Annotated in this window: 55 protein-coding genes (1 of these 55 running past the window's edge); 31 read left to right on the plus strand and 24 right to left on the minus strand. The window is 44.4% G+C overall.

Features of this window, described 5'->3' with window-relative positions; all coding sequences use genetic code 11:
* Positions 1-30: 30 nt before the first annotated feature.
* Positions 31-1,391, minus strand: a protein-coding gene (locus tag ADA42_RS18260) for an IS3 family transposase (RefSeq protein WP_409360268.1) whose coding sequence is annotated in 2 segments (ribosomal slippage) — positions 31-896 and positions 896-1,391 — 1,362 coding nt in all. Because the reading frame shifts where the segments join, the coding sequence is not laid out codon by codon here.
* Between the two features lie 154 nt (positions 1,392-1,545).
* Between ADA42_RS18260 and ADA42_RS17845 the strand changes: the two genes are divergently transcribed.
* The gene (locus ADA42_RS17845) at positions 1,546-2,154 is read left to right on the plus strand and encodes a cold shock domain-containing protein (RefSeq protein ID WP_025096086.1); all 609 of its coding nucleotides are present in this window, start codon (positions 1,546-1,548) and stop codon (positions 2,152-2,154) included.
* 65 nt (positions 2,155-2,219) lie between these two features.
* On the opposite strand, the gene rsfS is transcribed toward ADA42_RS17845, so the two are convergent.
* From rsfS to ADA42_RS16905, 5 genes are all read right to left on the minus strand, one after another.
* Positions 2,220-2,621, minus strand: a complete 402-nt coding sequence (gene rsfS, locus ADA42_RS16885) for a ribosome silencing factor (RefSeq protein WP_004940540.1) — start codon at positions 2,619-2,621, stop codon at positions 2,220-2,222.
* A 118-nt stretch (positions 2,622-2,739) separates the two neighbouring features.
* On the minus strand, positions 2,740-3,534 hold the full coding sequence (locus tag ADA42_RS16890; RefSeq protein WP_025096087.1) for a hydroxypyruvate isomerase family protein: 795 nt from the start codon (positions 3,532-3,534) through the stop codon (positions 2,740-2,742).
* Positions 3,535-3,552: 18 nt separating this feature from the next.
* Entirely contained in the window at positions 3,553-4,428 is an 876-nt protein-coding gene (locus ADA42_RS16895) for an NAD(P)-dependent oxidoreductase (protein ID WP_048766414.1), read from the minus strand.
* Between the two features lie 14 nt (positions 4,429-4,442).
* Positions 4,443-5,231 (minus strand): crotonase/enoyl-CoA hydratase family protein, encoded by a 789-nt coding sequence (locus tag ADA42_RS16900; RefSeq protein ID WP_048766417.1) that lies wholly within the window; start codon positions 5,229-5,231, stop codon positions 4,443-4,445.
* A gap of 92 nt (positions 5,232-5,323) precedes the next feature.
* A complete protein-coding gene (locus tag ADA42_RS16905; RefSeq protein WP_048766419.1) occupies positions 5,324-8,122 on the minus strand; it encodes a GacS-like sensor histidine kinase in 2,799 nt (932 codons plus the stop codon).
* 155 nt (positions 8,123-8,277) lie between these two features.
* On the opposite strand from ADA42_RS16905, the gene cysM reads away from it, so the two are divergent.
* From cysM to ADA42_RS16925, 4 genes are read left to right on the plus strand one after another with little or no spacing between them, the layout of a single operon-like run.
* Positions 8,278-9,201, plus strand: a complete 924-nt coding sequence (gene cysM / locus ADA42_RS16910; protein WP_025096089.1) for a cysteine synthase CysM — start codon at positions 8,278-8,280, stop codon at positions 9,199-9,201.
* Positions 9,202-9,225: 24 nt separating this feature from the next.
* Positions 9,226-10,056, plus strand: a complete 831-nt coding sequence (locus ADA42_RS16915; protein ID WP_025096090.1) for a 3'-5' exonuclease — start codon at positions 9,226-9,228, stop codon at positions 10,054-10,056.
* Positions 10,053-11,444 (plus strand): 23S rRNA (uracil(1939)-C(5))-methyltransferase RlmD, encoded by a 1,392-nt coding sequence (gene rlmD / locus ADA42_RS16920; RefSeq protein WP_025096091.1) that lies wholly within the window; start codon positions 10,053-10,055, stop codon positions 11,442-11,444. Before ADA42_RS16915 ends, rlmD begins: the two co-directional genes overlap by 4 nt.
* A gap of 31 nt (positions 11,445-11,475) precedes the next feature.
* Positions 11,476-13,782, plus strand: a complete 2,307-nt coding sequence (locus tag ADA42_RS16925) for a RelA/SpoT family protein (protein WP_004940517.1) — start codon at positions 11,476-11,478, stop codon at positions 13,780-13,782.
* Positions 13,783-13,836: 54 nt separating this feature from the next.
* On the opposite strand, the gene ADA42_RS16930 is transcribed toward ADA42_RS16925, so the two are convergent.
* Positions 13,837-14,613: an SDR family oxidoreductase gene (locus tag ADA42_RS16930; protein WP_048766423.1), complete on the minus strand. Its 777-nt coding sequence runs from the start codon at positions 14,611-14,613 to the stop codon at positions 13,837-13,839.
* Between the two features lie 121 nt (positions 14,614-14,734).
* Here ADA42_RS16930 and mazG point away from each other — a divergent pair, with 121 nt between their 5' ends.
* The 9 genes from mazG to yjgA all read left to right on the plus strand — a co-directional run bounded on the left by mazG (position 14,735) and on the right by yjgA (position 21,338).
* Positions 14,735-15,508, plus strand: coding sequence for a nucleoside triphosphate pyrophosphohydrolase (mazG, locus tag ADA42_RS16935; RefSeq protein WP_025096092.1), 774 nt, complete (start codon positions 14,735-14,737; stop codon positions 15,506-15,508).
* Complete coding sequence (locus ADA42_RS16940) at positions 15,505-15,891, plus strand: ComEA family DNA-binding protein (protein ID WP_025096093.1); 387 nt, start codon at positions 15,505-15,507, stop codon at positions 15,889-15,891. Before mazG ends, ADA42_RS16940 begins: the two co-directional genes overlap by 4 nt.
* A 125-nt stretch (positions 15,892-16,016) precedes the next feature.
* A complete protein-coding gene (pcnB, locus tag ADA42_RS16945) occupies positions 16,017-17,483 on the plus strand; it encodes a polynucleotide adenylyltransferase PcnB (protein WP_048766429.1) in 1,467 nt (488 codons plus the stop codon).
* Entirely contained in the window at positions 17,480-17,965 is a 486-nt protein-coding gene (folK, locus tag ADA42_RS16950) for a 2-amino-4-hydroxy-6-hydroxymethyldihydropteridine diphosphokinase (RefSeq protein ID WP_004940504.1), read from the plus strand. Before pcnB ends, folK begins: the two co-directional genes overlap by 4 nt.
* A 39-nt stretch (positions 17,966-18,004) precedes the next feature.
* Complete coding sequence (gene panB, locus ADA42_RS16955) at positions 18,005-18,814, plus strand: 3-methyl-2-oxobutanoate hydroxymethyltransferase (RefSeq protein ID WP_004940501.1); 810 nt, start codon at positions 18,005-18,007, stop codon at positions 18,812-18,814.
* A 3-nt stretch (positions 18,815-18,817) separates the two neighbouring features.
* Positions 18,818-19,663: a pantoate--beta-alanine ligase gene (panC, locus tag ADA42_RS16960; protein ID WP_004940498.1), complete on the plus strand. Its 846-nt coding sequence runs from the start codon at positions 18,818-18,820 to the stop codon at positions 19,661-19,663.
* 21 nt (positions 19,664-19,684) lie between these two features.
* Positions 19,685-20,536 (plus strand): RNase adapter RapZ, encoded by an 852-nt coding sequence (gene rapZ / locus ADA42_RS16965; RefSeq protein ID WP_048766432.1) that lies wholly within the window; start codon positions 19,685-19,687, stop codon positions 20,534-20,536.
* Positions 20,533-20,802 (plus strand): HPr family phosphocarrier protein, encoded by a 270-nt coding sequence (locus ADA42_RS16970; RefSeq protein WP_025096094.1) that lies wholly within the window; start codon positions 20,533-20,535, stop codon positions 20,800-20,802. Before rapZ ends, ADA42_RS16970 begins: the two co-directional genes overlap by 4 nt.
* Positions 20,803-20,804: 2 nt before the next feature.
* Positions 20,805-21,338: a ribosome biogenesis factor YjgA gene (gene yjgA, locus ADA42_RS16975; protein ID WP_048766435.1), complete on the plus strand. Its 534-nt coding sequence runs from the start codon at positions 20,805-20,807 to the stop codon at positions 21,336-21,338.
* 113 nt (positions 21,339-21,451) lie between these two features.
* Here the strand turns inward: yjgA and ADA42_RS16980 are convergent, their stop codons facing one another.
* Positions 21,452-23,095, minus strand: a complete 1,644-nt coding sequence (locus ADA42_RS16980; RefSeq protein ID WP_048766437.1) for an acyl-CoA synthetase — start codon at positions 23,093-23,095, stop codon at positions 21,452-21,454.
* Positions 23,096-23,508: 413 nt separating this feature from the next.
* Between ADA42_RS16980 and thrS the strand changes: the two genes are divergently transcribed.
* Both thrS and infC read left to right on the plus strand, forming a co-directional pair.
* Positions 23,509-25,431, plus strand: coding sequence for a threonine--tRNA ligase (gene thrS / locus ADA42_RS16985; protein ID WP_004940482.1), 1,923 nt, complete (start codon positions 23,509-23,511; stop codon positions 25,429-25,431).
* 5 nt (positions 25,432-25,436) lie between these two features.
* Entirely contained in the window at positions 25,437-25,988 is a 552-nt protein-coding gene (gene infC, locus ADA42_RS16990; protein WP_076033019.1) for a translation initiation factor IF-3, read from the plus strand.
* Between the two features lie 53 nt (positions 25,989-26,041).
* Here the strand turns inward: infC and ADA42_RS16995 are convergent, their stop codons facing one another.
* Positions 26,042-26,500 (minus strand): Hsp20 family protein, encoded by a 459-nt coding sequence (locus tag ADA42_RS16995; protein ID WP_004940478.1) that lies wholly within the window; start codon positions 26,498-26,500, stop codon positions 26,042-26,044.
* Between the two features lie 297 nt (positions 26,501-26,797).
* Here ADA42_RS16995 and ADA42_RS17000 point away from each other — a divergent pair, with 297 nt between their 5' ends.
* Together ADA42_RS17000 and ADA42_RS17005 are read left to right on the plus strand one after the other, a co-directional pair.
* A complete protein-coding gene (locus tag ADA42_RS17000) occupies positions 26,798-27,418 on the plus strand; it encodes a glutathione S-transferase N-terminal domain-containing protein (RefSeq protein ID WP_048766438.1) in 621 nt (206 codons plus the stop codon).
* Positions 27,419-27,535: 117 nt separating this feature from the next.
* Positions 27,536-27,961: a YqaA family protein gene (locus tag ADA42_RS17005; protein WP_025096098.1), complete on the plus strand. Its 426-nt coding sequence runs from the start codon at positions 27,536-27,538 to the stop codon at positions 27,959-27,961.
* Positions 27,962-27,982: 21 nt separating this feature from the next.
* On the opposite strand, the gene ADA42_RS17010 is transcribed toward ADA42_RS17005, so the two are convergent.
* Positions 27,983-28,717, minus strand: coding sequence for an energy transducer TonB (locus tag ADA42_RS17010; RefSeq protein ID WP_048766439.1), 735 nt, complete (start codon positions 28,715-28,717; stop codon positions 27,983-27,985).
* An 81-nt stretch (positions 28,718-28,798) separates the two neighbouring features.
* Positions 28,799-30,052, minus strand: a complete 1,254-nt coding sequence (locus ADA42_RS17015) for an MFS transporter (protein ID WP_004940469.1) — start codon at positions 30,050-30,052, stop codon at positions 28,799-28,801.
* 236 nt (positions 30,053-30,288) lie between these two features.
* Here ADA42_RS17015 and rpmI point away from each other — a divergent pair, with 236 nt between their 5' ends.
* The 3 genes from rpmI (at position 30,289) to ADA42_RS17030 (ending at position 31,247) form a co-directional block, all read left to right on the plus strand.
* Complete coding sequence (gene rpmI, locus ADA42_RS17020; protein WP_002054552.1) at positions 30,289-30,483, plus strand: 50S ribosomal protein L35; 195 nt, start codon at positions 30,289-30,291, stop codon at positions 30,481-30,483.
* A gap of 11 nt (positions 30,484-30,494) precedes the next feature.
* Positions 30,495-30,854 carry a 50S ribosomal protein L20 gene (gene rplT / locus ADA42_RS17025; RefSeq protein ID WP_000124858.1) on the plus strand — a complete coding sequence of 120 codons (360 nt, stop codon included), beginning with the start codon at positions 30,495-30,497 and terminating at the stop codon, positions 30,852-30,854.
* A gap of 195 nt (positions 30,855-31,049) precedes the next feature.
* Positions 31,050-31,247 carry a hypothetical protein gene (locus ADA42_RS17030; protein ID WP_048766444.1) on the plus strand — a complete coding sequence of 66 codons (198 nt, stop codon included), beginning with the start codon at positions 31,050-31,052 and terminating at the stop codon, positions 31,245-31,247.
* A 51-nt stretch (positions 31,248-31,298) separates the two neighbouring features.
* Here the strand turns inward: ADA42_RS17030 and ADA42_RS17035 are convergent, their stop codons facing one another.
* A complete protein-coding gene (locus tag ADA42_RS17035; protein WP_048766445.1) occupies positions 31,299-32,318 on the minus strand; it encodes a hypothetical protein in 1,020 nt (339 codons plus the stop codon).
* A 155-nt stretch (positions 32,319-32,473) separates the two neighbouring features.
* Between ADA42_RS17035 and pheS the strand changes: the two genes are divergently transcribed.
* From pheS to ADA42_RS17050, 3 genes are read left to right on the plus strand one after another with little or no spacing between them, the layout of a single operon-like run.
* Complete coding sequence (gene pheS, locus ADA42_RS17040) at positions 32,474-33,454, plus strand: phenylalanine--tRNA ligase subunit alpha (RefSeq protein ID WP_004940464.1); 981 nt, start codon at positions 32,474-32,476, stop codon at positions 33,452-33,454.
* 35 nt (positions 33,455-33,489) lie between these two features.
* Positions 33,490-35,871: a phenylalanine--tRNA ligase subunit beta gene (gene pheT / locus ADA42_RS17045; RefSeq protein WP_048766448.1), complete on the plus strand. Its 2,382-nt coding sequence runs from the start codon at positions 33,490-33,492 to the stop codon at positions 35,869-35,871.
* Positions 35,868-36,161, plus strand: a complete 294-nt coding sequence (locus ADA42_RS17050) for an integration host factor subunit alpha (protein WP_004940460.1) — start codon at positions 35,868-35,870, stop codon at positions 36,159-36,161. The genes pheT and ADA42_RS17050 overlap by 4 nt, the downstream gene beginning before the upstream one ends.
* 178 nt (positions 36,162-36,339) lie before the next feature.
* Here ADA42_RS17050 and ADA42_RS17055 read toward each other — a convergent pair whose 3' ends face one another.
* The 3 genes from ADA42_RS17055 to trxA all read right to left on the minus strand — a co-directional run bounded on the left by ADA42_RS17055 (position 36,340) and on the right by trxA (position 38,958).
* The gene (locus ADA42_RS17055; RefSeq protein ID WP_048766449.1) at positions 36,340-36,606 is read right to left on the minus strand and encodes a hypothetical protein; all 267 of its coding nucleotides are present in this window, start codon (positions 36,604-36,606) and stop codon (positions 36,340-36,342) included.
* Positions 36,607-37,024: 418 nt separating this feature from the next.
* Complete coding sequence (gene rho / locus ADA42_RS17060) at positions 37,025-38,293, minus strand: transcription termination factor Rho (RefSeq protein WP_004940453.1); 1,269 nt, start codon at positions 38,291-38,293, stop codon at positions 37,025-37,027.
* A 338-nt stretch (positions 38,294-38,631) separates the two neighbouring features.
* Positions 38,632-38,958: a thioredoxin gene (gene trxA / locus ADA42_RS17065; RefSeq protein ID WP_004940451.1), complete on the minus strand. Its 327-nt coding sequence runs from the start codon at positions 38,956-38,958 to the stop codon at positions 38,632-38,634.
* 277 nt (positions 38,959-39,235) lie between these two features.
* Here trxA and ppx point away from each other — a divergent pair, with 277 nt between their 5' ends.
* The 5 genes from ppx to ADA42_RS17090 are packed head-to-tail and all read left to right on the plus strand — an operon-like array spanning position 39,236 to position 44,345.
* Positions 39,236-40,756, plus strand: coding sequence for an exopolyphosphatase (gene ppx, locus ADA42_RS17070; RefSeq protein ID WP_004945413.1), 1,521 nt, complete (start codon positions 39,236-39,238; stop codon positions 40,754-40,756).
* Positions 40,757-40,791: 35 nt separating this feature from the next.
* The gene (locus ADA42_RS17075) at positions 40,792-41,616 is read left to right on the plus strand and encodes an acetyl-CoA carboxylase carboxyltransferase subunit alpha (RefSeq protein WP_004940445.1); all 825 of its coding nucleotides are present in this window, start codon (positions 40,792-40,794) and stop codon (positions 41,614-41,616) included.
* Positions 41,553-42,929 carry a tRNA lysidine(34) synthetase TilS gene (gene tilS, locus ADA42_RS17080; RefSeq protein WP_081407856.1) on the plus strand — a complete coding sequence of 459 codons (1,377 nt, stop codon included), beginning with the start codon at positions 41,553-41,555 and terminating at the stop codon, positions 42,927-42,929. Before ADA42_RS17075 ends, tilS begins: the two co-directional genes overlap by 64 nt.
* The gene (gene proC, locus ADA42_RS17085) at positions 42,926-43,762 is read left to right on the plus strand and encodes a pyrroline-5-carboxylate reductase (RefSeq protein ID WP_025096105.1); all 837 of its coding nucleotides are present in this window, start codon (positions 42,926-42,928) and stop codon (positions 43,760-43,762) included. Before tilS ends, proC begins: the two co-directional genes overlap by 4 nt.
* A 16-nt stretch (positions 43,763-43,778) precedes the next feature.
* Positions 43,779-44,345 carry a YggT family protein gene (locus ADA42_RS17090; RefSeq protein WP_048766454.1) on the plus strand — a complete coding sequence of 189 codons (567 nt, stop codon included), beginning with the start codon at positions 43,779-43,781 and terminating at the stop codon, positions 44,343-44,345.
* A gap of 51 nt (positions 44,346-44,396) precedes the next feature.
* Here the strand turns inward: ADA42_RS17090 and polA are convergent, their stop codons facing one another.
* Positions 44,397-47,159: a DNA polymerase I gene (gene polA, locus ADA42_RS17095; protein WP_048766456.1), complete on the minus strand. Its 2,763-nt coding sequence runs from the start codon at positions 47,157-47,159 to the stop codon at positions 44,397-44,399.
* A 155-nt stretch (positions 47,160-47,314) separates the two neighbouring features.
* Between polA and ADA42_RS17100 the strand changes: the two genes are divergently transcribed.
* Positions 47,315-50,182, plus strand: coding sequence for a DUF2339 domain-containing protein (locus tag ADA42_RS17100; RefSeq protein WP_048766457.1), 2,868 nt, complete (start codon positions 47,315-47,317; stop codon positions 50,180-50,182).
* 190 nt (positions 50,183-50,372) lie between these two features.
* Here the strand turns inward: ADA42_RS17100 and ADA42_RS17105 are convergent, their stop codons facing one another.
* Both ADA42_RS17105 and ADA42_RS17110 read right to left on the minus strand, forming a co-directional pair.
* Positions 50,373-51,293, minus strand: a complete 921-nt coding sequence (locus tag ADA42_RS17105) for a mechanosensitive ion channel family protein (protein ID WP_004940428.1) — start codon at positions 51,291-51,293, stop codon at positions 50,373-50,375.
* Between the two features lie 8 nt (positions 51,294-51,301).
* Positions 51,302-52,123 (minus strand): hypothetical protein, encoded by an 822-nt coding sequence (locus ADA42_RS17110; RefSeq protein WP_004940426.1) that lies wholly within the window; start codon positions 52,121-52,123, stop codon positions 51,302-51,304.
* 100 nt (positions 52,124-52,223) lie between these two features.
* Between ADA42_RS17110 and gspE the strand changes: the two genes are divergently transcribed.
* Complete coding sequence (gspE, locus tag ADA42_RS17115; RefSeq protein ID WP_004945428.1) at positions 52,224-53,714, plus strand: type II secretion system ATPase GspE; 1,491 nt, start codon at positions 52,224-52,226, stop codon at positions 53,712-53,714.
* 46 nt (positions 53,715-53,760) lie between these two features.
* Here the strand turns inward: gspE and ADA42_RS17120 are convergent, their stop codons facing one another.
* From ADA42_RS17120 to ADA42_RS17145, 6 genes are all read right to left on the minus strand, one after another.
* Positions 53,761-54,192, minus strand: coding sequence for an organic hydroperoxide resistance protein (locus tag ADA42_RS17120; protein WP_004940419.1), 432 nt, complete (start codon positions 54,190-54,192; stop codon positions 53,761-53,763).
* Between the two features lie 85 nt (positions 54,193-54,277).
* The gene (locus ADA42_RS17125) at positions 54,278-54,715 is read right to left on the minus strand and encodes a MarR family winged helix-turn-helix transcriptional regulator (protein WP_004940417.1); all 438 of its coding nucleotides are present in this window, start codon (positions 54,713-54,715) and stop codon (positions 54,278-54,280) included.
* Positions 54,716-54,804: 89 nt separating this feature from the next.
* A complete protein-coding gene (locus ADA42_RS17130) occupies positions 54,805-55,629 on the minus strand; it encodes a carbon-nitrogen hydrolase family protein (protein ID WP_048766459.1) in 825 nt (274 codons plus the stop codon).
* Positions 55,630-55,651: 22 nt separating this feature from the next.
* The gene (gene gigB / locus ADA42_RS17135; protein WP_004940412.1) at positions 55,652-56,173 is read right to left on the minus strand and encodes an anti-anti-sigma factor GigB; all 522 of its coding nucleotides are present in this window, start codon (positions 56,171-56,173) and stop codon (positions 55,652-55,654) included.
* Between the two features lie 113 nt (positions 56,174-56,286).
* Complete coding sequence (gigA, locus tag ADA42_RS17140; RefSeq protein WP_004940408.1) at positions 56,287-57,255, minus strand: RsbU family protein phosphatase GigA; 969 nt, start codon at positions 57,253-57,255, stop codon at positions 56,287-56,289.
* Positions 57,256-57,378: 123 nt separating this feature from the next.
* A protein-coding gene (locus tag ADA42_RS17145) for an MlaA family lipoprotein (protein ID WP_161798559.1) crosses the window boundary here: on the minus strand, positions 57,379-57,671 show its 3' portion. It continues 511 nt past the right edge of the window; only the last 293 of its 804 coding nucleotides appear in the window; the start codon falls outside the window, past its right edge — the gene reads right to left on this strand; the stop codon is at positions 57,379-57,381.

Below are 57,671 nucleotides of genomic sequence, written 5' to 3' on the forward strand. Positions count from 1 at the left end.
TGAACTGACCCCATAAAGTTGGACAGTTTTTCAGGCGGTTAAACAGGATTGAGTTCTGTATTCAACTGGACTCAATCCACCCAATTTCATCTTAATTCGTTCGTTATTGTAGTAATAAATATATTCATCAATACTACATTTTAACTGGTCAATATTGTCAAACTGCTGCAAATAAAATAGTTCAGATTTTAATAATCCGAAGAAGTTTTCTATTACAGCATTATCTAAGCAATTGCCTTTGCGCGACATGCTTTGTTCTATGCCAGTTTGTTTAAGTCTGTTTTGATAGCTCCTCATTTGATATTGCCAACCTTGATCAGAATGCAGTATCGGTGAGTCTTTTGAACCCAATCTCATACAAGCCATATCAACCATTTTTGCTATCATTTTCTGGTTAGGTATTTCAGTGGATTGCCATGCAATCACTTCACCATTAAACAAATCCAATATCGGGGAAAGATATAACTTTTTGCCATGAACATTAAATTCAGTAACATCCGTGACCCATTTTTGATTGGGTTTGGTAGCGTTAAATTTTCTATCAAGCAAGTTGGGCGCTGTTTTCCCATAAGCACCTTTATATGATTGATATTTCTTGCATCTAATTAATGCTGTTAGCTTCAATTGCCGCATTAATCGTTGTACGGTTTTGTGGTTAATAGCGTAACCATAACGCTTTAACTGGCAGGTAATTCTACGATAGCCATAACGTCCTTTATGGTGTTGGTAGATCATCTGAATATGTTGTTTTATTTGCTCGTATTTATCGGGCCTTTGTAACGCCTTGCTCCAGTAATAAAAAGTGCTGCGAGCTAATTTCATGATGCTCAGCAGACTATCTAGACGATATTGTTGCCTTAATTCAACGATGATTAGCGTTTTTTGCTGTTGGGTGACTGTTGCTGAATCAAGGCATGCAACTTTTTTAAACAGGCATTCTCAGCACGTAAATAATCTAACTCACGTTGCATTTCTTCAGGACTGAGAGTTGAGGAGCTTTTATTAGTAGGTAGTGACTTTGTTATTGTTAGCTTCATTGCAAATGGTCTCCCTCTTTTTTTGGGTATTAGGGCTTGCAAACCACCTTCATCATAACATCGCTCCCATAAACTGACAGAAGATACAGCATGGATATTAAAATGCGCAGCAGTTTCACGCATAGATAAACCATGTTCGCGCATATATAAAATCACAGATTCTTTAAATTCTGGCGTGAAATTTACTTGTGGTGATTCTAATCCTGAAACACCGTACTTTTTATATGCAGCAACCCAAACGCGAACAGCAGAATGGTTTGTCCCAAACCTTTTGGCTGTAGCTTTTTGTCCTCCCTGTCCAGATAGAAAATATTCTACGACAGAGAGTTTAAATTCTAACGTATACCGTCCCATGTGAATGCACCTCATCAGTTGGAGTTTTATGTCCAATTTTTGGGGTGCAGTTCATGCGGGTGGTTTTTTTTATTTAAACTTATGATATTTTTGTATATAAAAACTTTCGACTCACTTAAGTTTATTTAAAATATAAATAATTAGGGCGTAAAATATGTCTAAATTTGGACAAATCAGAAATTATAATCAAGAGCGTGGGTTTGGGTTTATTTCTGTTGGGGAAGCTGGAAAAGATATTTTCTTTCACATAAAAGATTTCCCGAAAGGAATCATTCCTCAAGTCGGAGAGCAACTGAAATTTGAAATTGTGCAAGATGGTAATAAAATAAAAGCGGTCAATATTGTACGTCTGGATTATCCTTCTGAACACGATGTTTACAAGCAGCCAGAGAGATTCTCAGCGCCATCAATTCGCAGAAATTCAAATTATAGAGATAAATCTAGCTCTAAACCGAATTCAACATTTTCTACGTTATTAAAGATACTCTGTCTTGCAATATTTGCTTATTTTGCAGGTGGATATATTCAAAATTTATTACATCGTCAAAAGCTTTCCAATCAAGAAGTTAATCAACAAACATTGAGGGATGCTAATCGCTATGCAGTTTCAAGTGAAACACAGAATTTTAAATGTGATGGTCGAATCCATTGTTCACAAATGAATTCTAAAGCTGAGGCAGATTGGTTTGTAAAAAACTGTCCAGGGACTAAAATGGATGGAGATAGCGATGGTGATGCCTGTGAAAATGATAGCCGATGGTAAATATTTGAGTTTCGATATTCAAATAAAAAAGCGACCATTCAGGTCGCTTTTTTATATGCTTAACTTTAAGCTATTGCTTCTGGTGCATTGCGCCATAAGCTTTCTAGGTCGTAAAATTTACGAGCAGTTGGCAACATCACATGTACCACGACATAACCTAGATCGATTAAGATCCACTCGGCGTCGCGTTCGCCTTCGATTCCGATCGGGCGATAGCCTGCTTTACGTGCTTCGTCTGCAACGTTGTCTGCAAGGGCTTTAACATGACGGGTAGAGGTACCACTGGCAATCACAATGGCGTCTGCAACATTGCTGATGTTACGAACGTCAATTTCTAAAATATCTTTTGCTTTTACATCGGTGAGCGCATCATGTACGACTTTTAGGCAGCCTTGTACATTCTGCGACGTAGAATTCATGGCGAGATCGTGAGAATTAGAAGCGCTGGGCGATGGTTCTAAATTCATAAAGGGTATAGTTTCCTGACAATTACTCATTGTTTAATATAGCGTCTTTACGCCCGAATTTCAATTTTTCCTATCGGTTGAGTTTGAAAAAAATTGTTTAAAAAACTGTCAATTCAAACTAAGTGTTTACATCATCAGAGAAATATTTTGATTTCCAGTCAAAAGAGTCGCTTGATGATGCGCGTGGCCGATATTCTGCGCCAATAAAACCCGAATAATGACTACTTTGTAGCCAAGCAAATATCTGCTCAAAATTGAGCTGACCTGTGTCGGGTTGGTGGCGACCGGGACAATCAGCAAACTGAATATGTCCGATGTCGTGAATGTTTTCTTTGAGTTCTTCTAATACATCTTCGCCCATCATGGCGATATGATAACAATCGTATTGTAGCTTGAGTGCAGGGTGATGAACCGCTTCAAGCATCTCTTGAGCCTGTGCAGTGTTTTGAATTAAGAAGCGTGGCATATCGGTACCATTGATCATTTCAATCAAGGGTTGAATATGATGTGTGCTTAACAGGTTGCAGGCAAGTTTAAGATTGCTTGCCAAAGTATTCAGGCAAGGCAATAGATCGTAGTCGTGTGGCTGCTTACCTGCCAAAATATTCACGCGTGGCACATCTAATGCGGTGGCATAATCAATCGCTAACTGCAAAGCCTGCGCAAAAGCCTGCTCTTGGCCGGGTACACCCGCCAGACCATTTCCACCTTGCATTAAATCGCCAGCAGGTACATTGATCAGACATAAATCGAGTTGGTGATCATGCAACTGTGTCTGAATTTGCTCAATAGACAGCTCATACGGAAACTGAATTTCGATGTGCTGAAAGCCATGTTGGCGCGCCAGCGCAAAGCGTTCAATTAAAGGTACTTCCGTAAAGATCATGGATAAATTAACAGCCAACTGACTCATCATGAATGTCCTTTTCTGTTAGTGATTTACATCATCTACATGTTTGATCATAGTGGCTAAATCTTGCTGTGCATAGCCATTTTCTTGGTGTGCTTGTAACTGGCTCAAGGCTTGTACCGCAACTGGAATATGCAGGTTACAGCGCTGTGCCAGCAGCACCGCATTGTTTAAGTCTTTGGCAAGGGTTTGGACTTTCCATTGCACCGGCTCAAAAACCTGCTTGGCCATGCGCGGTGTCAAAATCTGAAATGGCTTGGAGTCTGCAAATCCGTTCGCCAGCGCGGGTGCCAGCAAAGTGGTATCTACACCAGCTCGACCAGCCAGTGCTACAGCCTCAGCAATCAGAGCGCTGTTGGCCGCGACAATGAGTTGATTGCAAATTTTGGTTGCTTGCCCAGTTCCGACATCTCCCATACGCGTCACACGTTGTGACAAGATGTTATAGAGTAGATTCAAGTCTTGAATTACAGCAGGATCACCACCGGCAAAGATCACCAAGGTGCCTTGTTCAGCGCCGGCTGTCCCGCCCGAAACAGGTGAGTCAATCCAGATCACTTTATGCTGTGCGGCCTGTTTGGCCAGTTGGTGAGTCGCCTCAACCGACAAGCTTGAAAAATCGACAATTACTTGCTCGGCTTTCAAATAGGGCTGTATTTGAGCAAAGACATCATGCATGGCGGCATCGTCCGCAACACAGGTTAAAATGAGGGGGTAATTGCCCAGATCTTCAAATTTAAGCAATGCTGCGCCCATATCCAGCAATGCATCGCATGCACTTTGAGTTCGATTCCATACCGCGACTTGAAAGCCGGCCTGAATCAGTCGGGTCGCCATTCGGCTACCCATAAGTCCCATGCCTACAAATGCAACGGGCGTGTGAAGATCAAAGCGCATACATCAGTCCTTGTTTATTTATATTGTCGAGGCAGAAATTCCACCTCTGGGTGTTTGTCTTTTTGCCGAGCAAGGCGGCTGTTCTTACCCAATAATAACTTTAATTGCCAAAGTTTCTCTAGCCGTAATGCACGATGAGGCGCATGTTCCATGGCATTTAAAACTGACTTGGCTGCGGCCACGGCATCTGGAGAGCGCTGTAGAAATTCAACAGCTAAATGCTCTGCGGCTTGGTGTGGCTCCTCTGCAAGATGAGTAACCAATCCGACGGTTTTTGCATATTGAGCGTCGAAAATGCGTGCGCTTAAAGTGAGTTCTTTGGCCAGATCTGGCCCGACCAGTCCTTTTAGTGAGCGTGTAAGCCCCATGTCGGGAACCAGTCCCCAACGGCTTTCCATGATCGAGAGCTGGGTATCTGGATGCGCAATGCGAATATCGGCAGCCAGAGCCAGTTGCATACCAGCACCAAAACAATAACCTTCGAGCACCGCAATCACTGGAATAGGCAAGCGTTGCCAAATTAAAAAAGCTTTTTGAAACAGACTTTCGCCCGGTTTGATCAGCTCCCACGCGGCATAGGCTCGATTTTTAGTGTTATTTAAATCACTTAAATCAATCCCTGCACTAAAAACCTGCGCTTCACCTTTTAAAATTACACAGCGAATATGACGATCTTTTTCTATGGTTTTGGCCGTCACAATCAACTCACGTAGCAAAGCAAAGCTCATGGCATTGCGTTTTTCTGGTCGGTTTAAGCGCACCTCTGCAATACCATTTTGTATGCTGAGTTTGATCAGTTCCATGTTTGAGCACTCGTGTTCATTTAAATTGTTATTCAGCTCAGCATAGCATGTGCTTCAAAATTAACACGAACACATCAGTCACACGGTTTGGGCTAATCACGTTCAGACAATATATGCTTGGCCGCACCCTCAACTTCACGAATACTTAAGTTGAGTGCTTCAAACCGTATCTGGGTTTCCTGAATAAACGCAGCATCTGCCTTGCGGCGTTCTTTACGTAAAGTCGAGACAAACTGTTCAAATTCGCCGGCTACCTGTTGCAGTTTCGGGGTTCCCACATAGCGCGTCGCACCATATAAACGATGCAAAACATGTTCAAGCTGTGGAAAATCCTCCAGCTCAATCAGTTGCTCCATTTCGTTCAATTCAGTATCAAAACTATCGACCAGCATTTTTAGGAGATCGAAGGCCAAATCTTCTTTATTGGCTGCAAGCTGTAAACTTTGCTGCCAGTCTAAAATCGAAGGGTCGAGTGCATCGATCAAAATCTGATGTTCATTTGCTGCGGGGCTATCAAAATCGGCTTTGCTCCACTGATTCAAAATGTGAATGATCTGTTCCATCTGAATCGGTTTGGTCACGTAGTCATCCATGCCGACTTTTAACAGCTTTTGCTTTTCATCAGCCAGTGCATGCGCGGTCAATGCAATAATCGGTAGGCGCATGTTGTTATCTAGTGTCGATTCAAGTGAGCGGATGGCACGCGTGGTGTCGATGCCCGACATAACCGGCATTTGAATATCCATAAATACCAAATCAAACGGCTTTTCTTTTTGTTCGATGCGCTGTTCGATAATATTTAAAGCTTCCTGACCGCTAAGTGCTTTGGTGGTGGTGACATTCAGCTCGCTCAGCAACGCCTCAAGCACAATCAGGTTAGGTAGATGATCGTCGACCGCCAATACATGCAGGCCCCGGCCATTAAACTGTTCGGGTTGATGCTCAAAAATCGGCTGGTTACTCAGAAGCTGAACCAGTGCGCTTCGACTCAGCGGCTGATATAACGGTCGTGCACGATAGTCATTGAGCATATTTGGCTCAAGTGCCATCTGGTAGCCATACACCGCTAAATTACCGGTATAGCGCTGACGAATCTCTTTGAGCAGCGCTTGGGTATCGCCACTATGATCGACAATCAGCCAAGTATTTTCTTTTGAGCTCAAATGATTCAGACGGCTAAAGAGTTCCAAAATCGAAGTGATTTCGGTGTGATTGACGCGATAGTTTTCGAGATAATGCCGCAAAATATTAGCTGTGGCTGGATGGGCAAGATACGACACCACATGCAGTTGAGGAAATTGCGGGTACTCTGGAATAATATCGTCTTCGGTTTTAAATTGTGCAGTAAACCAGAATGTTGAGCCTTTTTCGGTTGGTGCACGTTCTTGGTTGTCTTCAAAACCAATATGACCGTGCATGAGTTGCACCAGCTGTTTGGAAATGGCAAGTCCAAGTCCTGTACCGCCAAACTGACGTGTTACCGATGCATCGCCTTGTGAGAACGACTCAAACAGTTTCTTGCGGTCGGTACCACTTAAACCAATGCCACTGTCCTGCACACTAAAATGCAGCAGACACTGACCAATATCATCGTGTTCCATTCGAACCCGAACGATAATTTCACCATCTGGGGTAAATTTGATCGCATTGGAAATCAGATTGGTTAAAATCTGTTTGACGCGTAGCGCATCTCCATTCACGATTTCAGGAATGTTGTCGCCATAATAAAAGGCCATATCAATATGCTTTTGTGCCGCCAGCGGCGAAAGCATATCCATCACATCAAAAATAGCTTCTTCTAAATTAAATGCCGCCGTTTCAAGTTCAAGTTTACCGGCATCGATTTTTGAGAAGTCGAGTACATCGTTAATCAGCGCCAGTAAATGCGCCGATGATTTACGGATGGTCTGCAAGTACAAACGTTGCTCATTACTTAAGCTTTGCTGACGCAACAACAAATGGATAAAACCATCGATACTATTGAGTGGAGTACGCAGCTCATGGCTGATATTGGCCAGAAAAACCGATTTGGCCTGATTGGCTGAAATGGCCTGATCACGTGCTTGACGATAGGTAATATTTTGCACTTCAAGAGTATCGAGTGTGCGACGCAAATCGTCTTCGGTTTGCTCGGTATGTTCTTTTAGCTCTAAGAAACTAAAGTGTAAGCGCTTGACCACATTGGCAATATCACGCTGTAGCAAGCGCAGCTCGCCAGTACTGTTAATTACCATATGCTGATCGAGCGTATCGGCATTGAGGCGTTGCAATTGCATCCGAATCTCGTACATCGGCGCAATCCAGCGCCGTGAGTAAAAGTTCAGACACAGCAGCAATAATAATAAGGTGATCAAGGCCGTGACAATCAATACGATGAAAACCCGATAATGGGCAATCTGTAGCGGTTGATTGTCCATTTCCACCACCAGCCACATCGGTCGATTATTGCTGGATTGAATGCGCTGGCCGTAAATATTGTTGTGGTTATGGCTGATGGGGCCAAAAAAGATCATATCTGGAATTTTGGGCCAAAAGCGCGTATCGCGATAGCCGATGCTTAACGAGACTTGGCCTTTTTGATCGATAATCGCGGCACGTTTCAGGTAGCGTTCGTTATACATGCTTTGCATGATCCGAAGTGCCTGATCGTACTGGTCGGGACGTAATTCTACCAGTCTGAGTAAATTGCTGGCGGTATGTTCATAGCGTGTTAATAAGGCAGCGGCAGTATGACGCTGCTGAGATTGGGCGGCTGCACCAGTTTCATTGAGGACCAATACGGTTCCCACCGCGGCCAACACTAAAATTGGAACAAAAATTAACGCGATTAATTGACCATAGGCATGGTTTAACTGTAAGCGTTTGGATAACTTTTTATTAAAATTTGACATAGCCCAATCAGATCTATCCCGATGAGCGGCATATTAGCATGCTTTGGGTCAAACTGATGGTGCTTTAATCATCCCCAAGAAAAAGCTGAGTGAAAGGAGTGCAGCCGAGGTGTTTTTTTCATACAATAGGCGTCACCTTGATTTGGGTGTTAAGCATGAACACAGCAGAACCTGATTTTTTAGCCGATGAGTTTTTGTTAGACCATTATGTTGGAAAGACGCCGTTGGTGCGTTTACAGCGTGTTGGCGCACAGACACAAGCGACCATTTTGGCAAAACTAGAAGGGAATAACCCGGCTGGTTCGGTAAAAGACCGCCCTGCATATAACATGATTATGCAAGCTGAAAAACGCGGTGACATCAAACCGGGCGATACCTTAATTGAAGCCACCAGTGGTAATACAGGCATCGCTCTGGCGATGGTCGCTGCTATGCGTGGCTATAAAATGAAGCTGATCATGCCCAACAATATGAGCCAAGAGCGCAAAGATGCAATGCTGGCTTATGGCGCTGAGCTGATCGAAGTGACCCAGCAACAGGGCATGGAAGGCGCACGAGATATGGCGCTTCGTTTGCAGGCAGAGGGCAAGGGTGTGGTCTTGAACCAGTTTGGAAATCCAGACAATGTTCAGGCACATTATCTGACCACTGGCCCAGAAATCTGGTCGCAAACGGGGGGCAAAATCACGCATTTTGTCAGCTCTATGGGAACCACAGGCACTATTATGGGCGTGTCGAAATATCTAAAAGAACAAAATCCTGAGATTCAGATTGTGGGTTTACAGCCATCTGAAGGCTCAAGTATTGCGGGTATTCGTCGCTGGCCACAAGAATATTTACCGACGATTTTTGAACCGTCACGTGTCGATCGTATTATTGATATTCCACAAATCGAAGCAGAAAAAACCATGCGCCGTTTAGCGCGTGAAGAAGGAATTTCGGCGGGCACATCTTCGGGTGGCGCGGTTTGGGCATCGCTTAAAATTGCTCAAGAGCAGCCAGATGCCGTGATTGTGTGCATTATTTGCGACCGTGGTGATCGTTATCTGTCGACCGGACTATTTTCGGTGAAAGACTAATTTTACTCGATTTGTGAGAATAAAATGCGTTTTCCCACGTTGGTTTTCGACATTGAAACCTTGACCGATTTAAAGGCCGGAGCGCATTTGTATCATCTGGATTTACCACAAGATGATCTAGAGCAGGCCTTAACTAAATTGCGTCGTCAAGAATCTGGAACAGATTTTCAGCGTCTAGCACTACATGAAATTGTCTGTATTTCTGGTCTATGGATCGATGAACAAGGCTTACGCTTGTTTTCGTTTAGTCAAGAACACTGGAGTGAAGCCGAGCTACTGGCCAAGTTTCTGTCTATTTTTGACAAGCGCCATCCGACCTTGGTGAGCTGGAATGGTTCACAATTTGACTTGCCGGTAATTTTGTTTCGCGCCATGTATCATGGACTTTCTGCACCCAGTTTGTTTGATCAGGGTGAGTTAGACCAACAAAAGCGCTATAATAACTATCAGAACCGTTATCACCATCGTCATGTGGATTTAATGGATGTGATGGCCATGTTTAATGGTCGTAATTTTCAGAAACTTGATGATGTCGCCTGCGTGCTGGGCTTACCCGGCAAGCGCGGTGAAAATGGCTATCATGTGCCTGCTTATGTTCAGCAGGCCGAGTGGCTGAAGCTGAGCAGTTATTGCGAAGGTGATGTGCTCAATACATGGCTGATTTATTTGCGCTGGTTATTGCTTAAAGGGCAGTTGCAGCGTGAAGAACATCAAGGCTGGATTCAGGCTACAATTGGATATTTGCAGCAGCAACCCCAACAGGCTGACTTTTTAGCGGTTTGGCAACGCACTGCGGTACATACCACCTTTACTTCACACGATTTTCCTGAACAGCAGAAAGAAGGTCTCTTTTGAAAAAGCAAGCGCCATCTCGTTCTTCATCTGTCACGCGCTATACGTTTCAGGTTGAATCATTTTCACATGAAGGACGAGGGATTGCACATTTCGGTCAGTCTAATGACCACCCGGTAGATAAGCACGGTAAGAAAGCATTTATCCGTTATGCACTCCCGGGCGAAACCGTTTTGGCTAAAATTACCCACGCCACCAAGCGCTTTGAAGAAGGTGAAGTGCTGGAAATCTTAGAGGGTAAATCATCGCTTCGCGTCGATCCGATTTGTCCTCATTATGGCGTATGCGGTGGTTGCAGCATGCAACATATTGCCACTTTAGAGCAGATCAAGATCAAACAAGATGTTTTAAAGTCGCATTTACAGCACTTTGCAGGACTCGATGTACAAGAATGGCTCGCGCCCATTCGTTCAGATCGTGACGACTACCGCCGTCGTGCTCGGATAGGCGTACGCTACATCGCCGCCAAAGATCAGTTGGTGATGGGGTTTCGTGAGCATGCCAGTAATCGTTTAACCCCGATTCAGCAGTGCCCAGTGCTCGATCAAGCCTTATCTTCAGCTTTGCCAGAGCTGAATCAGTTGATCCAATCTTTGTCGGCCAAAGCTGAAATTGGACATCTGGAACTGGCCATGGGCGATCAGGATATTGCACTGGTGGTACGTCACTTAGGTGCACTTGGTAAAGCAGACCGCCAAGCATTGCTTGCATTTTGCCAGCAAAAAAATTGGCAACTTTATGTTCATGCGGGTCGCAGTGAACAGCTTAAGCGCTTGGACGAGCCTCAAGCCGCGATGCGTTTGAGTTATGCCTTACCCGAATTCAATCTGAATTTTAACTTCGCGCCGTCTGATTTTACTCAGGTGAATGCTGGGGTGAATCGTCAAATGATTGCCTTGGCATGTAATTTGCTAGATCTGAAAAAAGGTGAACGGGTGCTGGATTTATTTTGTGGTTTAGGCAATTTTTCTTTGCCTATGGCGCAATGTGTTGGGCAGACCGGGCACGTGGTTGGTGTGGAAGGCAGTGACAAAATGGTTCAGCGTGCCCACGAAAATGCGGCACTCAATGCGATACAACAGGTTGAATTTTTTTCACAAGATTTAACAAAAGACTTCTCGCATCATTCTTGGGCGAATCAAGGATTTGATGCATTATTGATTGATCCTCCTCGTTCGGGTGCACTGGAAATTATGCAGTATATTTCGAACTTTGAGGCCAAAAGAATCGTTTATGTATCATGTAATCCAGCAACACTGGCAAGGGATGCAGGTGTGCTGGTACAAAAAGGTTACCAGTTGAAGAAAGTAGGCGTCATGGACATGTTTACACATACAGAACATGTTGAGTCGATTGCTTTATTTGAGAAAATTCAAGAGATAAACGATTAAAAAATGAGTTATAACACCATAGGAGATTGGTATGGTCACAGTACGTGAGCAGTTGCCTGAGCGACTTTCAGAGTTAGCTGAGGAAACGACTGTAGAACATGCCGAAAAAACCCAGCTCGACTTGGCCGCTTGGGTGAAGCGAGTGGGGGATATTTTAGACGGGGCTGAGCTAAAACAACTTGAAAAAGTCGCTCAACTCACCTTAAAGAGTGAGCTTGAAAGCACTGTCAATCATCCATCCAATACCTTTACCACGGGTATTGGAATGGCCGATATTTTGGCGCATTTGCATGTCGATGAAGACACCTTATCCGCTGCTGTACTGTATCGAAGTGTTCGTGAGGGCGTGATCCCGCTCAATATTGTTCAAGAAAAATTCGGAGAGCATGTCCATAGCTTGGTCAAAGGCACTTTGGCCATGGGTAAGCTTTCTGAAATGATTGAAAAGAATAAACGTCTGGAAGATCATTTTAATAATAATCAACGTGAGCATCTGTCTGGCATATATAAAATGCTGATCGCCGTGACAGAAGATATTCGTGTGGTACTGATTAAGCTGGCAGAACGAACCTTTGCCTTACGTGAACTGGCTAAATCTTCACGTGAGCGTCAAGAGCGTGTTGCCCGTGAGATTCTCACCATTTACGCACCTTTGGCCCATCGTTTAGGGATTGCCCAGTTAAAATGGGAACTCGAAGATCTGGCCTTTCGCTACTTGGCTCCAGAGCGTTATAAAGAAATTGCTTCGTTATTAAACGAAAAACGCCTCGAGCGCGAACAGTATATTCAGTTTGTGATCTCAAAGCTCAAAGGTGAGTTGGGTGAATACGGCATTGAGGCCGAAATCACGGGTCGGGTCAAACACATTTATTCGATTTATCGAAAAATGAAGAGCAAGAACCTCAGTTTTGATCAGCTTTATGATATTCGCGCACTTCGTGTATTGGTCAAAAATGTGCCTGAGTGCTATCACTCGCTTGGCATTGTGCATCAAATCTGGCGGCATATTCCGCACCAGTTTGATGACTATATTACCAATCCGAAAGCCAATGGTTATCGCTCTTTGCATACGGCAGTGATTGCAGAAAACAAATCGCTGGAAGTGCAGATTCGAACCCATGAAATGCACCAAGAAGCCGAACTCGGCGTGTGCTCGCACTTTAACTATAAAGAAGGCGCGAAAAACACCGATCACTCGTTTAATCATCGTTTACATTCGTTGCGTTCGGTGCTCGAGCATTATCAAGAACGTAACGATTCGACGGTACATAAAAACGATGATGACACCGAAAATTTTGAAGAAATCCAGAATTTTGAAGATTTTGAAAAAATTTATGTGTTTAGTCGTGATGGCGATATCAGAGAGTTGCCACGCGGTTCGACTGTTCTCGATTTTGCCTACCATGTGCACACCGAAGTTGGGAATAAATGCTACGCTGCGCGTGTCAACCAGCGTTATGTTCCGCTGACTTATACCCTGAAAACGGGTGAACAGGTCGAGATTCTGACCAAAAAAGACCGTGAGCCGAACCGTGACTGGTTGGTGAATTCTTTAGGTTATATTCGTACCTCACGTGCCAGAGACAAATTACGCCACTGGTTCCGTCAGCAAGATCGCAGTAAAAACTTGGAGATTGGCAAGGACATTCTGAACAAGGAACTGTCTCGTCTGGCCATTCATCCAAAAAGTATCGATCTGAATGATTACTCGTCGCACTTTAATGTGAAGTCCGGCGATGACATTATGATTGCCTTGGTCAGTGGTGATATCAGCCTACATGCACTGATCAATCAGATTAATCGTCAGATGCATCTGGATCAAGACGAGCCTGAGCTGGTGCTCAAACCGACCTTGAATCCGCGTGCCAGCCATACCTTATCGGCGCATGGTATCTTGATCGATGGTCTGGATAATGTCGAGCTGCATATTGCCCAGTGCTGTCAGCCCGTACATGGCGAATCGATTGGTGGATATATCACTTTAAATCGCGGTGTGAGTATTCACAAGATTGGCTGTCCAGATTATCAGCGTATGATTAAACTGGAGCCTGAGCGTGCCGTTGAGGCCGATTGGGAAATGCAGCCAACACGAGGTCAAAGCGTACAGATTGTCATTGATGCTTATGATCGTCGTGGTTTACTCAAAGACCTCACGCAAGTGATTTTTTCTGATCAAATCAATATTCGTCAGGTCAATACCATTTCAGAAGCCGATGGTATTGCCAATATGAAACTGTTGATTGAAGTGAAAGGGCTGGCTCAACTGTCACGTTTGTTGGCACGTTTGGAGCAGCAACCGGGTATCATTAGCGCACGTCGTCTGATACAAGGCAACTAAGTCAAAATCATAAAAAAGGTCTGCATTGGCAGGCCTTTTTTATATCTATTTTATTTAGTCGCGTCGAGAGAGCCAGAGGTTGCTCAAGCGATTCAGCACCTGCGGACTGAGCTTGGATAGCTGAAACATGATCTTGGCCTTAAAACCCACTGGGGTATGGGTTGGGCATAATCTGCGATCTGTGGCTTGGGCCAAGCGAAAGACCTCGCGTGCAACATCCTGAGCGCTCAATTGCACACCCATATGCTCAATACTGGCTGCATTCATCTGCTCGACCATGGCGGTTTGAACAAAAAGCGGCATGACATCCAGTACGCGTATTTTGTATTTTGACCACTCGACATCGAGTGCTTCGGTCAGTCCACGCACGGCAAACTTACTGGCTGAATACGATGCCAGATCAGCCTGCCCATAAATTGCCGAGGCGGAAGAGAGATTAATCACACGCGCATGGTGTGCTTTTTGAAGATAGGGCAATGCAGCATGACACCCATTGAGCACACCGCCGACATTGATTTGATGTGTACGCTGATGATGGGCGATCGGGGTGTCTTCAAATGGCCCCGAATACAAAACACCGGCATTGTTGACCAGAATATTCAGTGCTCCAGCCCAAGTTTCAAAATTTGCCAGTGCAACTTGCCAAGCTGAGTAATCACAAACGTCCAGATATCCTGCAAACGCGCGCTCACCAAGCTCACGCTGTAAAGCCTTGACCTGTTCAACTTGCACATCAAACAATCCGACATAATAGCCGTGTTGATAAAAAATTCGAGCAATTTCGGCGCCAATCCCTTGCCCTGCACCTGTAATAAAAACAGTTTTGTTCATCATTGCACTCATTATTTTAAGATGAATCGATTGTGATCTTACGCCGAGTTTTGGCATCATGGCAAGGGTGACAATCTCGTGCCTGCTGGCGCTGCCTTACAAGTTTTTAAAGGAACGAAACATGGATCAATTACTACAGATTATGCGTACCTTACGTGAAAATTGTCCGTGGGATCGTGAGCAAACCCCTCAGCGCCTCACTCGCTATGCCATTGAAGAAGCATATGAAGTTGAAGCTGCCGTGCAGAGTGGAGATATCAAAGAGATTCGTGAGGAACTGGGAGATTTGCTTTTACAGGTGGTGTTTCAGTCACAGATGTATCAAGAACAAGGTGCATTTGATTTTTACGATGTGGTGCAAACCCTGACAGAAAAACTGATTCGTCGCCATCCGCATGTGTTTGATGCGGCATCATTCAATGCGCTTACGCCTGAAGAGGTGAGCCATTTATGGCAGCAGATCAAACACAAAGAAAAGCAAGGAAAACCACGATCCAGACTGGATGAGACCAAACCAGGGCCTGCACTCAATCAATCACAGGCGATTCAAAAAACGGCTGCCCAGCTTGGATTTGATTTTGAAACGCCTCAAGATGCGTTTGAAAAACTCAAAGAAGAACTGAATGAGTTTGAGCAGGCCATGCAGGAGCAGTCACCCGATCACATTTTTGAAGAATTTGGTGATTGTTTATTTTCTTTGGTGAATGTTGGACGTAAACTAGGCCTCTCCAGTGAAGCTGCATTGCTGGCCACGATTCACAAATTTAGACAGCGCTTTGCTTATATAGAAGCGCAAGCACAGCATCAAGATAAAGTGCTTGAAGACATGACGCTCCAAGAGATGGATCAGTTGTGGGATCAGGCCAAAGAATATTTAAAAACGGTTCATACATGATGATTCGAATTTTTTATAGCGCCTTGTGCGCGCTACTGACCAGTTTACTATTCAGTTCAAGTTTGTATGCTCAGGCGTTTGACCAGCAATACCAAGCGTGGAAAAGCCAGCAACAGGCACACGACGCACGACTACAGTCATCTCACTCCAATTATTATTTAGCCAAACCTTCCTTGCAGGCAAACACAGGCCCTAAAGTGAATATCAATACTGCGACAGCCAAAGACTTGCAGCAGTTACATGGGGTAGGAGAGAAAAAGGCACTCTCAATTGTAGAGTACCGCCAGCAATACGGACGCTTTAACTCAGTAGATGATTTACAGAAAGTGAAAGGTATTGGGCCTAAATTCATTGAAAAAAATCGTCATCGCTTGGCCATTTAAACCGTGTTGAGCGATCAAGATGAACCTGTTAAAGCAGTGAGAGAATCAAATTGCCCTTTACTCAGGTTAGAGATATGATTAGCAACATCTTATTATTAACGTCCTGACGTAGGAGACAGCGTCTTTTGCAAACTTTGCGCGCGTCAAAATGTGGGCTATCAACCACACAGTTACCTGCTTCAATTTTAGATGTGATCGATAGTCTCACCAAAGCAGGCTATGAAGCATACATTGTGGGTGGGGGAGTTCGAGATTTAATGCTCGGGCTTAATCCAAAGGATTTCGATGCTGTAACCAATGCAACACCTTCACAGGTCAAAGAGGTTTTTGGGCGTCGATGCCGTATTATTGGTCGTCGTTTTGAGTTGGCACATGTCTATTCTGGGCGTGAGCTGATTGAGGTTGCGACCTTTCGAGCACCACCCAAAAAAGCGGTGACCAGTGCTTCGGGCATGATTTTACGTGATAACAACTGGGGAACCATCGAGCAAGACTTTGCCCGACGCGATTTCTCTATCAATACGCTGTACTATCAGCCACGTAAAGGGATTGTGCTGGATTTTTGTGATGCTGTTGCCGATATCAAAAGTAAAACATTGCGTCTGCTAGGTGATCCTACACAGCGTTTTGAAGAAGATCCGGTGCGCATGCTCCGAACATTGCGCTTTGCTGCAAAACTCGACTTTACGATCGACCCAGAGATTCTCAAAATTTTTGATGTCGAGATGACTCAATTGCTGCGCGATGTATCACCACATCGACTTTATGATGAATCACAAAAGCTCTTTACTATGGGACATCTGGCACGCGTGTTGCCGATGCTGATTGAGTTTGATATCTGGCGTCAATTGTTTGCCGATGTCAAACCCGATATCACCCCGTTCATTGAGCGTGCTGCGCGTAATACCGATCAGCGTATCCAGATTGGAAAAACCATTAATCCGGCGTTTTTCTATGCTGTACTGTTGTGGCGTTCATTTTCAGATCGCTGCGAGTTTTATTTGCAAAAAGGTGTAGTGCCTGCCGAAGCGCGAGCGCAGGCTGGTCTGGATGTGTTAAAACGCCAAGCGACCCGTACTGTGATTCCACGTTTTGCCGAAACCTTTATTCGCGAAGTGTGGGAGATGCAAACCCGACTGCTCAATCCAAAACCACAGCAAATTGAAGCTTTAGCCGGGCATGCACGTTTTAGAGCAGGCTTTGACTTTCTACTACTGCGCGAAAAATCAGGCGATTCAACCACCGAAGGTATGGGCGAATGGTGGGATCAGTACCAGTTGCTTAATGCAGATGGCAAAGAAGCCATGATTGCGAAGTACAATCGTCAGCGTGCTAAATCGCGCCGTAAGCAACAGCTTGATCCAGTCGATACACGTGAAAGTTTAGACATCGAGCCATTGGTTGATGCGCCTGAACCACGTAATCGTCGTGACCGACGTGCACAAAGCAAGCCTGAATCACGTGAGCCACGTCATCAGGGGGTTACGCAGTCGCGTGCAACTGAGAGTGGGGTATCTGCCGATCATCCTATTCTTAAGCGCAAGCGCGTTCAGCGTGATCTACAGCACGTGGTTTTCGGGCCGACACAATGAGTTACACCACATATATTGGGATGGGCAGTAATCTGGGTGAGTCACGTGAGATTCTGCGCAGTGCTGTAGAGCAGCTGAAACAGCTTGGACAGGTTCGAGTTTCAAGGTTGTATGAAAGCCCACCCATGGGGCCGCAAGATCAACCGCACTATTTAAATGCAGTGGCACAGCTTGAAACAACACTTAGTCCACTTGAACTACTCGATCATTTACAGCAGTTTGAACAGGATGCAGGACGTGTGCGTTTACGCCGCTGGGGTGAGCGCACCTTAGATCTGGATTTGCTGTTGTATGCTGATCAAGAGATTCAGCATGAGCGGCTTACGGTTCCACACGTCGGGCTTTTGGAGCGCGATTTTGTGGTGGTTCCCTTATTGGATCTGAATAAGAACCTTGTCGTAAAAGGTCAACATTTAAATGAGTTAAAGCTGGCACAGGCACCGTCGCTGACAGTTTTGGCAGCGAGTGACTGGGCTGAATAAGCGCGTTTCTATGTGGAAACGTCGATAGAGGACATCGTAATGATTAGTCTAAGTGACTTAAAAAAATTTAAATCGCAGGGGCGTAAGTTTTCGTGCCTGACTTGCTACGATGCAAGCATGGCCAAAGCCATGGAAATCGCTCAAGTCGATTCGATTTTGATTGGTGACTCTTTGGGTATGGCCATCCAGGGGCATGACTCGACACTACCTGTTACGGTCGAAGATATGGCCTATCACACTGCGGCAGTTCGTCGTGGTAATCAGCATGCCTTTATCATGACAGACTTGCCATTTATGAGTTATGCCACCTTACAAGATGCCCTGAAAAGTGCCAAACAGGTCATGCAGGCGGGCGCCCAAATGATCAAGATTGAAGGCGGGGCATGGCTCAGCGAATCGGTTCGTGTTTTGACACAAAACGGTATTCCTGTATGTGTACACTTAGGCCTTACACCACAATCGGTCCATGTTTTTGGTGGCTATAAACTGCAAGCGAAAACACGCGATGCCGCAGATCGTCTGATTGCAGACTGTCAGGCTGTGGTTGATGCGGGTGCTGCGATCTTATTGCTCGAATGTGTGCCAGCACAGCTAGGCGAAGAAATTGCACAGCTCTTTCCTGAAGTGCCCGTGATTGGCATTGGTGCAGGCAACCAGACCGATGGTCAGGTGCTGGTGGTGCAAGATATGCTTGGACTTACCTTTGGCAAACTGGCACGTTTTGTCCGTAATTTTATGAAAGAACAATCCGGCGAGACGGCAATTGTGGATGCCATGAAAGCTTATCACGCTGCAGTTCAAGACCAGAGTTTCCCTGCACCCGAACATACTTTTCAGGTAGAGCTGTAATTTATGAAAACCGAAACCACGATTCAGGGATTAACAGCTTCACTTCATCCTGCACGTAGCTCAAGAAAGATTATTGGTTTTGTACCAACCATGGGGAATTTGCATCAAGGACATTTGAACCTTGTTCGCGAAGCAAAAAAACTGTGTGACATTGTGGTGGTCAGTATTTTTGTCAATCCGATCCAGTTTGGTGAAGGTGAGGATTTTGAAAACTATCCGCGGACATTAGAGCAAGACAGTCATCTGTTGGCCGATGTGGGCTGCGATATCTTGTTTGCACCTACGGTTGAGCAAATGTATGGCAAGCAGCCACGTTTAACCAATATTTCGGTGGCCGAGATCACTGATGATTTATGTGGTAAGTCGCGTCCTGGACATTTTGATGGTGTGGCTGTCGTGGTCACCAAGCTGTTTAATATTGTGCAGCCCAATGTAGCTTTTTTTGGTCAAAAAGACTATCAACAGCTCGCAGTGATTCGTCAATTGGTTCAAGACTTAAATCTGCCGATTGATATTATTGGCGTGCCAATTGCACGCGCAGCAGATGGGTTGGCGCTCAGCTCGCGTAACGGATATTTGTCTGAGGCCGATCGTCAAACCGCACCGACCATCTATCAAGCCTTAAAACATGCAGAAGTACAATTGCATGCAGGTGAGACGCTGGAGTCGGTATTGGCCACCATCAAAGCGACATTGAGCAATGCCGGTTTTAAGGTCGACTATGTGGAAGCGCGACAGCCAAATTTGCAGCCTGTCTCAAATTTTGATCGAGATCTGGTGCTGTTTATTGCAGCCAAGCTGGGCAATACGCGACTTATCGACAATTTGCAGGTCAAGTTTAAGGCATAATTTCGACAGGACAACCATGCCATGAAACGTATTCTTATCGTCACAGGTCAATCAGGTTCCGGAAAATCCTCGGCACTACAGGTACTTGAAGACTTGGGTTACTACTGTATAGATAATTTGCCTTTGGCATTGTTGCCAGAAATTGTCGCCAAGCTGGATCATGAAAATAATCTGGAGCAACTGGCTCTTGGGGTAGATGTGCGAAGCACGCGCGCAGATATGCAGGAATTTGACCTGGTGTTTGAGCAATTGCAAAAGCATGGAACGGTCGATGTGATTTATTTGACGACACAAGATCAGGAACTGATTGCCAGATTTAGCGCGTCGCGTCGTCCGCATCCGTTAGCCAGTCGCTTTAAAAGCCTAACAGAATGTATTCAGGAAGAAAAACAACTGCTGCTTCCGATTCAGTTTCGCTCGACCGTGCACATCGATACCACCGACAAAAGCGTGCATGATCTGAAACATACGCTGTTGTCTAAATTGGGCCAGTCCGACAAACTGATTCTGATCTTGCAGTCTTTTGGTTACAAACATGGTATTCCACTCGATGCAGACTATGTTTTTGACGTACGGCATTTACCAAATCCGCATTGGGATTTAGAATTACGTCGTTTTTCGGGTTTAGATGAACCCGTTCGTCAGTTTTTGGAAGCCAGTGATCAAACCAATGAAATGTTTGATGACGTATTTCACTTTCTGGACAAATGGTTGCCTGTGTTTGCAGAAGGGCATCGTCATTATATGACGATCTCGATCGGCTGTACGGGTGGTCAGCATCGTTCAGTTTATATTGTAGATAGACTAAAAAAAGCGCTTGAGGCAAAATGGTCTATTCAGGTCTTACACAGAGAAATGAAGCACTGGTCATGATTGATACCACGCTAGATGTCATTAACAAACTTGGCTTGCATGCACGCGCATCTGGAAAGCTGATTGAAGTCACCACCAAGTTCCGCTCGTCTATCCAGATTGGTAAAGGCGATAAACTGGTCGATGCAAAAAACATTATGTCCTTACTGATGCTCGGAGCCGGTAAGGGAACCACTTTGCGTTTAGTGATTGAAGGTGCGGATGAAGAAAAAGCACAGGAAGAAATTCAGGCACTATTCGCTGCAAAATTTTATGAGGCAGATTAATCGTGGCACGTCGTACCCAGCGTTTTAATGAAGATGATTTCGATTCTTTAGAAGGACGTGCGAGCAAAACTGAGCAAAAAAAAGCTGTACAGCGTATGGCAGCATTGGGTGAGCAACTGGCTCAGCTTTCGGCAAAACAGATTCAAAAACTCCCAGTAGATGAACGTTTGATTGATGCCTTGCTAGATGTTCAAACTATTAGCTCATTCGAAGCAAAACGCCGACAGTATCAGCGCATCGGCAAATTACTCCGTAATGAAGATGAAACGGTGATTTTATCGTATCTGACGCCTCAACAAGGTGCAAAGAAACAAGCACAGTTGCAACGTTGGGTTGATCGGATGATCGAGCAGGGTGACCCAGCTGTCAACGAGTTCAGCAAATTGCACAATGCATCAGAACGTCACACCTTGCGTCAGCATGTATTGCGTATTCAGCGCGATATTACTCAAAGCGCAGGTGAAGAGGAATTGGCTGCTTCGAAGCTGAAGTTTTTCAATTATGTACAGCAAGTGGCTTTGCTATCAGATAACTAACAGTGTTCTGACAAAATATCAGCCATAGTTTGTGCTGATACAATTTCTTCAAAAATTCTTGTCAAAAAAGCCCGTTCAATTTGCATGAGCGGGCTTTTTAACTTCAATGCAAATTAGCCAAATTCGCCTACTGCACGCTCTTTAGCCCATTCACGTAAAATAAATTTCTGTAGTTTTCCCGTCGATGTTTTCGGAATTTCGGCAATCACTACATCTTTGGGTACTTTAAAGCGTGCCAGTTCTTTTTTGCAATGCTCCATGATTTCTTCAGGTGTAGCCTCTGCATGCTGTTTTAACTCGATAAATGCGCAGGGAACCTCTTGCCATTGCGGATCGGGTTTAGCCACGACTGCTGCGGTCAACACGGCAGGATGACGGTATAGCACCTCTTCAATTTCTAAAGAGGAAATGTTTTCTCCTCCTGAAATGATCACATCTTTAGCTCGATCAGTAATTTTGGCATAACCATCGGGCTGACAAACGGCCAGATCGCCAGAATGAAACCAGCCTCCTGCAAATGCCGCCTGAGTGGCTTCAGGGTTTTTCAGGTAGCCTTTCATTACGATATTGCCGCGAAACATGATCTCACCAAGTGTCTCACCATCTGCAGGTACAGGCTTTAGGGTCTCGGGGTCTAAAACGCGCATACTGTCTTGAAGCGGATAGGGCACACCCTGACGTGCATGTAATTTGGCCTGTTCTTCCAGGCTCAGGTCGTTCCAGCCAGCCTGTGCGGCACATAGTCCAGATGGGCCGTAGGTTTCAGTCAATCCATATACATGCGTGACATTTACGCCTAGCTTGCGCATGCCTTCGATAATCGCGGCAGGCGGTGCAGCGCCTGCAACGAGCACCTCAACACGATGTTCAAAGGCAATCTGCTGATTTTTAGGGGCATTAATCAACATCGAAAGTACAATTGGCGCACCACAAAAATACTCGATCTGATGCTTTTCGATCAGTTGAAAGACCAAAGCTGGATCAACTTTACGCAAGCAGTAGTTAGTACCGCCATTGGCAGCGATCGTCCAAGCAAAACACCAGCCGTTGCAATGAAATAAAGGCAGAGTCCAGAGATATTTGGCGCGAGGTGTCATGCCGCAAGCCATCATATTGCTGGCCGCATTCAGGTAAGCACCGCGGTGGTGATATACCACTCCCTTGGGATTTCCCGTCGTGCCTGATGTGTAATTTAAACTGATGGCATCCCATTCGTCGTCGGGAAGTGTCCATTCAAATTCGGAATCTCCCTCACAGAGCCAATCTTCGTATTCAATTTCACCAATCGGCGGGCTAAAACAGTTTTCATATTCTGCGTCGTCGACATCAATCACAAAAATATCCTGCTTCACCAGCGAGAGGGCAGCTTTGGCCAGTCCAGCAAATTCCTGATCGACCAATAAGACCTTGCTTTCAGCATGTTCAAGCATAAAAGCCACAGTTTTGGCGTCGAGTCGGGTATTGATGGTGTTGAGTATCGCGCCACTCATGGGCACTGCAAAATGTGCTTCAATCATGGCAGGCACATTGGGTAACAATACCGACACGGTATCGTTTTTTTGAATTCCGAGTTGTTTAAGCTGGGCTGCAAATTGTCGGCAACGCTGATAGGTTTCTTTCCATGTAATTACGCGTGAACCGTGAACGATTGCAGCCTGCTCGGCATAAATATAGGCTGCGCGTTCTAAAAATCGTAATGGTGATAATGCAACAAAATTCGCGGGCGTGCGTGGAAACTCATCATAAGCACTCACCATGTCTCTACTCCATCTAATTGTTCTAATCTGCTTGAAAAGATAGGCGCTTGAAGGCTTCAATTCATTTATGCTTTAGTCTTAGGCCGCATACTTTGTCTCAATCAATGGGCGCTTTATACTCATCTTTTCTAATTATTTTTTAGCGCCAAAAAACCAGTGCTGTCTATAGTACATGCGTTACAAATCAGCACGACATCTTGAATATACGGTTTGCAGCCCCATAAAATTTATGATTTTGAATCAAATTGCTCTTTTATTGATGAATAGGTTTGCAGTGTGGTCGAAGAGGTGTAAAATTCCGGTTCGATTTAATTTAACCCATCCACCGTTTTTATCTTTTGAGGCTTTCCTCGATCATAATCTCGCGGTGATATGCTCCATTGTGCGGGGCATCACTCCTTAAGGATTTTTTTATGCCAATTATCACATTGCCAAATGGTGATCAAAAATCATTTGATCAGCCTGTATCTGTTATGCAAGTCGCCCAAAGTATAGGGCCTGGCCTTGCAAAAAACACCGTTGCAGGTCGAGTGAACGATCGCCTGGTCGATGCATGTGATCTCATCACTGAAGATGCGACATTACAAATTATTACTCCAAAAGACCCAGAAGGTGTCGAAATCATTCGCCATTCTTGTGCACATTTGGTTGGCCATGCGGTTAAGCAATTGTTCCCTGATGTACAGATGGTGATTGGTCCGGTCATCGAAGAAGGGTTTTACTACGACATCTTTAGTCCAAAACCTTTTACGCTAGACGACATGGCTGCAATTGAAGCACGCATGAAGCAGCTGATCGATCAAGACTATGATGTCATTAAGAAAATGACGCCTCGTGAAGAGGTCATCAAAGAATTCTCAGCGCGTGGTGAAACCTACAAGCTGCGTTTGATCGATGATATGCCTGATGAAACGGCGATGGGTTTATATTTCCATCAGGAATATGTGGACATGTGCCGTGGACCACATGTGCCCAACACCAAATTCTTGAAAAACTTTAAACTGACCAAGATTTCGGGTGCATACTGGCGCGGTGATGCGAAAAATGAACAGTTGCAGCGTATTTACGGTACAGCATGGGCAGACAAAAAAGAGCTGGCTGCATATGTAAAACGTATTGAAGAAGCTGAAAAACGTGACCACCGTAAAATCGGTAAGGCACTGAATCTGTTTCATATGCAAGAAGAAGCACCGGGTATGGTGTTTTGGCACGCCAATGGCTGGACGATTTATCAAGCGCTTGAACAATACATGCGTAAAGTTCAGCAAGACAACGGCTACCAAGAAGTCCGTACGCCGCAAATTGTCGACTTTACGCTTTGGGAAAAGTCGGGACATGCTGCCAATTATGCAGAAAACATGTTTACCACACATTCAGAAAGCCGTAACTATGCCGTTAAGCCAATGAACTGTCCGTGTCACGTACAAGTGTTCAATCAAGGTTTGAAATCGTACCGTGACCTTCCTGTGCGTTTGGCTGAGTTTGGTTCGTGTCACCGTAACGAGCCGTCAGGTTCATTGCACGGCATTATGCGTGTACGTGGCTTTACGCAAGACGATGGGCATATCTTCTGTACCAAAGAACAGATTGGCAAGGAAGTGGCAGACTTTATTCAATTGACGCTTGATGTCTATAAAGACTTCGGTTTTGAAGATGTACAAATGAAATTGTCTACGCGCCCTGAAAAACGTGTGGGTGATGATGCACTTTGGGATCTTGCAGAAAAATCTTTGGCAGATGCCTTGGATGCTGCGGGTCTTGAGTGGGAATTACAGCCAGGTGAAGGTGCATTCTACGGTCCGAAAATCGAATTTTCATTGAAAGACTGCTTGGGCCGTGTCTGGCAGTGCGGTACTATTCAATGTGACTTCAACTTGCCAATCCGTCTAGATGCCTCTTTTGTGACAGAAGACAATGAACGTGACCAGCCTGTGATGTTGCATCGTGCAATACTTGGCAGTTTCGAGCGTTTTATTGGTATACTTATTGAACACTATGCTGGGTTTATGCCACCTTGGTTGGCGCCTGTACAAGCATGTGTAATGAATATTACCGATTCTCAAGCTCAAGCCTGTGAATCTGTAGTGGCAAAACTCAAAGAAAATGGTCTTAGAGCGATTTCTGACTTGAGAAATGAGAAAATCGGCTTTAAGATTCGTGAGCGTACACTTGAGCGTATTCCGTACCTTTTAGTATTAGGTGACCGCGAGGTTGAGGAAGGTACTGTTAATGTTCGTACTCGCTCAGGAAAAAATTTAGGTACCATGTCAATCGATGCATTCGTCGACTTGGTGAAATCTGCCGTTGCCGAACGTGGCCGGTACATTGTGGAGTAAGAGAGATTAAACAGCCTGACCGTAACCAACAACAAGGTGCAAAGAGTAACCGTCCTGCGATTAATGACGAGATTCGTTCTAAAGAAGTGCGTCTCGTTGGTGCAGATGGGGAACAAAAAGGAATCGTTTCATTAAATGAAGCGTTGCGTGCTGCAGAAGAAGTCGAACTCGATTTGGTCGAGATCGTTGCGAATGCAGAACCACCTGTTTGTAAAATCATGGATTACAACAAGCACTTGTTTGACCTAAAGCAAAAGCAAAAAGATGCGAAGAAAAAACAGCATCAGGTGCAAGTGAAAGAAATCAAACTACGTCCAGCAACGGATGTAGGTGATTATCAGGTCAAACTTCGTGCGATTTTAAAGTTCCTTGAAGAAGGTAACAAAGTTAAAATCACATTGCGTTTCCGTGGTCGTGAAATGGCACATCAACAGTTGGGTCTTGCTCAGTTGCAAAAAATTGAAGCAGACGTGACAGATTATGGTGTTGTTGAACAAGCACCAAAAATGGAAGGTCGTCAAATGGGTATGTTACTTGGACCGAAAAAGAAAAAGTAAGTATATCCAAATAAAAAACGCAGCCTAATCGCTGCGTTTTTTTATGACTGAATTTATTCGTCGCGGTTTTCAATTTTGCTCACGGTCTTTGATGAACCGATCGGAATATGGCGCGGCAATTTCTCTTCAGGAATTATGCGTTGCAACTCAATCTTGAGTAGACCATTTGCATAATCGGCTTGCTGCACTTCAATATGTTCATCTAAACGTAACGACAATTTAAATGAACGACGTGCGATGCCTTTATGTAAATATTCTACCGCTGCATTTTGCTGCTCTTCATCTGGTTTACCCGAAATGGTCAGCACCTGATTTTCGAGATGAATGCTGAGCTCATTTTGATCGAAGCCTGCGGTTGCAACCACGATTTTATATTGGTTATCACCGAGTTTTTCGATGTTATACGGCGGATAGTTAGGTGCTTCAGATTGCATCGCATAATCAAATAAATCATTTAAACGATCAAAACCGATGCTACGACGAAATAACGGACTTAGACTTACAGTACTCATTGATAAAACCTCCTGATGGTTCAGCAAAGTCTATAAATAAGAAATATGCATTGTGATGACTGTGCATCCACAATTCATGTGCAATATCAGATGATCATTGCCTTTTTAGATATAAGTTCACTTATCATTTTTTCAAGGATAATTTTTAAAATTCTCATCTTGTGATTTTCTTTAAGGTTGTTAAGCAAAGTGACTGTTAGAATAAAACCTGTTTGGTGCTGCTTCTAGAACATGAAAATCATGTTATAAACGTACACAAACAATCATAGATAGAAAAATAGGATAAGAAGGTATTTCATGATCGACCTATATTATTGGGGTACACCCAATGGACACAAAATCACCATCGCGCTTGAAGAAATGGGATTGGAATACAAGATTTATCCCATCAATATCCTAGACAACGATCAGTTTCAGCCTGATTTTTTACGCATCTCACCAAATAACAAGATTCCTGCAATCGTCGATCAAAACGGCCCACATGGCCAACCGATTTCAATTTTTGAGTCGGGTGCTATCTTGCAATATTTAGGCAGAAAAACCGGCATGTTTTATCCGACCGATGAGCAGGCGCGCGTAGAAGTTGAACAATGGTTGATGTGGCAAATGGGTGGATTTGGCCCGATGCTTGGACAAAACCACCATTTTGGCCGTTTCGCACCAGAAAAAATTCCGTATGCGATTGATCGCTATGTCACAGAAAGTAAACGTTTATACAAGGTGCTCAATACCCAGTTGATTGGTCAGAAGTTTGTGGCAGGTGAGTATTCAATTGCAGACATGGCGATTCTGCCTTGGGCACTGCGTCATGAATGGCAGTTGATTGATCTGCACGACTATCCGTATGTGCAGGATTATATTGAGCGTTTAACCGCTCGACCGGCTGTACAAAAAGCCTTATCGTTGAGTATTGTTTAAATTGGCGTTGCCAAATCATGTACCGTGCGTGTTGATCAAATGTCCATAATGATGGACATTTTTTATTAATCTGACATAGTAGTCCATCGATTGATTCATCTTACTCAATACAGCATGATGCAGTATCTGGCGTTATTTATTTCAGCCTTTGGTGCAGCAACCTTGTTGCCCTTACAGTCTGAAGCGGTACTCTTTTCATTTTTAGCATTGAAGCAACAACCCGCCGTTGTACTTCTTCTGGTGGCGACGGTTGGCAATGTACTTGGCTCATGCGTTAATTGGTGGCTCGGTATCAAGATTGAGCAGTTCAAACATAAAAAATGGTTCCCGGTTTCGCAGCAACATATGCAAAAGGCACAGGCGATTTATCATCGTTATGGGTTTTATTCGTTGCTTTTAAGCTGGGTACCGATTATTGGTGATCCGATTACCCTTATTGCGGGTGTGTTAAAAGAAAACTTTTATCGTTTTTTGTTGATGGTCACCATCGCCAAGGCGGGGCGTTATTTGTGTATTTATTTGCTCTACCTTGGCGTGATGTGATGCTTAAGTCACGTGACACAATTACTGACAGGCATCCAAAGAAAAATTGATTTTATCGCTCAGCGTCGATTTTTTATAAAGCCATAGGGTTTTACTGACCTCAACTTTGGCCCCCATTACGGCTTGCATCACTTTTTCATCCAGCGCATAAATACCCGAACCTTTCTTGATTTTAACGCGTGTGACGTTTCCGGCCTTATCAACCTTAAAGCTCAACCGAATGTAACGGTCTTTGCCTTTGAGTTCATCACGATCAACTTGTAATGATGGTTGTTCGATATAGCGAAAGGGTACTTTTTTATCTTGCTGTTGCTTACGCCAGTGTTCAGAATCAAAACGATAGACACAATCGTTAGATTTCAGCGCATGCGCGATTTTTAGGGTAAAGGCCTGATATCCAATGGTTGGAACGGCTGTGTCATCGACCTGAAACGGTTGAATCAAAGCCGCTTTGGTGGCATTGATCAGCATATTGTCCAGTTTGGAAAGTCCAGTACTTTCCTGAATCGTCGCTTGCGTGATTTGCCCGGTTTCATCGGCAACAACCCTCACAATGGCAGCACGATCTTGTTGATTTAAATCGGCATCTGAATATTCAAGTTGAGGCGTTCTGGCCCATTGTAGGCGCGTAGTTAAATGTGCAGGCAGTGCAGCACTTTTTTGAGCGCTCAGTTGCACATTGGCTGCAGGTGACTGTGCATGGCTATGCGCAAAGGGCACGCAAAGGAGTAAAGACAAATAAACAAAGGCTTTCATACGTCGTTCTTTATAGGAAATTAAAATTAAAATATTGCGAAAGTATTCCCTGTTTAAAGAATACTCGCAACAAGAAAATGTCTAATGTTCTGAACTTTTAGTGATATCGACTTTAAACAGATCTTTGGTCTTGGCCCAGCTCAGTGCCACCACCACGAGGGTCATACAGCCACCAAATACCGTTGCTGCGATTGTTCCCATATATTTTGCTGCCAGCCCCGATTCAAATGCACCCAGTTCGTTACTGCTAGAAACAAACATACCGTTGACCGCGGCAACGCGTCCACGCATATTTTCAGGTGGAAAAATCTGCAAAATCGTTTGACGAACCACCACGGAAATACTGTCGCATGCACCGGTCATGGCCAGTGCGAAGAGCGAAAGCCACATGTGGGTTGAAAATGCAAACACAAGGGTAAAACCACCAAAGCCTGCCACTGCCAAAAGCATATTGCGCCAAGCATGCTGAGTCGGTGGAAAACGTGTTAGCGCAATCATGGTGATCAGCGCGCCAATGGACGGTGCTGCCCGTAAATAGCCGAGTCCCGCTGGACCAACTTTTAAAATATCTTCAGCAAAAATAGGCAGTAAGGCAATCACGCCACCAAATAAAACTGAAGCCAGATCTAATGAAATCGCCCAAAGTACAATTTTAGTTTTCCAGATAAAGCGAAATCCTTCACTTAAACTACTCCATAACTGATCATGTTCAATGGCAGGAAAAACACGCTTTTTGAGTAAAGAAATTAGAACAAAGCAGACAAATAGCAATATGGCCACACTAATAAGACTGGTTTCTCGACCTAAATATGCCAGCATAAAACCGCCCAGCATCGGACCAATAATCACACCACTTTGCCAGCCAATCGTGGTCCATGTGGCACCATTGGCATAGAGTTCACGCGGGATGAGAAAGGGTTTAAGTGATGTGGCCGACGGGTTATAAAAGCCGCGTATCGTACCGAGTGCAAAAATTACGGCATAAATTCCTAAAGCTAAGCTGTGGGTGGATAAGTGTCCGAGCGTATAAGCATGAAATAACCCCAAAAGTACCAGAGGCAAAGGAAAGGAGAAAAACAGACAAATTTTCATAATGCGCTGTTTATTGAACTTATCGGCAAAATAACCACCCCAAAGCGAAAGCCCTATAAATGGAATCGCCTCTGCCAGTCCGATCAGGCCCAGAGTCAGTGGATCTTTGGTAATGGTATATAACGAGTACGCAACGATAATTTCTTGAATTAAAATGGCCAGCGTTAAGCAAAACTGGTTGATGGTCACAATAGAGAAATCACGATAGCGTAATGCGGCAAAAGCATCCTGTTGAGCGTTCATAAATATCGTATATTGATAATTTTTACTCAGTATAAGTTTGAATTCTTAAAAAATAGCCATTTATATTGATTTTTTAATGATGAAGAATCTTGCAGTTATTTCACGATAAAGCGGGAACAGAATCAGTAAAACTGCTTTTGTTTTAAACAAAGATACGGTATGATTTCGCCTTCCTTACCTGCAGGTCGGTTTGCAATGGTGCAAACGCGCCGAACAGGTGCCTAAAAGAGGTTACTATGGCTAAGTTAAAAACTCGCCGTGGTGCAGCTAAACGCTTCAAAGCGACTGCAAACGGTTTCAAGCGTAAACAAGCGTTCAAGCGCCACATCTTGACCAAAAAATCTGCGAAACGTATTCGTCAATTACGCGGCTGTGTAATGGTTCATGTTTCTGACATGAATTCAGTTCGTCGTATGTGCCCATACATCTAAGGAGATTATAAATGGCTCGTGTAAAACGTGGTGTAGTGGCTCATCGTCGTCACAAAAAAATTCTTGCTCGCGCTAAAGGTTACTATGGTGCTCGTTCACGCGTTTACCGCGTAGCGTTCCAAGCGGTAATCAAAGCTGGTCAATACGCTTACCGTGACCGTCGTCAGAAGAAACGTCAATTCCGTGCTCTATGGATTGCGCGTATCAACGCGGGTGCTCGTCAAAACGGTTTGTCTTACAGCCGTATGATCGATGGCTTGAAAAAAGCTCAAGTGATCATCGACCGTCGCGTATTAGCTGACATCGCTATGCATGATGCAGTAGCATTTGCTGCTTTAGCTGAAAAAGCGAAAGGCGCTTTGGCTGCATAAGCTAGAGATTCAAAAAAAAGACCGCTTTTTAGCGGTCTTTTTTTATGTCTAAAAATGTGCTTGAGGTATATCGATCAACTACGCCTCTTTAAGTTCTAAGTCTTGAAAATGACTAAAGATGTACACAATTGCCACAGGATGAATAAGACAGGCTTACATGCTTCTTCATACAGTAATAAGAAAAGGAGCGTACGCATGAAAGTATTGGTTGAGGGAATCGAGCAAGGCGCGATTGAAATTGAACTGGGACTATTGCCGCGTTTGGGAGAGAGCATCCGGGTTTTTTATGGGCCAGATGCAGAAGTGAAGGGCGTGGTAGAAGGTGTACATCATGTGATTAATCAACATGATGGCGGTCATAAAATTATTCTTAAAATTAAACCCACCTTTTAAAAGTGCTTAAAGGCTTCTGCACGATTAAGCACCTAGTCAGGTTTAGCCGACTTATAGCCCAAAATAATAGGCACATGCACAGATAATAATGGTTAAAAGCACCAGTTTAATTACACTGGACGAGCCGACTTTATGTGAATGCTGTGGAGTACTGTTTGCAATCTGCGCGGTTGGCGTATGTGCCAGTTGTGGCTCAAGCGGAGAGGCTACTGGCGCAGCAGGAAGCGGATGTGCCGATTGGTAGTGATTGGCTACGCGTACAATCAGCTTGGCATGCATATCCTCAATTTTTTCGGCAAACTGGCGTAGTGCAATCTGCTCTTCAGGGCTGAACATCTCACCTGTTGCATGATAAGGATGCTGCCGCTTTTGCTGAATAAAATGGCTTAAGCGTTCTACTTTATGGAGTAACTCATGTGCCAGTTGGGCGGGATACTCGCTCGGCAATAGTGGGAGATATTGGCCTGTTGCTTCGCTCGAGGCTAAAGTATCTGTACCATAAAAAGGCTTGCCGTTCGACTCAAGATCTACTCCCTGAGCTAAGCGCTGTTCAAATAACTCACGAGATAAAAACGCCGAGATGTCTTTCCAGTTGGCAGTTTCCAGATCGGCTTGAACTTTTTTTGCGAGTTTGTCACTTAAATCGTAGCGCCAAAATGTTGTTTCACGAGTATCGGAACGTTGGTTTAGGGGAATCTCAAAAGCTTGATCACTTAAATACCACTCGGCAAGTTCCTGACCCATAATCCAGGCTGTTTTTTGTGTTTTACTATGCGTCACCAGCACATGACTCGACAGCAACTCAACATTTGGATTTGGATTTTTTTCATCGACCAGTAGATTCGAGGCATGAAGACTAATCCGGTATACGCCTTGCTGTTTAAGCCCTTCAAGCCAAACCTGAAAATGCTGAGCCAGTAAATGCTGTGTGATCAGATCTCGAAAATACAGTGTATGCCGTGTAAAGATGCTGTGCTGCTTCCAGCCTGAAAAGCTAAGATCATGATTCAGATATTCATTGCCATAACTGACCAATGCGAGTTGTTGTTTCCAGATTTGATCAAGTGCCATTGTCGAGTTTCTCATTCACACCAGCGCTCATCTTATACGTTTTATAAATACCCTGCCTAGTAATTTTCCTGCGTTTATGCTTCATCAATCCGTTTAAAAACTGTTAGAATGCAGAGTTTTATTTTCTTTATAACTTTGTTGCTTTGAGAGTTACTATGTCACTGGAAGCCCTGACCACCGAAGCGCTTGCTGCAATAGCAGCGGCTGAAGACCTTGCTGCACTCGATCAAGTACGAGTTTTGTTTACAGGGAAAAAAAGCCAGCTTGCAGAACAATCGAAAGCACTGGGAAAAATGGATCCCGAGCAACGCAAAGTGCAAGGTGCGGCCATTCATGCTGTACGTGAAGCCATCAATGCTGCCTTGACCGAACGCCAAACTGCATTACAACAGGCAGCGTTACAACAAAAACTGGCCAGTGAAATGATTGATATCACTTTGCCGGGCCGCGGCCAGCGCATGGGGAGCATTCATCCGGTCACTCAAGTACAAGAACGAATTTGCCAATTTTTTACGAAAGCTGGTTTTACCGTTGCCACTGGGCCTGAAGTTGAAGATGACTATCATAACTTTGAAGCCTTGAACATTCCGGGGCATCATCCAGCACGTGCAATGCACGATACTTTCTACTTTGATGTGAATCATTTGTTGCGCACGCATACATCGGGCGTACAGATTCGTACCATGGAAACCAGCCAACCCCCGATTCGTATTGTGTGTCCAGGGCGTGTATATCGTTGTGACTCAGATCAGACGCACTCACCGATGTTCCATCAAATTGAAGGACTTTATGTAGCAGAGCACACCAGCTTTGCTGAGCTTAAAGGGCTGTTGATCAATCTGTTAAATGAATTTTTTGAAAAAGACTTAAAGGTTCGTTTTCGTCCATCTTACTTCCCGTTTACAGAGCCAAGTGCTGAAGTAGATATTATGGATGAACGAGGTCGCTGGTTAGAAGTATTGGGCTGCGGTATGGTGCACCCAAATGTACTGCGTGCTGCAGGCATTGATCCTGAAAAATACAAAGGTTTTGCCTTTGGTTTAGGTGTTGAGCGTTTTGCCATGTTGCGTTACGGCATTAATGACTTACGGATGTTCTATCAAAATGACGTGCGTTTCTTGCGCCAGTTTGCCTAACAGTTTTTCAGGATTAGATTTAAGGTTTTATAAAGATGAAAATTAGTGAAAGTTGGTTACGCACTTGGGTTAATCCAGCCATTGATAGCGAAACGTTGACCGATCAACTGACCATGCTTGGGCTAGAGGTCGATGAGTTGGCACCGATTGCCAAGCCATTTACTGGAGTTGTCGTGGGGGAAGTGTTGAGCGTTGAGCAGCATCCAGATGCAGATCGCTTGCGTGTCACTACGGTCAATATTGGCAATGGTGAGCCATTACAAATTGTATGCGGTGCACCCAATGTACGTGTAGGCATGAAAGCACCAGTTGCGACCATTGGTGCGGTATTGCCGGGTGATTTTAAAATTAAAAAGGGCAAGCTACGCGGTATTGAATCGCAAGGCATGCTGTGCGGTGCATCTGAGATCGATCTTGAAGATAAAATCGATGGGTTACTCGAATTGCCACAAGATGCACCTGTGGGCACCAACATCCGCGACTATTTGAAGCTGGATGATCATGTAATTGATATCAGTATCACGCCAAATCGCGGTGATTGTTTTAGTATTCGTGGTATTGCACGTGAAATCGGTGTCATTAACCAGTTAACGGTTACGCCACCTGCTATTGCAGCGGTTGAATCTAGCATTTTAGAACAAAAGCAGGTTCATCTCGCGACAGATGGTGCGCCACGTTATTTGGGCCGTGCCATTAAAAATGTCAACGTGCAAGCACAAACGCCTGACTGGATGGCACATGCACTTAGCTGCTCAGGTATTCGCACGCACAGTATTCTGGTCGATATCACCAACTATGTGTTGATGGAACTTGGCCAGCCGATGCATGCTTTCGATTTGGCAAAAATCGACGGCGATATTCATGTTCGTCAAGCAGCAGATCAGGAAAAGCTGGTCTTGTTGAATGAGCAAGAAGTTGAGCTGAACCAAGATATTATGGTCATTGCAGACAATAGCAAAGCTTTGGCAATTGCTGGAATTATGGGTGGCCTAGACTCAAGTGTCACTGATGAAACCCGTGATATTTTCCTTGAAAGTGCCTTTTTCGCGCCGCTAGCGATTGCGGGTCGTGCACGTCGTTTCGGTTTGCATACCGATTCATCACAGCGCTATGAGCGTGGGGTCGACTTTGAATTGCCAATGCTGGCGATGCATCGCGCCAGTGAATTGATTCAGCAATATGCCGGTGGTGAGTTTGGACCAATCAGTGTGGCTGAAAAAGCAGAGCTATTGCCAAAGCGTGATCCGATTACGCTGCATCAATCGCAAGTCGATGCATTACTTGGGTATCGTGTCGAAACCGATTTTATTACCGATGCACTACAGCGTTTAGGTTGCGAAGTGACTGTGGTTGCCACAGGCGAATGGCATGTTGTGCCCCCATCACATCGTTTTGATCTCGCGATTTATCAAGACTTAATTGAAGAAGTTGCGCGTATTCATGGCTACGACAATATTCAGATTGCCTTGCCAAAAATTGATGTTCAGCTTGCACAGTATCAAGATCATCTTGAATTGGCAGCACTGCGTCAAACCGTTGCAACTTTGGGGTATCAAGAAGCCATCAGCTTTAGCTTTGCAGACCTCAAGCTTGAAAAGCAGCTCAATCCGAAGGTAAATCCGTTGGCCTTGGCCAATCCGATTTCAAGTGATTTGGCTGTGATGCGCAGTACCTTGCTTTCAAGCTTAATCCCATGTGTGCAACATAACTTGAACCGTCAGCAAAGTCGTGTACGTTTCTTTGAATTGGGGTTGCGATTTGATTATCAGCATGCAACATCAATTCACGATTTACAGCAGATCCCGACTTTAGCACTGATTGCGGTCGGCTCACGTACACCGGAACTCTGGCATGGCAAAGTACAGCCAATGGATTTCTTTGACCTAAAAAATGAAGTCGAGCAAATTTTAGCTGCGGGTCGTCTCAATGTGAGCTATGTTCGTTCAGAGCGTGTTTGGTTGCATCCGGGTCAATCTGCCGAGATTTTAGTCGATGGACAGTCGATTGGTTATTTGGGGCGTTTGCATCCATCATTGGAAAATGAACTAGATTTGGGCACAACATGGGTTGCTGAAATTGATCAGAAGGCGATTTTGCAATCTTATGTATCTAATTTTACAGAATTATCACGTTTTCCATCGGTTCGACGTGATATTGCCTTATTAATCAGTGATAAGATAAATGTGAGCGATATTCAGCAGTTAATTAAACAAACAGGTGGTGATCTACTCGATTCGACTTGGTTGTTTGATGTGTACACGGGTCAAGGTGTTGAACAGGGTAAACGTTCGCTAGCGTTTGCACTTCTATGGCAGCACCCATCTCGTACGCTTGAAGATGCTGAAATTAAGTCAGGTATGGATAATATAATTCAAGTGTTGGAAAACACTTATCAAGCGACATTGAGGGCCTCATGACAGCATTAACAAAAGCAGACATGGCAGATCATTTAAGCGAACTCACAAGCCTAAATCGCCGCGAAGCGAAACAAATGGTCGAGTTATTTTTTGATGAAATCAGCCAAGCGTTGATTACAGGCGAACACGTAAAACTTTCTGGGTTTGGTAATTTTGAATTGCGTGACAAACGTGAGCGCCCGGGTCGTAATCCTAAGACGGGAGAGGAAATTCCGATTTCTGCCCGTCGCGTTGTGACTTTTAGAGCGGGTCAGAAATTTAGACAGCGCGTAGGAAATGAGCAGGAATAACCTGCTCATTTTTTTATTCTTCTTTTAAATGCCGATGCTATATTGGCCATGTGTTGAGCTGTGTACGTCGAGTAATTGATTTGATTGTGTCGGTTTGGTTATCAAATTTTCTTGATCACCAGACATAAAAAAAGAGAGCCATAAGGCTCTCTTTTTTTCAAATAATCTAAAATCTAGATTATTTAGCAGCAGCTGAAGAAGCAGCTTGAGCAGCGTCAGTAGCAGCAGCAGCAGCGTTAGTTGCAGCGTCAGCAGCAGCAGCAGCAGAAGCAGGAGCTGAAGTAGCAGCAGCTTCTACAGCAGCTTGAGCTTCAGAAGCAGCAGCAGTTGCTTGAGAAGCAGCTGTGTTAGCGTCAGCAGCAGCTTGTTCAGTTTTCTTTGCACAACCAACGAAAGCTAAAGTAGTAGCGATAGCAGCAGCAATTGCGATTTTCTTGAATAACATGGCATCACTCTCATAAAAAAATTGAGATTAAAAAAAACCTACGTTAGCCTGTTTGTGCTTTAATTATTCCTAAAACGTGGTTAGGTAACAACGCATAGAGCAGTCTAACTGGTCTGCGGATATGCTATCACTGCCCTTTGCGAATTACTACTGCCTGATGTGAAAAAGTGGCTAAAAAAACGATAAAATTGTCTGATTTTTAACAGAAAATAACAATCAAGACTGAATTTTATATTGGATGAACACGGGTTAACTAGTTAAATTTTATACAGTTTTTATAATTGAAGATGATATTAATCAAGTGCTTACACGAAATTTAACATAGAAAACCGTCAATTGTATATTTATGTAAATTAAGTCAACCAAACAAAAAAGGCTGTCGTTATAGACAGCCTAGATTGAGTATTCGCAGCAAAACTTAGTTTGCGGCTTTACGCTTCATTTGGTCAAAGAAATCATCATTGGTTTTGGTTTCTTTCATACGATCCAGTAAGAACTCCATTGCGGCAAGCTCATCCATAGGATGAAGCAATTTACGCAAGATCCAGACTTTACGCAGGTTATCTTCGTCCATCAGGCGTTCTTCACGACGCGTACCAGATTTCTTGATATTCATCGCAGGGAAGACACGCTTTTCAGCAATACGGCGATCTAGGGTAATCTCTTGGTTACCTGTACCTTTGAATTCTTCGTAGATCACATCATCCATTTTACTGCCAGTTTCAATTAAGGCAGTTGAGATGATGGTCAGTGAGCCACCTTCTTCGATATTACGTGCAGCACCAAAGAAACGCTTTGGACGCTCAAGTGCATGCGCATCGACACCACCAGTCAAGACTTTACCCGATGATGGAATCACTGTGTTATACGCACGTGCAAGGCGGGTAATCGAGTCAAGCAAAATCACCACATCTTTTTTGTGTTCAACCAAGCGTTTGGCTTTTTCAATCACCATTTCGGCCACTTGAACATGACGTGCAGGTGATTCATCAAAGGTTGAAGCAACCACTTCACCGCGTACGGTACGTTCCATTTCGGTGACTTCTTCTGGACGTTCGTCGATCAGAAGAACAATCAGGAACACTTCTGGGTTATTGCGAACAATCGATTGTGCAATACTTTGCAACAACATGGTTTTACCGGCTTTTGGCGGCGCAACGATAATTGAACGCTGACCTTTACCAATCGGTGCGATTAAGTCGACTACACGCGTCGTTAAATCTTCTGTGGTGCCGTTACCTAGCTCCATCACCAGTTGTTCGGTTGGGAAAAGCGGTGTGAGGTTTTCAAATAAAATTTTATTACGCGAGTTTTCAGGCGTATCGTAGTTAATCTGGTTAACTTTAAGCAATGCAAAGTAACGTTCACCTTCTTTAGGTGGGCGAATCGTTCCTGTGATGGTGTCACCGGTGCGCAAGTTAAAGCGACGGATCTGGGACGGGCTCACATAAATGTCGTCTGGACCTGCCAGATAAGAACCAGCAGCTGAACGTAAAAAACCAAAACCATCAGTGAGAATTTCGAGAACACCGTCGCCAAAAATCTCTTCGCCATTCATTGCATGACGTTTCAAGATGGCAAAGATAATATCTTGCTTGCGGTTACGAGCCATACCTTCAAGGCCCATAAACTCTGCAATCTTAATGAGTTCGCCAATCGGTTTTTTCTTGAGTTCGGTTAAATTCATAAGTGGTCAGATAGATAAAAGGAGTGTGTGGAGCACAGAAATGGAAAGAGATAAAGGTCAGCCGCAAGCATTCAAATGACGATAAGAATCGCACTTGCACAATCACAAACGCAGAAGTTTGTTTGGTTATTTCAGTATAGAAATAGATGAAGCAATTTCTGTTGCCGAGCGGCGATCTTATGTTTTGTGTCTTGCGAAAAGGAGGCAAATGAAGTGATTTTCCTTCAGCACTTCCTGCTCAAGAACTATAAGTCAGATCAGGGTGATTGTCAATTTCCATGCAAAAAAAATACGCTATCGAACAATAGCGTATTTGATGATGGTGCGTATAAATCGGCTTATACGTTGTCATCGATAAATGCAGCAAGTTTTGAACGCGGTGCAGCGCCAACTTGTTGAGCAACCACTTCACCATCTTTGAAAAGTAAAAGTGCAGGGATGTTGCGAATGTTGTATTTCACTGCAGTATCTTCACATGCAGTTACATCCACTTTTACAATTTTGACTTTACCTTCGTATTCACGAGACAGATCTTCAAGAACAGGTGCAATTGCTTTACAAGGTGCACACCAGCCTGCCCAGAAATCTACAAGAACGGGAGTTTCAGCATCTAAAACGTCTGCTTGGAAGTTAGCATCAGTTGTATTTACAATAGTGGCAGACATAGGTCGCTCCAAATTTATTTTTTGCGGATATAGAAGTTAGACAAATACAGAAATTAAGTATGACATAACCTTCTAGATCAATATAAGGGTTGATTCGTATTATTCAAGGTTATGTGAATTTTGTCTAATGGATGCTTGCGATACTTGTAATCGTAATCCACTATCGTAAAATGGCGATCTAAGGGGAAATCAAGCTTAAAAGATCAGCGAAATGGCTTTTCAATTGGGTGCGTGTGAATTAATCTTAGCGACAATTTTATAAAGGTTTATATCAATAATGGCTGATTTTTTGATAGATGAAGAATTACTTGCTGCCATCGATATGGGATCGAACAGTTTTCACTTGGCCATTGCACGTGTAGATCATGGCGAAGTAAAAAAAGTGGCTTCTATGTCAGAAAAGGTTCAGCTGGCAGCGGGCCTAGATGAAAATAAAAATTTAACCGAAGCTGCACAACAGCGGGGGCTTGCATGTCTGGCTCGTTTTGTCGGACGTTTAGGGTCGGTGCAGCCCAACCGTTTACGAATCGTGGCGACCAATGCGCTTCGACAAGCCAAAAATGGTCATGAATTTATTCAGCGTGCGGCTGAAATTTTACCTAAACCCATTGAAATTATTGCAGGGCGTGAAGAAGCTCGCCTGATTTACTTGGGCGTATCGCATACCATGGCCAATGGTGGGCGTCGTTTGGTCGTCGACATTGGCGGCGGGTCGACCGAATTTATTATTGGCGAAGAATTTGAGCCGATTCAAACTGAATCCTTACAAATGGGCTGTGTGGCATTTACTAAAGCTTATTTCGCTGAAGGGGAAATAAGCGTCAAGATTTTTGATAAGGCTGTCGTGGCTGCACGCAAAGAGCTTTCGGCAATTGCCAATATCTATAAAGCTGAAGGGTGGGATACCGTTGTGGGATCCAGCGGTACCATCAAGGCGGCCAAACAGATCATGGTCAATATGGGGCTAAGCGACGAGCAAGAAAATGTTACGCGTGAGGGCCTTGAAAAATTAAAAGACAAATTATTGAAGTTTCGTCATATCAGTGAAATTGATTTTGAGGGACTAAAAGAAGATCGACGAGCAGTTTTGCCAGCTGGATTGGCCATTTTGTTCGCAGTATTTGATGTTTTGAATATTGATAAACTCGCTTATTCAGACGGCGCACTGCGTGAAGGGGTGATGTACGATCTGCTTGGGCGCTTCAAACATGAAGACATTCGTGACCGCAGTGTACAGGCCTTAATGGGGCGTTATAATGCCGATACCAAACAGGCCGAGCGAGTGGTGAATACTGCACAGCAACTCTTTGATCATGTTGCTGGTCGTCTGGATTTACTCAGTGAAGACAGTGACTTATTGCGTCGCGCTGCCTATTTACACGAAATTGGTTTGGCCATCAGTCATGGTGGATACCATCGCCATGGTGCATATTTATTGCAACATTCTGATATTCCCGGCTTTTCACAAATTGACCAAAACCATCTGTCGCATCTGGTTGCACATCATCGCCGTAAATTGCGCAGTGATGTTAAAACCGATGTTTTAAAGGTGGGTGGGGTCAAACTGATGTATTTATGTTTACTTCTTCGCCTTGCTGTTTTACTCAACCATAGTCGCAGTGATCAGATGCTTCCTGCCATTGAATTAAACATTGTAAATGATCAACAATGGCAACTTAGCGTTTCTGGTGATGCCAAACAATGGCCATTGCTGGTTGCCGATTTGCATGATGAGCAAGAGCAATTTAAGCACTGGGACATTGAGTTGAATATTCAGTCGGAAAAATTTATCGATTAACTCGATTTGGTTAATTTAGGGATAATGCTCGACTTATGAAAAATAAAGCTGCTCAGTCTAAAGCGTGGACAACGGTTCAAATTGCGCGACACCCAGATCGTCCGCAGTTTTTAGATTATGTCGGTGAAATCTTCACTGAATTTGATGCGCTGCACGGTGACCGTCTATTTGGTGATGACGGTGCGATGGTGGGTGGTTTGGCTCGCTTTGAAGGTCGTCCTGTGATGGTCGTGGGTCAACATCGTGGCCGTAGTACACGTGAAAAACTCAAGCACAACTTCGGGATGTGTAATCCTGAAGGCTACCGCAAATCACAACGTTTGCTCGATATGGCAGAACGTTTTAACCTGCCGGTATTTACGTTTATTGACACCATGGGTGCTTATCCGGGTGTAGGTGCAGAAGAGCGCGGTCAAGCTGAAGCAATTGCAACCAGTTTGGCACAGCTTTCAAGCCTAAAAGTACCTGTGATTGCTACCGTATTGGGTGAAGGTGGTTCAGGTGGTGCACTTGGAATTGGTGTGGCAGACCGCGTTATCATGTTATCGCACAGTATTTATTCAGTGATTTCACCTGAAGGCTGCGCATCGATTTTGTGGAAAACGGCTGAAAAAGCAGAACAAGCCAGTGATGCTTTGGCATTGACCGCAGATAAACTACAAAAAATCGGTATTGTAGAGTATGTGGTCGATGAAGGTGAAGGCGCGCATGTCAATCCAGATCAGGTTATGCAAAATCTGCAAGTCGTGTTAAAACAAGCGCTCGATGAATTGCTAGCTATGGATGCAGATGAACGATGCGAAGCGCGTTACCAACGTTTAATGAAATTTGGCAGCGAAAATTTAGGCATCGCCTCTTAATACAGGCCCAGCAATTCTCTGCTGATTCGGTCTTTCTCATTGGATGTAGTGGTGGTATGGATTCCATGCTACTGCTGCATGTGATGTCTGAACTCTTTCCTCATAACATTCGTGCCATTTATATCGACCATCAGCTGCAATCGAGCAGCCGTGCATGGGGCGATTTTATCCAGAATTTTGCACAGCAACATCAGATTCCAGTCACCATCCAACCCGTCGATGTTGAGGCAGGCAACCTTGAAAATCAGGCACGCCAAGCACGTTATGCTGCCTTTTTACGCCATGCACAGCCCAACGATATTCTGGTGTTGGCACATCATCAAAACGATCAGGCCGAAACCGTATTACTTCGCCTCCTTTCAGGCACTGGTGTTCAGGGCTTAGCGGCCATGAAGGAACACGATCACATTCAGACACTTCATCGCTGGCGTCCTTTTTTATCACTGTCTCGGCAGCAGATTCAGGCGTGGGTAGATCAACTTGCATTGCCTTATGTACAAGATGAGACCAATTTTGACACACGCTATGATCGTGCTTGGTGTCGGGAGCAGCTTTGGCCGCTACTGGAACAACGCTTTCCCAAGATGCAGGACGCGGTTGCGCGTACCAGTGTATTGATGCAAGACGCGCAAACCATTTTAGATGAGGTGTTGCAACAAGATTTAGCTGCCACGGGTTCGGACAACCATCTGATGCTGCAACCATTTTTACAGCTTTCAGCTGCCCGCCAGAGGCAACTGTTATCGTTTTGGATGAAAGGCAAAGCAACTTACAGGCCTTCTCTGGATATGGTGAACCGTCTGCAAGAGGAAGTCATTCACGCTAAAGCCGATGCTCAAGCTGCCTTACATTGGAACGGTTTTTATTATGTTCGCTATCAGCAGATTTTGCATCGTATTGCACATGCCGTTTATACCGCTCAAACATTGCCTCAGCAGCAAACACTTGCTGACTTGAAACTCGATCACATGCTTGAGTTGTCATCGGGTCGTTATATCTTAAAAGCAGCAGATATTGGACTATCTAAAGCTCTTCTGGCACGTGAGCTCACTGTGCTTGCACGTCAGGGCGGCGAAAAGATTCATTTTTATGGTCGGGTTGGACATTGGCCACTTAAAAAAGCGATTCAGAACGCACAAATTTTCCCTTGGTTACGTCACACAATTCAAATATTGCTGGTAGATAATGTTATGCTAGGGGTTTTTACGCCCAATGGGTTTTGGCTGGCACAATCTGACTATTGTGAAGTCGGGGGATGGCAACCTTATTTAATTTCTGACGTCAATCATTTGCGAGTTGAGCATAATTCATGAGTGCGACATTAAATTCAAATATCACATTTATTGGTGGTGGTAATATGGCGCAAGCCCTGATTGGGGGGCTGGTTGCGCGTGGATTACCCTCAACTCGGATTACCGTTTCTGATCCGGTCGAAGCAATTCGCCAAGTACTTCAAGAAAAAGAAATTCATGCCATCGATGATAATCTTCAAGCGATTAAAAATGCAGATGTTGTGGTATTGGCTGTTAAACCGCAGGTATTGGCTCAGGTACTTAAGCCACTTCAAGGCTTGTTTGAAGATAAACTGATTGTGTCTGTGATTGCTGGTGCAGAGATTGCAACGATTGCCGCTTTAACCGGAGCCAAACGTATTGTGCGTGTAATGCCCAATACACCTGCTTTGGTACAAACGGGTGCACATGGCTTGTATGCACACGAGACAGTCAGTGCAAAAGATCGTGAACTGGCTAGCCAAATTCTAGCAGCTACAGGTCTGACCATCTGGGTACAGTCTGAGGCACAGATCGATGCAGTCACAGCGGTTTCTGGCTCTGGTCCGGCGTACTTTTTTTACCTAATGGAAAGCATGATCCGTGCGGGTAAAAACATGGGACTAGATGAAAAAGTTGCCACCGCATTGACGCTGCAAACCGCATTGGGTGCAGCGCAAATGGCCATTACCAGTTCGAGCACTCCGTCTGAGTTAAGAAAAAATGTGACTTCTCCAAACGGAACGACTCAGGCCGCACTTGAAGTATTTGATCGTGCTCAAATCTCTCAAAATATTCAGGCTGCGCTTGCCGCAGCGCAAAAAAGAAGTCAAGAGTTAGCCCGCGAGCTCAGCGACAGCACCAAAACGACTTAAGTAGGATAGGAACACTATGGCGAGTTCTGCGCTCATTTTTGGTATTTTAATTAATGTTGCCATTTTATTGGTATTTTTTCGATTTCTCATCCAGTTGACTGGGGTTACTCCCTATAATCCTGTGGTTTTATCTACCGTTAAAGCCACCAAAATTGTAGATATTTTTAGCCGTATTTTTCCAACGGTTGCCAAAGGCCGCGTGAATCTTGCAGCGATTGCGCTGTTGGTCATGCTGTATTTACTTAAGATTTTTGGTGTGATGTATCTTTCGGGTGCAATGCCAAATAGTCCGATTCATTTACTGATTCTGACTTTTGTCACCATGATTCAGGATTTAATCCGTTTTTGTCGTTACCTGATTTTTGCTACGATTATTTTGAGCTGGGTGGTGATGTTTACCCAGTCTCGCTCGCCTTATATCGAAGTGATTCAAGAGCTTGCCGAACCTTTACTGGCACCTTTTCGCCGGTTATTGCCAAACATGGGCATGATTGATTTATCGCCTATTTTGGCCTTTTTGGCGTTGTATATTGCTGAAATTCTGATGAATGAAGTGGCTAAAGTTCTTCTGACCGGACTATAAATTGCTTTTAAAAAAGGGCCGATTTGATCGGCCTTTTTTTATGGAACATGCTTAATGGGCTTCTTCCCAGTTTAAACCTTTACCGACTTCCACCAGTAAAGGAACCGAAATATCTACCACCGATTGCATGGTGGCTGCAAGCTGTGGTGCAAGCTGGTCTGCAACTGCCGCATCGACTTCAAAAACCAGTTCATCGTGTACTTGAAGCAGTAACTTGGCTTGATCTTTTGGCAGCATTTTATCGACTTTAATCATCGCCAATTTAATAATATCGGCAGCACTGCCTTGCAGCGGCGCATTAATTGCGGCACGCTCGGCACCTTTACGTACCATCATGTTGCGTGCATCGATATCTGGCGTATATAAGCGTCGTCCTAAAATGGTTTCGACAAAACCTTGCTCCAGTGCAATCTGGCGCGTGCGCTGCATGTATTCATAAATACCCGGGTAGCGCTGGAAGTATTGCTTGATATAATTTTGCGATTCTTCACGAGTGAATCCTAATTGACGAATCAAACCAAATTCAGACATACCATAGAGCAGGCCAAAATTGACGGCCTTGGCTTGTCGGCGCTGATCATTGGTGACGTCTTCCAGTGCGATGTTGAGTACTTCTGCCGCGGTACGTCGATGTACGTCCTGACCATTTTTAAACGCGTCAAGTAAGGCGTCATCCTGAGAAAAGTGCGCCATTAAACGCAATTCAATCTGTGAGTAATCGGCAGCCAACAACACTCGGCCTTCAGGTGCAATGAAGGCTTTACGAATTTGACGACCAATTTCACCGCGAATTGGAATATTTTGTAGGTTCGGATCAGACGATGACAAACGGCCTGTCGCAGTCAAGGCCTGATGATAACTGGTATGAACCCGATGCGTTTCGTTATGAGACTGCTCGACCAAACGGTCGGTATACGTATTTTTGAGTTTAGAAAGCGTGCGGTGTTCTAAAATCACCTCGGCAATCGGATGGTCAACTTTTTCCAAAATGCTTTCACTGGTACTGTGTTGTCCGGTGGCCGTTTTTTTGCCGCCTTTAAGCCCCATCTTATCGAACAGGATTTCACCCACCTGTTTGGGTGAGCTGACATTAAAGGTTTCACCAGCCAGTTCGATGGCCTGATCTTCAAGCCCTTGAATGGTGTTTGTGAATTCCCCACTTAACCGACCCAGAAAGTCATGGTCAAGTTTAATGCCTGCTTCTTCCATTCCGGCCAAGATACGCGCTACAGGGACTTCAATCTGGTACAAAAGCTGTTCAAGTTCTGGACTCTGTTTGAGTTTTTGCGCCAGTACCTCATAGAGTCGGTAGGTGACATGCGCATCTTCTGCGGCATAATGCGCAGCCACTTCAAGATCAATCTGATTAAAGGTTTTTTGTTTGGCGCCTTTACCTGCAATTTGCTCAAAGGTGGTGGTGAGGTGACTTAAATAGACCCGTGCCACATCATCCATACCATGTCGTGTCGCGACCGAGTTCAGCACATAAGAGGCCAGCATGGTATCGAAGTACCAGCCTTTAAGTTCAATGCCATGATTCGCAAAGATATGTGCATCATACTTAAGGTGATGGCCAATTTTACCAACCTGTTCATCTTCTAAAATGGGTTTAAGCTGAGCCAGTACCTGCTCACGGTTCAATTGTTCAGGTGCGTGTTCATAGTCATGAGCCAATGGTACGTAGTAGGCGTCTTGTGCATCAAACGCCACAGAGAAGCCCACCATTTGTGCTACACGATAATCTAAACTGGTGGTTTCAGTGTCGATTGCGAAGCGCTTTTCGCTCTGGAAGCGTTGCAATAAGGCATCCCAAGCAGCTTGTGTTAGCACTGTATGATAATTTGCCGTGCCAAGTTGATCATCTTCACTGGTCAGGCTGGCCTGATCTTCAGTTTCAATCGCAGGTGCAGCATGTATCTTTTCAATTTCTTGACTGGCTGCTTTGTAGCTGCTGCTTACCGGATTATTGGGATGATCTAGCGACTGTAACTGGTTTCTAAATTCAAGCTCGGTATATAAATTGCGCAAACTTTCCACATGCGGTTCACGTAGTTGTAAGTCGTCCCAAGTCAGTGCAATATCGAGATCACACACAATACTGGCCAACTGATGGTCAATCGCAATACCATCTGCATGTTCTTTGATGTTTTGCCCGACTTTTCCTTTAATCTTGTCGACATTTTCCAAGATACCGCCAATCGAGCCATATTCTGTAAGTAATTTGGCTGCGGTTTTTGCACCTACGCCCGGCACCCCCATAATGCCATCCGAGGCATCACCCATCAGGGTGAGGTAGTCAATAATCTGATTTGGCCAGACACCAAACTTCTCAAATACACCCTGGATATCCATAGGTTTGTCTTTGAAGCTGTCTTCAAGCGTGACTTTTTCAGTCACAAGCTGTGCCATGTCTTTGTCGCCCGTCGAAATCAGAACCTGATGTCCTTCCTTTTCAGCGCGTTTGGCCAGTGTTCCAATCACATCGTCGGCTTCTGCACCCGGGAGCATATACAGCGGAATTCCCAAGGCCTTAATCAAGGCATGCAAATAAGGGATTTGCTGTGCGAGTTCCTCCGGCATGCTTGGACGATCACCTTTATAAATTGGCGAAAGTTCATGACGAAATGTCGGTTCAGGAGTATCAAAAATCACAGCCATGTGCGTCGGCTGGGTACGACGCATTAACTTTTGAATGGCGGAAATGGCACCACGAATGGCATTGGTCTGAAGGCCTGTTGACGTGGTCAAGGGGGGGAGTGCATGAAACGCACGAAACAAAAAGTATGAGCCATCAACCAAGACAAATGGTGGCATTGAACATTTCCTCACAAACAATTGGCTCTTATTCTACGTGAAAAAGCATCGAAATGCTGAGATTCACTTTTACGGTTGTTTTGTATGTCTAAATATACGCTCAAGACATCATGGTTTAAAATGAGAGTTCAATCCATGTGTTTGTTTTTTTGATCATGTATAAAAACGATAAACAAAAGATCAGCATCATCGTGCTCATGCTGGGCGTGGGCACAGTGATGAGCTATGTACTTCACGCGACAGATCTAGCGGTTGTGCTGGGTACATTGATGCTGTTTGTGCTGATGTATTATCTCAATCGTTTAGACAAACGCCTTCAGCAGCTTGAGCAGCGCCATGCGGTTGCCTTTTCAGTCACATCTATGCGTGGTTGGCAGTCTGGTGTTTGGCTGGGTGTATTGATCGCACTGATCGGTGGGTTTATTGGCGTTGTATGGATGCCAATCCTTGGTGCCGTGATCGGACTGTGGAGCTTGTTGCAGATGTTTAATGCTCTGACGGAGCGTTTAAATCACATTGAATCTCTCACATCCACACAGCACACAGATCGTCAGGTTTCTGATACAGCGTTCGATCGCCTAAAGACCGATCCCTCAAGTTCATCTTCTTCATCTGCACTCTCGACCTCGGCGCATCCCATTCAGGATGCGCAGTCACAACATACGTTACAGCCGCTGAATGTATTTTTATCTGAAGTCGCGCCATCGACTAATGCAGTATTAGCTCAGACCAAAACTTCAAATGCATCAACATGGTGGCAGCCTGTTCAACACTGGTTATTGCACGGCAATCCAATTTTGCGTGTCGCGATTGTGGTGCTGATGATTGGGGTCGTGCTGTTACTTCGTTTTGCCAGTGAGCACTGGCAATTAAGTTTGAGTGTGAAATTGCTGGCCATTGCACTAACGGGTGGTGCGGCGACAGTGCTTGGATTTTACTTGCGTCATAAAAATGCACTGTTTGCAGTGGCTTTACAAGGTGCAGGCCTTGCCATCATTTTCTTAACCTTGGTATTTGCGCATCACTTTGAGGTTATTAAAGAGCTGATGACCGCTAGCCTGTGTTTTGCAGTCTTACTGCTAATCACGATTGCCCTCAGTCTCTTTCAAAATGCACTGTATTTATCGATACTGGCACTGTCGATGGCCTATCTTGCGCCTCTTTTGATTCCACAGTACCACCCAGAGAGTGTGTTTTTACTCAGTTATTATTTGGTCATCAACCTTGCGGTTGCGGCGATTAATTTTGTCAAACCATGGAAGCTGCTTCATCAATTGGCTTTTGTGGCCTCGGGTCTGATCGCGGGAAGTTACATCAGTGTATATGCCAAGCCCGAGCAGTATGCGGTTTTAGATCAAATTCTCTGGCTGCATATCGGATTATTTATCTGGCTGAGCATACGTTATAGTCAATTAATTAAAAAAGAATATCTAAGTCTTAAAGCACATAATCAGTTTGTGTTGCCGCCATTAATAGATGTAGGGCTGATATTTAGTGTGCCTATTCTGGGTTTTTCAATGCATGCGGTCTTGATGCAGCAGTCAAGTACGGCACTAACATTGGGAGCACTGGCACTCGGTGTGACCTATAGCGGACTCGCGTGGTGGATCAAGCAAAAACAATCAGAATTGTCGGTACTGGCCAAAAGCTTTTTTATCTTGGCAGTGGCCTTTATTTCTTTAATTTTTCCACTCTGGAAAGGTGCGCACTGGAGTGCTGTAGGTTGGGTGGTTCAGGGGGCTGCACTGATTGTGTGGGGCGTGACTGAGCGTTATTCAGTTAGTCGTTATTTAGGTTGTGTTTTGGTATTTTTAAGTTCTTTGGCACTATTTGATCAGTTTTGGTCTGTTCAGGGATTTCCGACGTTAAGCACCACCATTTATGCAATTGCCCAGTTTGTTGCTGCCTACTTTTTGTTTCAATTTGCCGAGCAGCAAAAACAACCGCCTATTTTGGCCAGTCTCTTTTTGGCTTTGGGGCTTTACGCTGGCGCATTGGCTGGTGTACACGCCTTGGCATGGCAATCGAGTGGTTTAAGTCCATATTTAGCGATCAGCGTGCTGTTGTTGTTTGGATTTGCTCGTTTTGTCGCGGCCAGAAAACAAAATACTAGCCATACGGCAGAACTCATTTTAGCTACGGTCTTACTGTTACTCAGCTACGTAGAACTGGTTAACTATGGTTTGTTTGCAAGTTTTAAATGGCTGAACTTGATTCAGCAGTTGAATTTTGTTGTGGCACAAGGGTTCGTGTTGTTGTTGTTTTTACGTACCACGCGTTACGCTGACGCTTCCTTAATCATGCAGCACGTTGCTGCTTCGGTGGTCTGGTTAGCACTTGCAGCACTCGGTCCAGTGCTGTGGCCAGCAGAAGCTATTTTATCTTTGGCACTCGCTCCGGTGGTGTATGCAATGGTCTGTATGTCTCGGGGTACTTCAGGTGTAATGCAGTATCCTGCGGTATGGGGCATCACTTGGATTTGGCTCATTGTGGTGAGTTTGCAGCAAGCGCCATTTACCGCGTATCTATTGCCTGTGTTGAATCCGGTAGATGGATTGTCATTGATGGTACTGACGGCTTTACTCTGGGCAATTTACCGAAAAGAATTTTTGCCTCAACAGCATGGCTTAGAGTGGGCGAGTAAAGTCATAAGCATTTTAATGGCTCTTTTGGTACTCAGTAGTATCGTGGTGCGTGCATTACATGTCTATCTGGGAACACCGCTTTGGGGGATATCGATCTGGTCGAATGGTGCAGTACAACTGAGCCTGACTTTGCTGTGGGTCATTTTGGCCTTTGTGTTGATGACTTTTTCCAGCCAAAGACACATTCGTCAGATCTGGTTTGTCGGTGCAGCCTTACTGGGAATTGTGGTGATCAAACTGGTCAGTCTGGATTTGTCACAAAGTGGCACCTTAACTCGAGTGGTTTCGTTTATTGGTGCTGGAGGTGTGATGCTGGTCATTGCTTATCTGGCGCCTTTACCGCCTGCCAGCAAAATAGCAGATAAAAATGATACTTAGAATGGCTAAATTTTATCTTGTGTGCGCGTGAGTTTAGTCTGCTGATATATCGTGATATGAGACGTTTAGAGTTTTTAATATCTGCTAGTCAAACGATGGGTCATTGATTTTTAGAACGTAAGGTTGAGATGAGTGGTGTGCCAATCCGTTGTGGGTGGCACACTGTAAACAAAATGGTTGTTAGTTTAAGTTAAGCTTTAGGTTCACGCTTAAGTGATTCTTTATTGGCATATTGATCGATTTCATCTTCGTTTAGCGCGCTAATAGGTGGGCGATCAACAAAGCCCATTTTGGGTACTGGAATTTCAATTTGGTTTTCTAAAAAGCCATTGCGGATGCGTTCTTGCAATTCATCACGTGATTTTAAGAAAAATTCCTGCCTGCACCATACGGTAAATAAAAGCTCGATTGAAGATTCACGAAAAGCGGTAACGGTCACCTCAGGTTTCGGTTCATCTAGAGCCAATGGGTATTTAGATGCCACATCTAACAATACCTTGCGAACTTTCATGATGTCTTCTTGGAAGTTGATGGCTAATGTAATGGGAATTCGTCGAATCGGATACTTTGACAGATTCATTACGGGTGCACGAATCAGTTGCTCATTTGGCAAACGTACATATACATTATCTAAAGTGAGCAGTTTGACCGACAGTAAATCGATTGAAATGACTTCGCCTTCAATGGTTTGACCACGTATCAGCGTAATCTGAATGGTGTCACCTACCTCAAAAGAGCCTTCACCAATCAGGAACAGTCCACTAATCAAGTTACTGGCCGAGGTTTGCGAGGCAAAACCCAGCGCTACGGTAAGAATCCCTGCTGCGCCTAAAAATACACTGAGCTTAAAGCCCGCTTCTTTTAGGCTGGCCATCACAAAGATTAAGAAAATAAAATAAAAAATCCCGCGTCGCCACACCATGCTTTGATGGGCATTAAAACGATGCCCAATGGTACGAATAAAGGTATTCGAGACCAGTCGGGCAATGATAAACCCGATTAAACACAGTACCAGTGCAACCAGCAATTCGCTCAGACGGTCCAGATTGATATTGGTAAAAATCCCTTTAAGACTCACGGCAACATCTTTCGGGATATTGGAATCAGCCATACTACGTCCTAGAAAAATGAATCAAACATATTAAACAATGCACCACCTGGTGAACGCGGTGGATGTACATAAATGACTTCACCGGCCAGAGGTGGCGTCCGGTTTTCAATCCGAATACGCGGTGGCTTGTCGTAGCCTTCATGCAAAACTTTAATTTGTGAGGTCCATAAGCGCTGTGTACTTTCACTGTAAAACAGAGGCAATGCAGCCACGGGGACATTCATCCGGTCAAATCGCAATTGCTGACTGCTGGTGTTGTGGAATTCGACAGGGGTTACGGCACGAAAGGCGCGTGGCTTGAGTTGGTTGATATCGGTACGCCCATCCACTGCGGTGGCATAACAGATTTCACCATTACGACGATCTGGACCAAACCAAGTATCTTTAGGCTGAATCACTGGAAGATCAAACAATGGTTCACGCTGACCCTCGACAAATCCTGCGATCCAAAGTGGCGTACTAATATATAAAGTACCGCGCTGGCCTGCCGGAATATAAATTGGATCGACTGGTTTAATCACCACAGAACGATCTGCAAGGCGTGGCATTAACTGAAAGGTTTCATGGGTTTTTTTAAACATGTAGCGTTCAATTTTACGCGGCTGCGGGCAGGCAAAATTGGTATCGGTAATTGAATGCCAGTTTTGTTCGTAATCGTATTGATATTGCGGACGATGATATTCCAGCCGCCATTCATTGATCCCACGCGTCAATCGAAAAAGCAGAGAACCAAATTGCCAAGCTTTGACTTGGTGTAATTCAAATGTATGCTCGCCCCACCATTTTAAATGTGGGGATGCAAGCTCCTGAAGGTCGTGTTGTTGAGTCAAGTCGAAAAAATCCTCTGCTGAGTTTATCTAAAACGGACTTCACGCTGTCATGCGCTTAGAGTACACTCAAAACTATCTTTATGATCATTATAAATTTGTGATGCAAATACTCAAACAAATACAAATTCCTTATAGTTTTGCAAAACGTCATGGTGTCTTGTTGAGATACGACGGTGATCAGGTTTTTATTGTTCGAAAACAAACAACCGCATGGATTGCATTACAAGAAGCACGTCGAATCGTGGGCAGGGCGGCACAATATGAACTTTGTGACGAGCAAAAGTTTAACGCCTTGCTCAGTTCTAGTTATGCTGGAGATCGTGGAGAGTCGCAGCAGGTTGCCGCAGGGCTAGAAGATCATCCTGACTTATTGAGTCTGGCAGATCAAGTACCCGAAGCAGAAGATTTGATGGATCAGGAGGATGATGCCCCGATTGTTCGTCTGATCAATGCCTTACTGTCAGAAGCAATTCGCGTCAATGCATCGGATATTCATATCGAGGCATTTGAGAAAAAGCTTTCCGTGCGGTTGCGTGTCGATGGTCAATTACGTGAAATTGTGCAGCCGCGCCGTGAACTGGCACCACTGTTGGTGTCACGGATTAAAGTAATGGCTAAGCTGGATATTGCTGAAAAACGTATACCTCAAGATGGCCGTATTTCTTTGCGTTTAGCTGGCCGTGAAGTCGATGTGCGTGTCTCGACTTTGCCGTCATCGCATGGTGAGCGGGTAGTGATGCGATTGCTCGATAAGCAGGCTGGTCGCTTAAATATGACGCATTTGGGGTTGATGCCCGAAGATTATGAGCGTCTGGATTACTTGGTCCATCGTCCACATGGGATTATTTTGGTCACGGGGCCTACGGGTTCAGGAAAAACCACGACACTTTACGCGGCTTTATCTGATTTAAATGACAATACTCGAAACATTCTAACGGCTGAAGATCCAATCGAATATCAGCTAGAGGGGATTGGTCAGACGCAGGTGAACAACAAAGTCGACATGACATTCGCGCGTGCCTTAAAGGCCATGTTACGGCAAGATCCAGACGTGGTCATGGTCGGCGAAATTCGTGATCTTGAAACGGCTGAAATTGCAGTTCAAGCCTCACTGACAGGTCACTTGGTTCTATCTACCTTGCACACCAATACCGCTATTGGCGCCGTGACACGTTTAAAAGATATGGGAATTGAACCCTTTTTATTGTCGAGTTCATTAATTGGTGTGATTGCACAGCGACTGGTTCGAACTTTATGTTCGCACTGCGCTACATGGCGCGAGGCAGACGACTTCGAACGGCAAATTTTTCAAAATGTTCAATCTGATCGAACGCATCTTCAATTGCCAGAAGCTCAAGGGTGTGAACATTGCTCCTATCTTGGATTTACCGGTCGAACAGCCATTTATGAAATTGTCCCTATCGATGAACATATCCGTCGTCTAATACATGGCAATGCTGCCGAATTTGAACTAGAAGCCTATGCGCGTCGTAGCGCAGGTTCAATCCGAGACGACGGACTCAAAAAAGTACTGGCGGGTAAAACCACGCTTGAAGAAGTACTTCGTGTGACCAATCAAGCTGAAGAATAAAAAAAGCACCTCAATGGAGGTGCTTTTTTACAAACTGCTCAATCAATTAAGCATCGGTAACAATATTGAAATCGACATCAATGTTATTACGTGTTGCATTTGAGTATGGGCAGACAATATGCGCAGCATCGACCAGTTTTTTCGCTTCATCTGCGTCCATGCCTGGCAAGTGAACATGAAGTTTGACTTCAATACCAAATCCAGTTGGGATTGGACCAATGCCAACGTCGCCTTCAACTGAAGCATCTTTTGGAATATTGAATTTGTCACGGTTGGCAACAAACTTCATGGCGCCAAGGAAACATGCAGAGTAGCCAGCTGCAAAAAGTTGTTCTGGGTTGGTACCACCACCTGCACCGCCCATTTCTTTAGGCACGGTCAGTTTTACATCCAAGATATTGTCCGAAGATGTTGCTCGACCATCACGGCCACCGGTTGCTTTAGCGTGTGCTGTGTATACAACTTTTTCTAATGACATTTTTAAACCACCTTTAATTTGTGTACAAATATATCGTACACGATATAAATAGGTGTGCAAGAGGTTTTTTTGTAATCAAATGCATTTATTTGCTGATATTTGTACGAAGTGCTTCGAGCTGAGACTTAAGCTGCATTAATTCATCTAAATCACATGCACTGGCTTGGGCGAGCTGATGTGGAATGTCTAGCGCCTGTGATTTAAGCTGTGCACCTTGATCTGTCAGTGAAATAATCACTTGACGCTCATCGCGCTTTGATCGCTGGCGTGTCAGGAGTTGTAACGATTCGAGTTTTTTTAACAGGGGTGTCAGAGTAGACGATTCTAAAAACAATTGTGCACCAATATCCGATACCGTTATATGATCCTTTTCCCAAAGCACCAGCATGACCAAATACTGTGGGTAGGTGAGTCCGAGGGGGGCCAGTAACTTACGATATAACTGATGCAGCGCCAAATTGGTTGAATAAATCAAAAAACACAATTGATTATCAAGATGTAAAATAGAACTGTCTTGCTGCATAAAGGCCTCATGAGTCATTTGGCAAGTCTCAAGTATAGCCTTGTTTTCGCTATAACGACCAGTTAAGCGATGGCTTAGAAAGAAATGAATTAAAACTGGATGAGCTTGCGATGCTGCATTAAGGGCATTGACTCACGAATCTGCTGCTGCTCAGCACTGTCAAAATCAATTGTGATTAATCCAGCACCATCGTTTTGAATAATATCCAGCAGGTGTCCGCGACTATTCGCCGCAGCAGTGTGTCCCCAAGTTTGACGTTTTTCACCATGCCAGCCTTGTTGCGCGGCACCGAGTACATGGCATTGTGTATCCATTGCACGTGCTTGCAACAAGAGCTGCCAATGCATCTGACCCGTGGTATAGGTAAATGCAGCAGGTGCAGTTAATATCTGTGCATTTTGGACACGCAAAGTTAATGCAAGTTCGGGGAAACGTAAGTCATAGCACACCATTAAACCAATATGTCCAAATGGTGTATTGACGACAACAGGCTGATCACCCGGTTCAAAAAACTTTGACTCCTGATAACCACCCACCGCGTCGCCAACCTGAACATCAAATAGATGAATTTTGTCGTAGCGTGCTTCTGTACCTTCGGGGCTAATACATAAGCTTGATGTTCTGACACGACCATCCCGAATCACACTACCATCTGGGCGAAACGGACAAGGTAATGTACCTGCAACAATCCAGATGTTGTGTCGATGAGCCAGTTCTTCCAACTGGGCTTGTATCGATTCAAATTGAGCAGCAGTTTCACGTTGTTTGCCGGCAGCAAAACAAATGAAATTTTCCGGGAAAACAATTAACTCAGCCTGTTTGGCTTTACTTTCCTCAATCAGAGATTCAACGATACAGAAATTTGCTCCAATATCGTTTTGCGAATTCATTTGTGCAACAGAAAGTAAAGTCATGAGGTATAAGTCCGTTTAGGCGTCAAGCATTTTGCTTGGTGCAGGCCTGATCCAGAGTATCTTGTTCTTTTTGTAGTTGTTTCACAAGCGGCTCAAACATATTTTGGTTGTTTTCGTTGAGTCGCATTAGGGTTTTGTGCGCATCTAATACCGTGGTCAACATGGCATTATGAGTGATATGTTCTTCGGTGAGTTCCAACGTGCATACGTTTGGATCGCCGCAATAATTCAAGATGACAAAAACCTGCCCAAGCCCCATGCTGTTGGCCAAGGTACTGATATCTGGGTTGGTCGACAGCATAACTGCCTGAATGTGGTGCGTTTGCTTAAGTTTAAGACCCAGCTTTGCCAGAATGCCGAGAACTGTGCTGTCAATAAATGTCGTTCGGGTAAGATCTACGATCGCACCAACGACATTTTTCTGCTGTTCAATTCGGTTTAAAAGTTTATCAAGACTGATGCAAGATTGAGCACGCACTTCACCAATAAGTTTGAAAATATGCGTTCCATCTAAACTTGCATATTCAACATGACCTGTTGACATATAAATGCCATTTTCAGAGAAGGATAGCAAAATTATCACATAGGGTGAATCGATACTCAAGTGCTTGACAGTCGCATAATGATTTCAAAAGAATTAACCTATTGTTTTTTAAATTAATTCATTCTACATAAGCTTAAAATAGCAATGTCGTCTGCAACATGATCGGGTGCTTTGAATGATTGTTTTTGCAAATGATCGAGGAGTTGGGAAAACTGTTCATTCAATCCACCATCGAAAGGTTCAAGTGCACCGTCGGAACAGACAATAAAACGTGTATGACGACTTAATGTACATTCATGTTCTTCAAAATCCAGCTCATCAGTCAGCCCTAAAGGGAAACTGCTGGTGGTTAAAATTTTTGGTGGTTGATCGGGTTCAAAAATAATCGGCGGTGGATAATGACCAGCACTTGACCAGCGAATTTGATGCGTTTGCAGATTTAAAATACCCGCCACAATCGTAATATGTTTTTCGATATTCTCTTGTAACAGCATTCCATTTAGTTTTTTCAGCAATTGACGAGGTGTTTTTGAGCGGCCGTGAAATGCAGCCATCCAAGAAGTCAGTAGACTGCTGGTCACACCATGGCCTGAAACGTCAGCCAAATAAAACAGGACTTCTTTGTCATTGAGCTTCCAGTAATCGTACCAGTCTCCAGACAAATACGCAGAAGGCTGAAAAAAAGCTTCAATCTTGTAATCTAGTAAGTCAATTGGATTGGGAAGTAATTTTTTTTGTAATTCAGCAGCAGCGGGCAGATCACGACTGTCTTGGTTACGTTTATATTTGGCATCAATTTTCAATAATGCTTCATTCGAGTTTTTAGGCAGACTTCCCCAGATCCAGCCTGCTAAGGCACCCATTTCCCATGCTTGTGAAAGCGCGGCACCTTCATGTTCAAATCCAAGTACAATCGTTGGTAACGACCACTGATAGTGTAGATAATCCTGCACATCAGCAATCGCGATAATCGTTGGATCGTAAAGGTCGATATCTTCTATGTGAATCACTTGTAGATCGGGCAACGCCTGAAGCGTTTCGTCTAAATTATAAATAGAACGAGTCGGTTGAATGAGATACATAGAGGATTGAACACTGCCTTTACAAGAAAACCGTATTTACCATAGTAGTAGATGTACTATAGAAAACAAAAGATTGCTAGAAGATGTCACATCCAGATAGCAATCTTCTTATTGGAAATAACGTTAGGGTTGTGGTGTGTCGTTGTCGTCTGACCCGTCATCATCGGTATCCACAAAATTAATTTGTTCAGACGAGTTTCCTTTCTTCTCTGCAATCTGGAAATTTTTACGTTGCAAATACAAGTCGCGAATTAGAGCGTACTTATCACCTTGTAAAATTTGTTCGATATCGAGCACTTGAGCACGTGTGTCAATTGCTTGCAGCACGTTAGTAGACCAATACAAACCATCTTGATCGTCCATAATATATTTTTGTGGACGAGCCTGACTGTCTGCTGCTAAGCCAACAGTATCAC

The organism is Acinetobacter sp. 243_ASPC (assembly GCF_001054715.1).
GTDB classification, from domain to species: domain Bacteria; phylum Pseudomonadota; class Gammaproteobacteria; order Pseudomonadales; family Moraxellaceae; genus Acinetobacter; species Acinetobacter soli.

What these genes read in the sequence shown, in the direction of transcription:
- ADA42_RS17845 (WP_025096086.1), top strand. Translation starts at nt 1,546, where the DNA reads ATGTCTAAATTTGGACAAATCAGAAATTATAATCAAGAGCGTGGGTTT.
- rsfS (WP_004940540.1), bottom strand. Translation starts at nt 2,621, where the DNA reads ATGAATTTAGAACCATCGCCCAGCGCTTCTAATTCTCACGATCTCGCC.
- ADA42_RS16890 (WP_025096087.1), bottom strand. Translation starts at nt 3,534, where the DNA reads ATGAGTCAGTTGGCTGTTAATTTATCCATGATCTTTACGGAAGTACCT.
- ADA42_RS16895 (WP_048766414.1), bottom strand. Translation starts at nt 4,428, where the DNA reads ATGCGCTTTGATCTTCACACGCCCGTTGCATTTGTAGGCATGGGACTT.
- ADA42_RS16900 (WP_048766417.1), bottom strand. Translation starts at nt 5,231, where the DNA reads ATGGAACTGATCAAACTCAGCATACAAAATGGTATTGCAGAGGTGCGC.
- ADA42_RS16905 (WP_048766419.1), bottom strand. Translation starts at nt 8,122, where the DNA reads ATGTCAAATTTTAATAAAAAGTTATCCAAACGCTTACAGTTAAACCAT.
- cysM (WP_025096089.1), top strand. Translation starts at nt 8,278, where the DNA reads ATGAACACAGCAGAACCTGATTTTTTAGCCGATGAGTTTTTGTTAGAC.
- ADA42_RS16915 (WP_025096090.1), top strand. Translation starts at nt 9,226, where the DNA reads ATGCGTTTTCCCACGTTGGTTTTCGACATTGAAACCTTGACCGATTTA.
- ADA42_RS16925 (WP_004940517.1), top strand. Translation starts at nt 11,476, where the DNA reads ATGGTCACAGTACGTGAGCAGTTGCCTGAGCGACTTTCAGAGTTAGCT.
- ADA42_RS16930 (WP_048766423.1), bottom strand. Translation starts at nt 14,613, where the DNA reads ATGAACAAAACTGTTTTTATTACAGGTGCAGGGCAAGGGATTGGCGCC.
- mazG (WP_025096092.1), top strand. Translation starts at nt 14,735, where the DNA reads ATGGATCAATTACTACAGATTATGCGTACCTTACGTGAAAATTGTCCG.
- ADA42_RS16940 (WP_025096093.1), top strand. Translation starts at nt 15,505, where the DNA reads ATGATGATTCGAATTTTTTATAGCGCCTTGTGCGCGCTACTGACCAGT.
- folK (WP_004940504.1), top strand. Translation starts at nt 17,480, where the DNA reads ATGAGTTACACCACATATATTGGGATGGGCAGTAATCTGGGTGAGTCA.
- panB (WP_004940501.1), top strand. Translation starts at nt 18,005, where the DNA reads ATGATTAGTCTAAGTGACTTAAAAAAATTTAAATCGCAGGGGCGTAAG.
- panC (WP_004940498.1), top strand. Translation starts at nt 18,818, where the DNA reads ATGAAAACCGAAACCACGATTCAGGGATTAACAGCTTCACTTCATCCT.
- rapZ (WP_048766432.1), top strand. Translation starts at nt 19,685, where the DNA reads ATGAAACGTATTCTTATCGTCACAGGTCAATCAGGTTCCGGAAAATCC.
- ADA42_RS16970 (WP_025096094.1), top strand. Translation starts at nt 20,533, where the DNA reads ATGATTGATACCACGCTAGATGTCATTAACAAACTTGGCTTGCATGCA.
- ADA42_RS16980 (WP_048766437.1), bottom strand. Translation starts at nt 23,095, where the DNA reads ATGGTGAGTGCTTATGATGAGTTTCCACGCACGCCCGCGAATTTTGTT.
- thrS (WP_004940482.1), top strand. Translation starts at nt 23,509, where the DNA reads ATGCCAATTATCACATTGCCAAATGGTGATCAAAAATCATTTGATCAG.
- ADA42_RS16995 (WP_004940478.1), bottom strand. Translation starts at nt 26,500, where the DNA reads ATGAGTACTGTAAGTCTAAGTCCGTTATTTCGTCGTAGCATCGGTTTT.
- ADA42_RS17000 (WP_048766438.1), top strand. Translation starts at nt 26,798, where the DNA reads ATGATCGACCTATATTATTGGGGTACACCCAATGGACACAAAATCACC.
- ADA42_RS17005 (WP_025096098.1), top strand. Translation starts at nt 27,536, where the DNA reads ATGCAGTATCTGGCGTTATTTATTTCAGCCTTTGGTGCAGCAACCTTG.
- ADA42_RS17010 (WP_048766439.1), bottom strand. Translation starts at nt 28,717, where the DNA reads ATGAAAGCCTTTGTTTATTTGTCTTTACTCCTTTGCGTGCCCTTTGCG.
- ADA42_RS17015 (WP_004940469.1), bottom strand. Translation starts at nt 30,052, where the DNA reads ATGAACGCTCAACAGGATGCTTTTGCCGCATTACGCTATCGTGATTTC.
- rpmI (WP_002054552.1), top strand. Translation starts at nt 30,289, where the DNA reads ATGGCTAAGTTAAAAACTCGCCGTGGTGCAGCTAAACGCTTCAAAGCG.
- rplT (WP_000124858.1), top strand. Translation starts at nt 30,495, where the DNA reads ATGGCTCGTGTAAAACGTGGTGTAGTGGCTCATCGTCGTCACAAAAAA.
- ADA42_RS17030 (WP_048766444.1), top strand. Translation starts at nt 31,050, where the DNA reads ATGAAAGTATTGGTTGAGGGAATCGAGCAAGGCGCGATTGAAATTGAA.
- ADA42_RS17035 (WP_048766445.1), bottom strand. Translation starts at nt 32,318, where the DNA reads ATGGCACTTGATCAAATCTGGAAACAACAACTCGCATTGGTCAGTTAT.
- pheS (WP_004940464.1), top strand. Translation starts at nt 32,474, where the DNA reads ATGTCACTGGAAGCCCTGACCACCGAAGCGCTTGCTGCAATAGCAGCG.
- pheT (WP_048766448.1), top strand. Translation starts at nt 33,490, where the DNA reads ATGAAAATTAGTGAAAGTTGGTTACGCACTTGGGTTAATCCAGCCATT.
- ADA42_RS17050 (WP_004940460.1), top strand. Translation starts at nt 35,868, where the DNA reads ATGACAGCATTAACAAAAGCAGACATGGCAGATCATTTAAGCGAACTC.
- ADA42_RS17055 (WP_048766449.1), bottom strand. Translation starts at nt 36,606, where the DNA reads ATGTTATTCAAGAAAATCGCAATTGCTGCTGCTATCGCTACTACTTTA.
- rho (WP_004940453.1), bottom strand. Translation starts at nt 38,293, where the DNA reads ATGAATTTAACCGAACTCAAGAAAAAACCGATTGGCGAACTCATTAAG.
- trxA (WP_004940451.1), bottom strand. Translation starts at nt 38,958, where the DNA reads ATGTCTGCCACTATTGTAAATACAACTGATGCTAACTTCCAAGCAGAC.
- ppx (WP_004945413.1), top strand. Translation starts at nt 39,236, where the DNA reads ATGGCTGATTTTTTGATAGATGAAGAATTACTTGCTGCCATCGATATG.
- ADA42_RS17075 (WP_004940445.1), top strand. Translation starts at nt 40,792, where the DNA reads ATGAAAAATAAAGCTGCTCAGTCTAAAGCGTGGACAACGGTTCAAATT.
- tilS (WP_081407856.1), top strand. Translation starts at nt 41,553, where the DNA reads ATGCGAAGCGCGTTACCAACGTTTAATGAAATTTGGCAGCGAAAATTT.
- proC (WP_025096105.1), top strand. Translation starts at nt 42,926, where the DNA reads ATGAGTGCGACATTAAATTCAAATATCACATTTATTGGTGGTGGTAAT.
- ADA42_RS17090 (WP_048766454.1), top strand. Translation starts at nt 43,779, where the DNA reads ATGGCGAGTTCTGCGCTCATTTTTGGTATTTTAATTAATGTTGCCATT.
- polA (WP_048766456.1), bottom strand. Translation starts at nt 47,159, where the DNA reads ATGCCACCATTTGTCTTGGTTGATGGCTCATACTTTTTGTTTCGTGCG.
- ADA42_RS17100 (WP_048766457.1), top strand. Translation starts at nt 47,315, where the DNA reads ATGTATAAAAACGATAAACAAAAGATCAGCATCATCGTGCTCATGCTG.
- ADA42_RS17105 (WP_004940428.1), bottom strand. Translation starts at nt 51,293, where the DNA reads ATGGCTGATTCCAATATCCCGAAAGATGTTGCCGTGAGTCTTAAAGGG.
- gspE (WP_004945428.1), top strand. Translation starts at nt 52,224, where the DNA reads ATGCAAATACTCAAACAAATACAAATTCCTTATAGTTTTGCAAAACGT.
- ADA42_RS17120 (WP_004940419.1), bottom strand. Translation starts at nt 54,192, where the DNA reads ATGTCATTAGAAAAAGTTGTATACACAGCACACGCTAAAGCAACCGGT.
- ADA42_RS17125 (WP_004940417.1), bottom strand. Translation starts at nt 54,715, where the DNA reads ATGCAGCAAGACAGTTCTATTTTACATCTTGATAATCAATTGTGTTTT.
- ADA42_RS17130 (WP_048766459.1), bottom strand. Translation starts at nt 55,629, where the DNA reads ATGACTTTACTTTCTGTTGCACAAATGAATTCGCAAAACGATATTGGA.
- gigB (WP_004940412.1), bottom strand. Translation starts at nt 56,173, where the DNA reads ATGTCAACAGGTCATGTTGAATATGCAAGTTTAGATGGAACGCATATT.
- gigA (WP_004940408.1), bottom strand. Translation starts at nt 57,255, where the DNA reads ATGTATCTCATTCAACCGACTCGTTCTATTTATAATTTAGACGAAACG.